This window comes from Listeria sp. ILCC792 (assembly GCF_900186135.1).
Taxonomy (GTDB): domain Bacteria; phylum Bacillota; class Bacilli; order Lactobacillales; family Listeriaceae; genus Listeria; species Listeria goaensis.
The window spans coordinates 346030-403700 of the sequence record NZ_FYBO01000001.1; the positions used below are offsets into that span (position 1 = coordinate 346030).

Annotated in this window: 52 protein-coding genes and 2 other annotated features (2 of these 54 only partly in view); of the genes, 49 read left to right on the forward strand and 3 right to left on the reverse strand. The window is 40.3% G+C overall.

Annotated elements, in window-relative coordinates; all coding sequences use genetic code 11:
- The 8 genes from CFS60_RS01680 to argF all read left to right on the forward strand — a co-directional run.
- Positions 1–1019, forward strand: partial view of a cysteine desulfurase family protein gene (locus CFS60_RS01680; RefSeq protein WP_088838744.1) — the 3' portion only. 118 nt of this gene lie to the left of the window's left edge; only the last 1019 of its 1137 coding nucleotides appear in the window; its start codon lies beyond the left edge, outside the window; its stop codon occupies positions 1017–1019.
- Positions 1019–2230, forward strand: coding sequence for a tRNA uracil 4-sulfurtransferase ThiI (gene thiI / locus CFS60_RS01685; RefSeq protein WP_088815231.1), 1212 nt, complete (start codon positions 1019–1021; stop codon positions 2228–2230). Before CFS60_RS01680 ends, thiI begins: the two co-directional genes overlap by 1 nt.
- Positions 2231–2250: 20 nt before the next feature.
- Positions 2251–2697, forward strand: coding sequence for a GtrA family protein (locus CFS60_RS01690; RefSeq protein ID WP_088808860.1), 447 nt, complete (start codon positions 2251–2253; stop codon positions 2695–2697).
- A gap of 136 nt (positions 2698–2833) precedes the next feature.
- Positions 2834–3856, forward strand: coding sequence for an N-acetyl-gamma-glutamyl-phosphate reductase (gene argC, locus CFS60_RS01695; RefSeq protein ID WP_088838745.1), 1023 nt, complete (start codon positions 2834–2836; stop codon positions 3854–3856).
- 16 nt (positions 3857–3872) lie between these two features.
- On the forward strand, positions 3873–5072 hold the full coding sequence (argJ, locus tag CFS60_RS01700; protein ID WP_088808862.1) for a bifunctional glutamate N-acetyltransferase/amino-acid acetyltransferase ArgJ: 1200 nt from the start codon (positions 3873–3875) through the stop codon (positions 5070–5072).
- A 13-nt stretch (positions 5073–5085) separates the two neighbouring features.
- Complete coding sequence (gene argB / locus CFS60_RS01705) at positions 5086–5838, forward strand: acetylglutamate kinase (protein WP_088808863.1); 753 nt, start codon at positions 5086–5088, stop codon at positions 5836–5838.
- Positions 5835–6971: an acetylornithine transaminase gene (locus tag CFS60_RS01710; RefSeq protein WP_088838746.1), complete on the forward strand. Its 1137-nt coding sequence runs from the start codon at positions 5835–5837 to the stop codon at positions 6969–6971. The genes argB and CFS60_RS01710 overlap by 4 nt, the downstream gene beginning before the upstream one ends.
- A gap of 4 nt (positions 6972–6975) precedes the next feature.
- The gene (argF, locus tag CFS60_RS01715; RefSeq protein WP_088808865.1) at positions 6976–7932 is read left to right on the forward strand and encodes an ornithine carbamoyltransferase; all 957 of its coding nucleotides are present in this window, start codon (positions 6976–6978) and stop codon (positions 7930–7932) included.
- Positions 7933–7978: 46 nt separating this feature from the next.
- Here argF and CFS60_RS01720 read toward each other — a convergent pair whose 3' ends face one another.
- Positions 7979–8779, reverse strand: coding sequence for an NAD kinase (locus tag CFS60_RS01720; RefSeq protein ID WP_088808866.1), 801 nt, complete (start codon positions 8777–8779; stop codon positions 7979–7981).
- 165 nt (positions 8780–8944) lie between these two features.
- Between CFS60_RS01720 and sppA the strand changes: the two genes are divergently transcribed.
- The 5 genes from sppA (at position 8945) to CFS60_RS01745 (ending at position 13461) form a co-directional block, all read left to right on the forward strand.
- Positions 8945–9961 (forward strand): signal peptide peptidase SppA, encoded by a 1017-nt coding sequence (sppA, locus tag CFS60_RS01725; RefSeq protein ID WP_088808867.1) that lies wholly within the window; start codon positions 8945–8947, stop codon positions 9959–9961.
- Between the two features lie 13 nt (positions 9962–9974).
- A complete protein-coding gene (locus CFS60_RS01730) occupies positions 9975–10484 on the forward strand; it encodes an RDD family protein (RefSeq protein ID WP_369823169.1) in 510 nt (169 codons plus the stop codon).
- A gap of 53 nt (positions 10485–10537) precedes the next feature.
- Positions 10538–11035 carry a thiol peroxidase gene (gene tpx / locus CFS60_RS01735; protein WP_088808869.1) on the forward strand — a complete coding sequence of 166 codons (498 nt, stop codon included), beginning with the start codon at positions 10538–10540 and terminating at the stop codon, positions 11033–11035.
- Positions 11036–11243: 208 nt separating this feature from the next.
- Entirely contained in the window at positions 11244–12254 is a 1011-nt protein-coding gene (locus CFS60_RS01740) for a class I SAM-dependent methyltransferase (RefSeq protein ID WP_088808870.1), read from the forward strand.
- Between the two features lie 10 nt (positions 12255–12264).
- Entirely contained in the window at positions 12265–13461 is a 1197-nt protein-coding gene (locus CFS60_RS01745) for an acetate kinase (protein WP_088809074.1), read from the forward strand.
- 90 nt (positions 13462–13551) lie between these two features.
- Here CFS60_RS01745 and CFS60_RS01750 read toward each other — a convergent pair whose 3' ends face one another.
- Positions 13552–14010, reverse strand: a complete 459-nt coding sequence (locus CFS60_RS01750) for a universal stress protein (protein WP_088808872.1) — start codon at positions 14008–14010, stop codon at positions 13552–13554.
- A gap of 286 nt (positions 14011–14296) precedes the next feature.
- Here CFS60_RS01750 and ald point away from each other — a divergent pair, with 286 nt between their 5' ends.
- Entirely contained in the window at positions 14297–15427 is a 1131-nt protein-coding gene (gene ald / locus CFS60_RS01755) for an alanine dehydrogenase (RefSeq protein ID WP_088815240.1), read from the forward strand.
- A 50-nt stretch (positions 15428–15477) separates the two neighbouring features.
- Here ald and CFS60_RS01760 read toward each other — a convergent pair whose 3' ends face one another.
- The gene (locus CFS60_RS01760; protein ID WP_088838748.1) at positions 15478–16575 is read right to left on the reverse strand and encodes a Xaa-Pro peptidase family protein; all 1098 of its coding nucleotides are present in this window, start codon (positions 16573–16575) and stop codon (positions 15478–15480) included.
- Between the two features lie 215 nt (positions 16576–16790).
- On the opposite strand from CFS60_RS01760, the gene CFS60_RS01765 reads away from it, so the two are divergent.
- The 35 genes from CFS60_RS01765 to CFS60_RS01935 form a co-directional block, all read left to right on the forward strand.
- Complete coding sequence (locus CFS60_RS01765; RefSeq protein ID WP_088815242.1) at positions 16791–17474, forward strand: metal-dependent hydrolase; 684 nt, start codon at positions 16791–16793, stop codon at positions 17472–17474.
- 17 nt (positions 17475–17491) lie between these two features.
- Entirely contained in the window at positions 17492–18805 is a 1314-nt protein-coding gene (ytoI, locus tag CFS60_RS01770) for a CBS-HotDog domain-containing transcription factor YtoI (protein WP_088809075.1), read from the forward strand.
- Positions 18806–18823: 18 nt separating this feature from the next.
- Complete coding sequence (locus tag CFS60_RS01775) at positions 18824–19759, forward strand: bifunctional oligoribonuclease/PAP phosphatase NrnA (RefSeq protein WP_088838749.1); 936 nt, start codon at positions 18824–18826, stop codon at positions 19757–19759.
- Between the two features lie 107 nt (positions 19760–19866).
- Positions 19867–23196, forward strand: coding sequence for a DNA polymerase III subunit alpha (dnaE, locus tag CFS60_RS01780; protein ID WP_088838750.1), 3330 nt, complete (start codon positions 19867–19869; stop codon positions 23194–23196).
- Between the two features lie 207 nt (positions 23197–23403).
- Complete coding sequence (gene accD, locus CFS60_RS01785) at positions 23404–24288, forward strand: acetyl-CoA carboxylase, carboxyltransferase subunit beta (RefSeq protein ID WP_088808878.1); 885 nt, start codon at positions 23404–23406, stop codon at positions 24286–24288.
- Positions 24278–25234, forward strand: a complete 957-nt coding sequence (accA, locus tag CFS60_RS01790) for an acetyl-CoA carboxylase carboxyl transferase subunit alpha (protein WP_088808879.1) — start codon at positions 24278–24280, stop codon at positions 25232–25234. Before accD ends, accA begins: the two co-directional genes overlap by 11 nt.
- A gap of 255 nt (positions 25235–25489) precedes the next feature.
- Positions 25490–26449: a 6-phosphofructokinase gene (pfkA, locus tag CFS60_RS01795; RefSeq protein ID WP_088808880.1), complete on the forward strand. Its 960-nt coding sequence runs from the start codon at positions 25490–25492 to the stop codon at positions 26447–26449.
- Positions 26450–26678: 229 nt separating this feature from the next.
- Positions 26679–28436 carry a pyruvate kinase gene (gene pyk / locus CFS60_RS01800; RefSeq protein WP_088808881.1) on the forward strand — a complete coding sequence of 586 codons (1758 nt, stop codon included), beginning with the start codon at positions 26679–26681 and terminating at the stop codon, positions 28434–28436.
- A 123-nt stretch (positions 28437–28559) separates the two neighbouring features.
- Entirely contained in the window at positions 28560–28934 is a 375-nt protein-coding gene (locus CFS60_RS01805) for an FxsA family protein (RefSeq protein WP_088809076.1), read from the forward strand.
- Between the two features lie 164 nt (positions 28935–29098).
- On the forward strand, positions 29099–29563 hold the full coding sequence (locus tag CFS60_RS01810; RefSeq protein WP_088808882.1) for a DUF441 domain-containing protein: 465 nt from the start codon (positions 29099–29101) through the stop codon (positions 29561–29563).
- 21 nt (positions 29564–29584) lie between these two features.
- Positions 29585–30709 carry a citrate synthase gene (gene citZ / locus CFS60_RS01815; RefSeq protein ID WP_088808883.1) on the forward strand — a complete coding sequence of 375 codons (1125 nt, stop codon included), beginning with the start codon at positions 29585–29587 and terminating at the stop codon, positions 30707–30709.
- A gap of 13 nt (positions 30710–30722) precedes the next feature.
- Positions 30723–31985 (forward strand): NADP-dependent isocitrate dehydrogenase, encoded by a 1263-nt coding sequence (gene icd, locus CFS60_RS01820; RefSeq protein WP_088838751.1) that lies wholly within the window; start codon positions 30723–30725, stop codon positions 31983–31985.
- Between the two features lie 144 nt (positions 31986–32129).
- Positions 32130–34757, forward strand: coding sequence for a DNA polymerase I (gene polA, locus CFS60_RS01825; protein ID WP_088825205.1), 2628 nt, complete (start codon positions 32130–32132; stop codon positions 34755–34757).
- A gap of 9 nt (positions 34758–34766) precedes the next feature.
- Complete coding sequence (mutM, locus tag CFS60_RS01830) at positions 34767–35588, forward strand: DNA-formamidopyrimidine glycosylase (RefSeq protein WP_088838752.1); 822 nt, start codon at positions 34767–34769, stop codon at positions 35586–35588.
- 9 nt (positions 35589–35597) lie between these two features.
- Positions 35598–36206 (forward strand): dephospho-CoA kinase, encoded by a 609-nt coding sequence (coaE, locus tag CFS60_RS01835; protein WP_088808887.1) that lies wholly within the window; start codon positions 35598–35600, stop codon positions 36204–36206.
- A 33-nt stretch (positions 36207–36239) separates the two neighbouring features.
- Positions 36240–36704 (forward strand): transcriptional regulator NrdR, encoded by a 465-nt coding sequence (nrdR, locus tag CFS60_RS01840; RefSeq protein ID WP_088808888.1) that lies wholly within the window; start codon positions 36240–36242, stop codon positions 36702–36704.
- Positions 36705–36710: 6 nt separating this feature from the next.
- Positions 36711–38075, forward strand: coding sequence for a replication initiation and membrane attachment family protein (locus CFS60_RS01845; protein ID WP_088815247.1), 1365 nt, complete (start codon positions 36711–36713; stop codon positions 38073–38075).
- Between the two features lie 9 nt (positions 38076–38084).
- The gene (gene dnaI / locus CFS60_RS01850) at positions 38085–39005 is read left to right on the forward strand and encodes a primosomal protein DnaI (protein WP_088808890.1); all 921 of its coding nucleotides are present in this window, start codon (positions 38085–38087) and stop codon (positions 39003–39005) included.
- Positions 39006–39064: 59 nt separating this feature from the next.
- Positions 39065–39290, forward strand: a binding site (T-box leader).
- Positions 39291–39357: 67 nt separating this feature from the next.
- Entirely contained in the window at positions 39358–41280 is a 1923-nt protein-coding gene (gene thrS / locus CFS60_RS01855) for a threonine--tRNA ligase (RefSeq protein WP_088808891.1), read from the forward strand.
- 88 nt (positions 41281–41368) lie between these two features.
- On the forward strand, positions 41369–41953 hold the full coding sequence (yihA, locus tag CFS60_RS01860; RefSeq protein ID WP_088808892.1) for a ribosome biogenesis GTP-binding protein YihA/YsxC: 585 nt from the start codon (positions 41369–41371) through the stop codon (positions 41951–41953).
- Positions 41954–42073: 120 nt separating this feature from the next.
- On the forward strand, positions 42074–43384 hold the full coding sequence (hemA, locus tag CFS60_RS01865) for a glutamyl-tRNA reductase (protein ID WP_088838753.1): 1311 nt from the start codon (positions 42074–42076) through the stop codon (positions 43382–43384).
- Positions 43374–44306 (forward strand): hydroxymethylbilane synthase, encoded by a 933-nt coding sequence (gene hemC, locus CFS60_RS01870; RefSeq protein WP_088838754.1) that lies wholly within the window; start codon positions 43374–43376, stop codon positions 44304–44306. Before hemA ends, hemC begins: the two co-directional genes overlap by 11 nt.
- Positions 44303–45019, forward strand: coding sequence for a uroporphyrinogen-III synthase (locus CFS60_RS01875; protein ID WP_088838755.1), 717 nt, complete (start codon positions 44303–44305; stop codon positions 45017–45019). Before hemC ends, CFS60_RS01875 begins: the two co-directional genes overlap by 4 nt.
- Positions 45009–45986, forward strand: a complete 978-nt coding sequence (gene hemB, locus CFS60_RS01880) for a porphobilinogen synthase (protein ID WP_369823174.1) — start codon at positions 45009–45011, stop codon at positions 45984–45986. Before CFS60_RS01875 ends, hemB begins: the two co-directional genes overlap by 11 nt.
- A 2-nt stretch (positions 45987–45988) precedes the next feature.
- Positions 45989–47278 (forward strand): glutamate-1-semialdehyde 2,1-aminomutase, encoded by a 1290-nt coding sequence (gene hemL, locus CFS60_RS01885; RefSeq protein ID WP_088808897.1) that lies wholly within the window; start codon positions 45989–45991, stop codon positions 47276–47278.
- Positions 47279–47318: 40 nt separating this feature from the next.
- Positions 47319–47538 (forward strand) — a binding site (T-box leader).
- Between the two features lie 48 nt (positions 47539–47586).
- Positions 47587–50238, forward strand: a complete 2652-nt coding sequence (locus CFS60_RS01890) for a valine--tRNA ligase (RefSeq protein ID WP_088838757.1) — start codon at positions 47587–47589, stop codon at positions 50236–50238.
- A gap of 57 nt (positions 50239–50295) precedes the next feature.
- Positions 50296–51576 (forward strand): folylpolyglutamate synthase/dihydrofolate synthase family protein, encoded by a 1281-nt coding sequence (locus tag CFS60_RS01895; RefSeq protein ID WP_088815252.1) that lies wholly within the window; start codon positions 50296–50298, stop codon positions 51574–51576.
- Between the two features lie 241 nt (positions 51577–51817).
- Positions 51818–52528 (forward strand): A24 family peptidase, encoded by a 711-nt coding sequence (locus CFS60_RS01900; protein WP_088814581.1) that lies wholly within the window; start codon positions 51818–51820, stop codon positions 52526–52528.
- Positions 52525–53190, forward strand: a complete 666-nt coding sequence (gene radC / locus CFS60_RS01905; protein ID WP_088808901.1) for a DNA repair protein RadC — start codon at positions 52525–52527, stop codon at positions 53188–53190. The genes CFS60_RS01900 and radC overlap by 4 nt, the downstream gene beginning before the upstream one ends.
- Positions 53191–53395: 205 nt before the next feature.
- Positions 53396–54409, forward strand: a complete 1014-nt coding sequence (locus CFS60_RS01910; RefSeq protein ID WP_088808902.1) for a rod shape-determining protein — start codon at positions 53396–53398, stop codon at positions 54407–54409.
- A gap of 79 nt (positions 54410–54488) precedes the next feature.
- Positions 54489–55370 carry a rod shape-determining protein MreC gene (gene mreC / locus CFS60_RS01915; protein ID WP_088808903.1) on the forward strand — a complete coding sequence of 294 codons (882 nt, stop codon included), beginning with the start codon at positions 54489–54491 and terminating at the stop codon, positions 55368–55370.
- A 2-nt stretch (positions 55371–55372) separates the two neighbouring features.
- Positions 55373–55894, forward strand: coding sequence for a rod shape-determining protein MreD (mreD, locus tag CFS60_RS01920; RefSeq protein ID WP_088808904.1), 522 nt, complete (start codon positions 55373–55375; stop codon positions 55892–55894).
- A 160-nt stretch (positions 55895–56054) separates the two neighbouring features.
- Positions 56055–56729, forward strand: coding sequence for a septum site-determining protein MinC (minC, locus tag CFS60_RS01925; RefSeq protein ID WP_088808905.1), 675 nt, complete (start codon positions 56055–56057; stop codon positions 56727–56729).
- Positions 56730–56731: 2 nt separating this feature from the next.
- On the forward strand, positions 56732–57532 hold the full coding sequence (minD, locus tag CFS60_RS01930; protein WP_088808906.1) for a septum site-determining protein MinD: 801 nt from the start codon (positions 56732–56734) through the stop codon (positions 57530–57532).
- 56 nt (positions 57533–57588) lie between these two features.
- Positions 57589–57671: the 5' portion of a ribonuclease E/G gene (locus CFS60_RS01935; RefSeq protein WP_088808907.1), read on the forward strand. The gene runs 1249 nt beyond the window's last position; 83 of the gene's 1332 nt are visible here — the first part of the coding sequence; its start codon is at positions 57589–57591; the stop codon falls past the right edge of the window.

Below are 57671 nucleotides of genomic sequence, written 5' to 3' on the forward strand. Positions count from 1 at the left end.
AAGTGCGGGAGCTTCACGAGGAAGCGAGGAAACAAATTGCGACACTCATGTCGGCTCGCACTGAAGAAATTATTTTCACATCAGGTGGAACAGAAAGTAATAATTTAGCCATTAAAGGCATTGCCCATGCATATCAAAATCGCGGTAAACATCTTATTACAACACAAGTCGAACACCCTTCGGTTAAAAATGTGATGCAAGAGCTCGAACAAAACGGCTTTAGCGTGACTTATTTACCAGTGACAGAAACCGGGCAAATTCGCCTTGAAGATTTAAAAAAAGCATTACGTAAAGATACGATTTTAGTGTCGATTATGCATGTTAATAATGAAGTTGGTGCGGTTCAGCCCATTCAAGAAGTGGCCGATCTTTTAGCAGAAACAGAAATGCCGCTTTTCCATGTTGATAACGTACAAGGATTCGCAAAAATGGAGCTTGACCTTGTGAAAATTGATGCGATGTCCATCTCTGGGCATAAATTGCACGGTTTGCGTGGTACAGGTGTCCTATACAAGAAAAACAAGCTAAACCTCCAACCAGAAATGCTTGGCGGTGGTCAGGAGCTGGGGTTAAGGAGCGGCACAGAGAATACAGCAGGCATAGTAGCGCTTGCCAAAGCAATGCGTTTATCGCTCGAAGATTTCCAGAAGAAAGTTTCTAATTTGACCAATTTACGCGACTTCCTACTAGCAGAAATTAGCAAGCTTGACGGTGTCACGATTCATACTGATGCAGCTAGTTCCGCGCCGCAAATCATTTGTTTTTCCGTTAAAAAGCAACGCGGCGAAGTGCTTGTTCACGCTTTGGAGGAAAAGGAGGTTTTTGTTTCGACCACAAGTGCCTGCTCCTCGCGCGCTAAGCTTGAAAGCAGTACGCTCCACGCAATGAAAGTCCCGGAAAACCAGGCGACGGGGGCCATTCGGCTAAGCTTATCTTATGAAAATACAAGCTATGAAGCGGAACAATTTATTGGAATTTTAAAAGATATTTTACAAAAAATTAATGAAGTGGTGAAATAATGAAATTCGAACGTATTTTAATTCGTTACGGCGAATTATCGACAAAAGGAAAAAATCGCAAACAATTTGTGGCGCGCCTGGCGACGAATGTTAAGCGCGTTTTAAAGGATATGCCAGAAATTAAAGTGCACGGCGAACGCGACCGGATGCAGCTCTATTTGAACGGCGCGGATTATAAGCTTGCGATGGAACGTTTAAAGCCGATTTTTGGGATTCAATCATTTAGTCCCGTCGTGAAAGCTGAACTTGATGTGGCTAAAATAAACGAAGCGGCTTACGAACTTGTGAAGGCACATCATCAAGCGGGTGGCACGTTTAAAGTGGCGGCTAGACGGAGTTTTCGTGACTTCCCGCTCGATTCAAACGAGCTCAATCAAGAAGTCGGTGCTTTTGTGCTTCGAAACCTAGAAGATTTATCGGTTAATGTCAAAAAGCCAGACTTGAAACTAAACGTTGAAGTCCGTTCAGACGGCGTGTTTTTATCCTGCGAAACGATTTTAGGGGCTGGTGGTTTGCCAGTTAGTTCTTCGGGGCGTGCGATGCTCATGTTATCTGGTGGAATTGATAGTCCTGTTGCGGGTTATCTGGCGATGAAACGCGGTGTTGAGGTAGAAGCGGTGCATTTCCATAGTCCACCGTACACGAGCGAACAGGCGAAGCAAAAAGCGATTGATTTGGCGCGTAAGATTGCGAAATATAGCGGGCAAATTCAAATGCATGTGGTGCCGTTTACAGAAATTCAAGAAACTATTAAGAAACAAGTGCCGGAAAGCTATATCATGACCGTCACGCGGCGTCTGATGCTCCGAATTACGGATTTGCTTAGGCAAAAGCGAAATGGTCTTGCCATTGTAAATGGCGAGAGTTTGGGCCAAGTGGCGAGTCAAACGCTAGAAAGTATGCTAGCTATTAATGCAGTGACGACAACGCCGATTATTCGACCGGTTGTATCGATGGATAAAAATGAAATCATTAAGATTGCGCAAGACATTGATACATTTGAGCTTTCCATTCAACCGTTTGAAGACTGTTGTACGATTTTTACGCCAGCAGCACCAAAAACAAAGCCAAAATTAGAGAAAGTCTTGCACTATGAAAGTTTCATTGATTTCGATGCGCTTATCGACAAAGCTTTAGCAGGAATTGAAACATTTTCTGTGGAAGTAGCGGAAGAGGCTGAAATCAAAGATGAGTTTGCAGACTTATTTTAACTAGAAAGAGAGGCTGCTAGATGGAAAAGCTGAAAAATTGGTTAATTCAAACGTTCCCGTGGTATACGGAGAAGATTCATAGTATTTTTATGTATCTTGTTATGGGAGGATTTGCAACGGTTATCAATGTTGTTTCCTTTTGGTTCTTTGCTTCTTTCTTGGAGTGGGATTACCGACTTGCCAATACGATAGCGTGGATTTTATCTGTGCTATTTGCTTATTTTTCAAATAAAAAGTATGTATTCGAAAGCTATACACCTGGTTTTAGAGAAAAATTAGCTGAATTTACGTCATTTGTAGGATTTCGATTTATTACTTTTCTAATCGATATGGCCCTAATGGTCGTGTTCATTGACGTTTTCTACATGAACGAAACGTGGGCGAAAATATTGGTAAATATCGTGGTTCTCGTACTGAATTACGTATTTAGCAAATGGATAATTTTTAAAATAAGAAAGCCAAATTAACGAAAACCTTAAATTGAAGTGATAGCACTTTGATTTAAGGTTTTTTGTTTTTTTTATAAAAAACCATTTGACATTATAAATATACAATATTATAATGAGTATTAATATTTTGAAAATCAGATATGGGGTGATGTGCATGAAAGTTTCTATTGTAGGAGCAACAGGTTATAGCGGTTTAGAGCTGATTCGGATTTTGCATAATCATCCGAACTTTGATATCGTTTCTATACATAATTATTCAAATGTCGGTATAGAAATTACGACGCTTTTTCCACATTTAAAATCGATATACAGCGGCATTTTAGAAGAAGTCATCCCAGAACGCATTATGGCACAAGCTGATTGCGTTTTTTTTGCAACTCCAGCTGGTGTTTCGAGCACGGCAGCAATTCCGTTTATGAAAGCTGGTTTTCCGGTGATTGATTTATCAGGCGACTTTCGGTTAGGGGCAGAAAGCTATGAAAAATGGTATAACAAAGCGCCGGCGGATGCCGTTTATTTAGAAAAAATGGCATATGGCTTGGCGGAATTTAGGCAAAACTTGGCGGCGAAATGGGTCGCGAATCCTGGGTGTTATGCCACGTCTGTTTTATTACCGCTATTGCCGCTCATTTCAGAAGTGAAGCTTTCTAGTCCGATTGTGATTGATGCGAAATCAGGCGCTTCAGGAGCGGGGAAGGTGCCAAGTGAGGCGAATCATTTTGTTCATGTTCATGACAATCTGAGTGTCTATAAATTGAACGAGCATCAGCATATTCCAGAAATCATGCGAATTTTAAAGCAGCGAAATCAGTTGAGCCCTAAAATTCAATTTTCAACGTCGCTTTTGCCAGTTGCGCGGGGCATTTTATCGACGATTTATCTTGCACTTGATGAAGTGGAGGCTAGGCGGTGCGAAGCGATTTTGCAAACTACTTTTGCACAGAAAAAGTTTGTTCGGATTCAGCCGCTCGGCAAGCTGCCAAATATTAAACATGTTATTGGCTCAAATTTCTGTGATATTGGGCTGGCGTATAATACTGAAACAGGAATTTTAACTGTCGTTTCTGTGCTGGATAATTTAGTAAAAGGGGCTTCTGGGCAGGCTGTTCAAAATTTAAATTTGATGTTCGGTTTGGAGGAAAGTACTGGGCTCCTTCATTCGCCGATTTTTCCTTAGAAAGGGGAGCTTTTACATGGAAGTAATCAAAGGGAGCATTGCATCGCCAAAAGGCTTTTATGCAGACGGAAAGCATGCGGGATTAAAACGGAAGAGGAAAGATATAGGTTGGATTTTTTCGGAAGTTCCAGCAAGTGCGGCGGTTGTTTATACGACCAATCAAATTCAGGCGGCACCAATTCAAGTGACGAAACAGGCGATGAAAGTAAGTGACACGCTCCAAGCGGTTGTCGTAAACAGCGGTAATGCTAATGCATGCACGGGAAAACGGGGACTCGAAGATGCTTTTTATATGCAAGACTGTGCGGCGAAGCAATTGGGTGTCGCGAATGAGGCGGTCGCTGTCTGTTCAACGGGCGTAATTGGGGAGTTTTTGGAGCTCGATAAAATCACGAATGGGATTAAAATGTTGCGGTTAAAACATGGTCAGGCAAGTGATTTCGAGGAAGCCATTTTAACCACAGATACGCGAGAAAAACAAATAGTAGTGCAGGACATGATTGGCGGACAACTTGTGACGCTGAGCGGTGTTGCGAAAGGATCTGGAATGATTCATCCGAATATGGCAACGATGCTGGCATTTTTGACGACTGACGCCAATATTTCAAGTGAAATTTTGCAAGTGCTAGTGAAACAATTAGTGAATGAAACGTTTAATCAAATTACAGTTGATGGAGATACATCAACAAATGACATGGTAATTGTACTCGCGAATGGTCTTGCCGAACACGAAGCATTGACAGAAGAAAATCCTGAATTTAAAAAATTTTCGGATATGTTATATGTGGTCTTTGAACATTTGGCAAAGGCGATTGCTCGTGACGGTGAAGGTGCAACGAAACTTATTGAGGTGGCTGTTAATGGGGCGACGAGCGAACTTGACGCGAGGATGATTGCGAAAAAAATTGTTTCTTCGAGTTTGGTGAAGACGGCAATGTTTGGCGGTGACGCGAACTGGGGGCGCATCATTTGTGCGATTGGGTATTCTGGCGGCAGGTTTTCGCCTGACTACATTTCGATTCGCGTAGGGCCACACCTTATTTTAAACAAGAGTGAAGCTTGTAAGTATTCGGAAGCGGCGCTACAAGATTATTTGCGGGAAGCGGAGCTGATTCGGATTGAAGTGGATCTGCATGTGGGACTTGAAACGGGTCTTGCTTGGGGCTGTGATTTGAGTTATGAATATGTCAAAATTAACGCCTGTTACCGGACGTGAAGGAGTTGTGTTGATGGAAGATATCATTGTTGTGAAACTTGGTGGACTGGCGAGTCAGGCGTTAGATGAGCAGTTTTTTGGTCAAATTCAAAAATGGCGTCTGGAAAACAAGAAAATTGTGATGGTTCACGGTGGTGGGAAATACATTAGCGAAATGATGGCGCGCCTAAACATGCCGGTTGAGATGAAAAATGGGCGACGGGTGACGACGAAAGAAACGCTTGAGATTACAAAAATGGTGTTGATTGGGCAAGTACAACCGGAAATTTCTGCAAAGTTTCAAAAAGAAAATATTCCGCTCCTTGGTCTAAATGCAGGCGATGCGAGTTTGCTTGAAGCGATGCCGGCAAATGAGGCGGGGCTAGGATTTGTTGGCGAAATAAAGCGGGTAAATGCGGGATTGCTGATGGAACTGTTAGCGGTCAATTCGGTTCTCCTACTCGCACCGCTCGGCATTGACGAAAACCAACAGTGGTGGAATGTAAACGCTGATTCGGCTGCTTGCGCTGTAGCGTCAGCTCTGCAAGCGCGTACCTTTTACCTGCTAACTGATGTTCCGGGTGTCAAACAAAATAATGTTGTTTTACGCGATATGACGACAAATAAAATTAATTTTTTGATTGAAAATGGAGATGTTAGTGGTGGCATGATTCCCAAACTTGAAAGTGCCAAGCTCGCTATTCAAAGTGGCGTCGAAAATGTTTTCATCACAAGCCAAATTGGTATAGCAGGAACGCAAATAAAACAGGAGGTAACGACATCATGACACATTTATTCCCAACCTATCAACGCTTGCCAATTGAGCTAGTTTCAGGAAGCGGTACTGTGGTATACGATGAACAAGGCAAACATTATTTAGATTTTACGAGTGGAATTGGGGTTTGCAATTTGGGGCATGTTAATCCTTTAGTACATCAGGCGGTTAGCGCGCAACTAGACCAAATTTGGCACACATCTAATTTATTTTTAAACCAAAAGCAAGAACGTGTGGCGGCGCTACTTGCGAAGGGGAATTTAACATATGCTTTTTTCTGCAACAGTGGTGCCGAGGCAAATGAAGCGGCAATTAAGCTTGCTAGAAAGCATACAGGACGTACGAAAATGATTACATTTGAGCAGTCTTTTCACGGGCGAACATTTGGGGCAATGACGGCGACGGGACAAGAAAAGGTGAAAACTGGTTTTGGAAAGATGCTAGAAGGTTTCATTTATGCGCCTTACAATGACTTCGCTACTTTTCAAAATTTATTGGATAAAGATGTGGCCGCGGTAATGCTTGAAATTGTGCAAGGTGAAGGTGGTGTCCACCCGGCGAGTCATGAATTTTTGCAGAAAGTTTCGGGGTTATGTAAGCAAAACGGAACGCTCCTCATTGTAGATGAAGTACAAACGGGAATGGGGCGCACTGGAACGATGTACGCGTATGAACAGGCTGGAATTGAACCAGATATTATAACGCTTGCAAAAGGGCTCGGGAATGGCTTACCAATTGGTGCGATAGTTGGTGACGCGAAATTGTTTGCTACTTTTTCAAATGGAACGCATGGCTCAACTTTTGGTGGGAATCAAGTTGTGCTGGCAGCGGCTGAAACGGTCGTGACGCAAATTTCAAATGCTGCTTTTCTAGCAGAGGTTAGAGAAAAGGCAGCTTATTTCAGAGGGAAGTTAGCTACGCTTACAGAATACGAGGTCGTGAAGGAAGTCCGCGGCGAAGGTTTCTTGCTAGGCATTGAACTTCAAACGAATGCAGGAGGTATCCTTCAAAAGGCAAGGGAGAACGGTTTGTTGCTTTTAAGCGCGGGAGAAAAGGTTGTGCGAATTATGCCACCACTCACGGTTTCACGGCAGGAGCTCGATGCTGCATTTTTAGTTCTACAAAAAATTTTGAAAGAAGGGTGAAAACATGCAAATAAAAGCGGAGAAAACAGTTGGGAAAGATTTATTGACACTTTTGGAATGGGAAAAAGAGGAGATTTTGGATTTGCTTACGGTCGCACTTGATATGAAAACAAACCCTGCCGATTATAGCCACGCGCTTAGCGGGAAAATTCTTGGCATGATTTTCGATAAGCCTTCAACGCGGACGCGTGTTTCGTTTGAGGCGGGGATTTTGCAACTTGGTGGACAAGCGATTGTGATGAACGCAAAAGAGCTTCAAATTGGGCGGGGCGAGCCGATTATCGATACGGCTAACGTGCTTGATGAATATTTGGACGCTATAATGATTCGAACGTTCAGTCATGAAAATGTTGAAGAACTTGCGACGCACGCTAAAATCCCGGTTATAAATGGGCTGACCGATCTGCATCACCCGTGCCAAGCGCTAGCGGATTTACTCACCATTTTTGAAGTGAAAGATCGGTTTGATGGCGTAAAGCTGGCTTATGTTGGCGACGGAAATAATGTTTGTCATTCGCTACTCCTTGCCTGTGCGAAGGTGGGGCTTGATATGACGTTTGCAACGCCAGAAAATTTCGCTGTAAGTCCTAACATTCTGGCGCTCGCGAAGCAACTCGCGGCAAATAGTGGGGCAAGTATAGAGCACACTGCCGATCCAGTTACCGCAGTAAACGATGCCGATTTCATCTACACAGATGTGTGGACGAGCATGGGGCAAGAAGAGGAAAATCAAGTACGATTACAAACTTTTGGGGAAAATTATCAAGTAAATGAAACGCTAGCAAGCCACGCAAAACCAGATTATCACTTCCTGCATTGTTTACCTGCACACCGCGGCGAAGAAGTGAGTAGTGAGGTCATTGATAATCCGCTGCATTCGCTTATTTATCAGCAAGCGGGTAATCGGCTGCATGCGCAAAAAGCTTTGCTAGTTGCCGTTTTAAAAGAATCTGTACGCTGATTTTTAATAAGTAAAGAACCTACCATTTGGCAGGTTCTTTTATTCATTATAAGAAATTGCGTTTTACTTTGTCCCAGAAAGAGTTGTCTGGAAGTTTAATAATGTTGATGAAACGGTCGCCGACTTCTAAGTTGATTTCGTGGACGTGTTGAATACTTAGTGCTTCGCTGTCCATGCCGATAAGAGGGAATTCATTGTTTCCTTCAGAACCTAGGACGATTTTAAGTTTGCGTTTTGGACTTAAAATGAACGATGAACCGAGCGTTCTGAAACGATTGTTGTTGAGTGATGCTAGTTCACTAACTTGCATAGAAGGGAGTAAAGGGTCAACAATAGAGCCATTAACAGACTTATTGTAAGCCGTACTTCCAGTTGGCGTTGAAATAACCATGCCATCGCCACGGAATGTTTCAAAGTGGCTACCGTTAATGTAAAGGTCCATGGTTAGCGTTCGGATAATTGAAGAACGAATGTTAAACTCATTTAGTACATAAAAAGCTTTCGTATTGTTCACGGTTCCGTAAATCGTTGGATATCTTCTAACGAGCCAGCGTTCCTCAGAAGCCGCTTTGATGATTTCATCTAATTGATGGATATGGAAGTCGCAATATTGACCGAGCTGTTCAGTTAGAGCAATCCCAGCGTATAAGCAATCTTGACGATAATTTGTTTCACGAACGGATTTTAGAAAAGCACCATCACCACCGATACTAATAATAACGGTTGCTTTTTGATAGTCTTCTGTTAGTTCAAAACCATAATCTGTTGTGATTTTCTTTAAATCTTTCGCGATTTTATGCAGTTCTTCGGTTTTCCGGTAAGAAAAGTGGAAAATTTGTTTTGACATGTTTGTCCCTCCAGTGGCAATTTCAAAATTTTAGTAGAAAATCTTCTTTATTATCATATCATGCTTTTCAAAAGATTGCTTTTTAAAACTGAAAATTTTTAGTTGTCGAGATGTTTTTCTCTTGATACACTTACATTATCTGTAAATAAAAAAGGAGAGAAAATAATGAATGCTAAACGATGGATTGCACTGTTACTTGTTTTTGTTATCGTCATCATCTCAGGGGTTGCAAAAATCACCTCTACATTTTTAACGAGTGACAAGGAAGAACAGCGTACAAAAAGCGTTGTGAGTTCGCTACTTTCTAACAATGAATTAACAGAAGAAGAAATTAAAACCGGAGATGCCGATAAGGTAGCGATTTTATCTGTAGATGGCACCATTCAAAACACGGGAGAAGACGCATCGTTATTTAGTTCAACAGGTTATAATCATGTTACATTTATGGAAGAGCTTGAAGCTGTTCGAAAAGACACCAAAGTGAAAGCTGTATTGCTTTATGTCAATTCACCTGGTGGTGGAGTGATGGAATCCGCACAAATTCGTGATAAAATCTTGCAAATTAAAGCTGAACGAAAAATTCCATTTTACGTTTCGATGGGAAGTATGGCCGCATCAGGCGGTTATTATATTTCGGCACCGGCCGACAAAATTTTTGCAAGTAAAGAAACGTTAACTGGGTCGCTCGGCGTTATTATGCGTGGCTATGATTATAGTGAATTGATGAAAAAAGTAGGAATTTCTGACAATACCATTAAAAGTGGTGAATATAAAGATATCATGAGTGGCTCAAGACCGATGACCTCTGAAGAGAAGCAAATTATGCAACGTATGATTGATGATTCCTATAATGAATTCGTTCAAGTTGTCGCAGAAGGACGCGGCATGCCAGAAGCAGAAGTGAGAAAAATCGCCGACGGTCGGATTTATGATGGTCGCCAAGCAAAGGAAAACGGCTTGATTGATGAATTCGGCTATCAAGAAACCGCTCTCGCCGCTTTACAAAAAGATTATGATCTACAAGACGCAACGGTTTTTAAATATGATACACCAACAGGCTTTAGCAGTTTCTTCTCAAGCGCCGCTACTTCGCTAAGCGGAAAAAATGCTGATTTAATCGCGATTATGAAGCAAACCGGCACGCTTGAAGCACCACGCATGATGTATCTTTACGGAGAATAAGGAGGGGATTATTTTGGAAGAAAAAGAACGACAAGTTTATCATTACGAAGCGCCAAGTTCACCTTTTCGGAAAATACCAAAACCCTATTTCGCCGGATTTTGGATTCGCTTTTTTGCCTATATCGTGGATTTAATTGTGATTGCCGCTTTAAATGGGATAATTGTCAATCCGGTTTTGCGCATATTACAAGTTGACATGTCAGGCGGACTTTTTAGTTTGGTTGGTTTCGTCAAAACCATTCTTTTCTTGCTGTATTTTATTCTAATGACAAAGTTTTTCGCGCAAACACTTGGGAAAATAATTTTTGGGTTAAAAGTCATTCGAGAAGACAGCGAAAAATTAACATGGCTCAACGTTTTATTTCGCGAAGGTGCCTTGAGATTTATCCAAAAAACCATTTTGCCGCTTTACTTCGTTGTTGCCTTTACGCCGCACAAGCAAGGTGTTGCAGATTTGATGGAAAAAACAGCCGTTGTCCATGAAAATTTAATGGCGCTTTCTGAAAGCAGATTAATGGCTTGAAGGACAAATTTTCCCTACAATAGAGAAGTGGAAAGCTAAAGGAGGAGATTTTTATGGCAAATGTAACATTTAAAGGGAATCCGGTAACACTTCTAGGTAGCGAACAAAAAGTTGGAGCATTGGCGCCTGATTTCACGGTGTTAAATCGGGATTTAGAACCAGTCACGCTACATGATTTTGACGGCAAAGTGCGCATCATTAGCGTCATACCATCGATTGATACGAGTGTCTGCTCACAACAAACTCGCCGTTTTAATGAAGAGGCGAGTGGGTTAGAAAATACGGTTGTGTTAACGATTTCGGTTGACCTACCTTTTGCCCAAAAGAAATGGTGTGCTTCTTCCGGACTTGAAGACGTGATTACACTTTCTGATCACCGCGACTTGTCGTTTGGAGAAGCTTACGGGGTTGTTATGAAGGAGTTACGCTTGCTCGCCCGTGCCGTTTTTGTTGTAGATGCATCAGGTAAAATTGTTTATGCGGAGTATGTGCCAGAGGGAACGAATCATCCAAACTATGAAAAAGCGATTGAAAGTGCTAAACAAGCCTAATAAAACCAGTCGCCTTGATGGCAAATAGTAAAGCTTCTTGTTTAACAGCTCTCTGTCTTGTGATAGGGAGCTGTTTTCCTGTATCAATTTTGCCTAGAAACTGTATTAAAAGAGCATTTTTCTTTAAAAGAAAATGCTTTTAAGTTGGTAGGAAATGCTGTATAATATTTTGTGGTGTTAGTAATGAAAAAAATTCGAGGTGTTATTTTTGGGAAATACAGCAACTCCGGAAATATTCCAAGTGCTTGATGAAACGGCAATTATTTTGCAAAATGCACTTGAAATGAGCTATTTGGAAGCCGTTTATGAAACTAGCGAGAATTTATTTCAACATGAAGTTTTGCAAAAAGACGAATTATCCGATGAGCAAGTCAAAAAATTGATGGCGCAATATGACACCATTCAATTAGCGGATTTTGCAGCAGAAGATATTCGTAAAAGTTTTCAACTCGCGCTTTTAAAAGGCATGAAGCATGGAATTCAAATGAATCATCAAATGACGCCGGATTCGATTGGTTTTATTTTAACGTATTTAGTGGAAAAGGCTATGAAATCAAGAGAACAAATCACTGTGCTTGATCCAGCTGTTGGAACGGCCAACTTGTTAACAACGATGATGAACCAACTGACATTAAAAGATAACGTTTCGGTTGCGGCTACTGGTGTCGAAGTGGATGATTTGCTTATTTCGCTTGCCCTTGTGAGTGCTGATTTGCAAGGTGTACCAGTCAATTTGATTCATCAGGATGGTCTTAGCAATTTATTAGTTGATCCAGTAGATGTTGTGATCAGCGATTTGCCTATTGGCTACTATCCGAATGATACACGTGCGGAAGATTTTGAGTTACACCGAACAGACGGACATTCATTTGCTCACTATTTATTTATCGAGCAAGGGATGCGTTACACAAAACCAGGCGGCTATTTATTTTTCCTTGTGCCAGATGCCATGTTTAGCACAGCCGATTTTGCAAAACTAGATCGCTTTGTAAAAAAATATGGCTATATGCAAGGAATCATCAAGTTACCTGATTCTCTATTTAAGTCAGAAGAAGCACGAAAAAGCATTTTAATGTTACAAAAAGACGGAGACAATGTCCGTAAGCCAAAAGAAGTTTTACTGGCCAATCTATCTTCACTTTCTGATCCGCGCATTACTGCGCCGATCTTGGCACAGATTGAAGATTGGTTCCGTGAAAATAAACGAGAAGGGAATTGAACAAAACAAAATGGAAAAAACAATTGCGATTAACGCTGGAAGCTCATCACTCAAATTTCAACTTTATGACATGCCCTCTGAGGAAGTCATTACGAAAGGTATTGTCGAACGTATTGGCTTAAAGGATTCAATCTTCACGATTTCTGTAGACGGAGAGAAAATCACCGAAACAACAGATATTCCGGATCATGAAGTAGCCGTTCAAATGCTACTAGAAAAATTAATTTCTAACAACATTATCGCATCTTATGATGAAATTACAGGTGTTGGTCATCGTGTTGTACATGGTGGAGAAAAATTCCCTGATTCTATTTTTATTGATGAACAAGTTATTCAAGATATTGAAGAGCTTTCCGAGCTTGCGCCGCTTCATAATCCTGCGAACGTAACCGGAATTAAAGCTTTCAAAAAAATCTTACCTAATATTATTTCGGTTGCTGTATTTGATACAGCATTCCATCAAACGATGCCAGAAGCGAGCTACTTATACAGCTTGCCGTATAGCTATTATGAGGATTATGGCATTCGTAAATATGGTTTCCACGGTACAAGTCATAAATATGTATCGGAACGTGCGGCAGAGCTTCTAGGTCGTCCTGTAGAAGAATTACGCCTATTAACATGTCACCTCGGAAATGGCGCAAGTATCGCTGCTATCGAAGGCGGTAAATCGATGGATACTTCAATGGGCTTCACGCCACTTGCAGGGGTTTCCATGGGAACTCGTTCAGGAAACATTGACCCAGCACTTATTCCTTTCATTATGGAAAAAACGGGAAAAACGGCTGAACAAGTTTTAGACGTTTTGAATAAAGAATCAGGCATGCTTGGGGTATCTGGTATTTCAAGCGACCTTCGTGACCTTGAGCAAGAAGCTTCAAAAGGAAACGAACGCGCTGATTTGGCGCTGGAAGTTTTTGTTGACCGTATCCATAAATATATCGGTTCTTATGCAGCGCGCATGAACGGTGTTGATGCTATCATCTTTACAGCTGGAATCGGTGAAAACAGTTCTTTCATTCGTGAACGTGTTTTACGCGGCTTAGAATTCATGGGCGTTTACTGGGATCCAGCACTTAACCAAGTTCACGGCGAAGAAGCATTCCTAAACTACCCGCATTCGCCAGTTAAAGTTATTGTTATCCCAACAAATGAAGAATTAATGATTGCACGTGATGTTGAACGGATTAAAGCTGAGCGCGCATAATGAATTACGCCTATCGAATTGATAGGCGTAATTTTTAATAATTAAATTTTAAAAAGCACATTCCTGGTTAATCAGAAATGTGCTTTTTCTTTACTCTACATACTCAGGTTCATCATTTCTCACAACAAGCACGTCGCAAGGGGAGTGACGAATAATGTACTCAGAAACACTACCAATAAGTAAACGTTCAACCGCATTCAAACCGGTTGCACCACACATAATTAAATCAGCTTGGAATGCTTTTGCAGCTTCTTTAGTAATCGCTGTTTTCGGGGAGCCATATTCAATGTAAGTTTCTACGTTTGTTACGCCAGCTTTTAAAGCATCTTCTTTATAACCACTTAAAAGTTCATCCGCATATTCTGTCGCTTTATCCGCCATGCTCGTGTCATAATTCGCCACTGATGAAAAAGCACGTGTATCGATAACATGAACAAGTCCAAGGGAACCATCATTTCGTTTTGCCACTTGGATCGCTTTTTGGAACGCGCGCTCCGCTTCTTTTGATCCATCCACCGCTACTAGAATTCGTTTGTATTGTTGTAACATAAAATAACCTCCCAAGATAATTTTTTCTATACTTTATATTTTACCCCTTTTTGGAAAAAACAACCACAAAAATGGCGAAAATTTTTGAATAAGAAGAGGTAAGTTTATTCATCCTTTTGCATAGGAAAAGATTGTGATAAAAAGCGCATAAAGGCAGGGCATGACGTGATGAATAAATTTGTTAAAATTGAAGTTTTATTATTGCTCAATTTAGGAATATTGTGTTAGAATTTAAATGTAAGCGGTTAACTATGGGTATATTTAACTACAAAAGGAGAGGTTTTAAATGATTATAGGTGTACCGAAAGAAATAAAAAACAATGAAAACCGAGTTGCAATGACACCAGCTAGCGTACTTTCTTACGTTAATGCTGGACACCATGTTTTAGTCGAAAAAAATGCGGGTTTAGGTTCGAATTTTCATGATGCTGATTACGCGAGTGCAGGGGCGAAAATCGTAGACACAGCAAAAGAAGTTTGGGCTGCTGAAATGGTCGTAAAAGTAAAAGAACCGATTGTTTCTGAATATCAATATTTCCGTGAAGGCTTGCTTCTTTTCACATATTTACATTTAGCGAACGAACCAGAACTAACCGAAGCTTTAGTTAAAAATAAAGTAAACAGTGTGGCGTATGAAACCGTAGAACTCGATGACCGCTCGTTACCACTTCTAAGTCCAATGAGTGAAGTGGCAGGACGAATGGCGACCCAAATTGGTGCGCAGTTTCTCCAAAAAATCCACGGTGGCATGGGCGTTTTACTTAGCGGTGTGCCCGGGGTTGAGCGGAGCAATGTCACCATTATTGGCGGAGGTATGGCAGGAACCAATGCTGCTAAAATTGCAATTGGTTTAGGTGCCAAAGTCACGATTTTAGATTTAAATTTGCATCGTCTTCGCGAATTAGATGACATTTTTGGCAATGATGTCACGACGTTAATGAGTAACGATTTCAACATTGAAGAGTCCGTGAAAAATTCCGATCTCGTCATCGGCGCCGTTTTAATTCCCGGAGCAAGAGCACCGAAACTCGTGAAAGAACATATGGTTAAACAAATGAAACCAGGCTCTGTTTTAGTAGATATCGCCATCGATCAAGGTGGCATCTTTGAAACGAGCGACCGCGTGACAACTCATGACAATCCAACCTATGAAAAATATGGTGTTGTTCATTACGCAGTAGCAAACATGCCAGGTGCCGTGCCGCGTACATCAACAATGGCACTTACAAACGCAACATTACAATATGGCTTAAAACTGGCGAACCAAGGCCTCATTCAAGCCGTGACGAACGATTTCCATCTCTATAAAGGTGTCAATACCTTTGAAGGAAACGTCACTTATCAAGCAGTAGCCCGCGATTTAGGCTATGATTATAAGGAGCTAAGCACACTCTTAAATAATACAACAGCGAAATAGGCAAACAAAAAACGAACTTTTCGTTCCTTGAAAAGTTCGTTTTTTGTTTCTTAATGAATCACTAATAATTCTTTCGGGAACTCCGTTAAAATTTCATATCCCTCTTTTGTCACCACAATATCATCTTCAATCCGAACGCCTGCAACACCCGGAACATAAATACCTGGCTCGATTGTAAAGACCATATTTTCCGCAAGCGGCATATCATTTGTTTCCGTAATAGAAGGGAATTCATGAACGCTGGCACCCAAACCGTGTCCAAGCCGGTGCGGGAAATAATCGCCGTATCCAGCGTCACGAATCGTGTTTCGAGCCGTCAAATCGAGCTCTTTAGCCGGCGCACCAGCGCGAACTTTCGCAATCGCTTTTTGCTGCGCATCTAAAACCGTATCGTAGATGTTCTTTTGCTCCGCGGAAATCTCACCAAACGCAACTGTGCGCGTAATATCCGAACAATAACCTTTATGAACAACCCCTAAATCAAATAGGACTAAATCGCCTTTTTTGATTTTTGTGTCACCCGGTGTTCCATGTGGAAGTGCGCCATTCTTGCCGGTCAAAACCATCGTATCAAAACTCATTTTAGAAACGCCTTTTTTCTTCATTTCGTATTCGATTTTGGCCACAATCTCGGCTTCCGTTTTCCCCTCAGCAATTTCATCAATGCCAACTTGAACGGCATAATCAGCAAGGAGTGCGGCTTCTTCTAAAATTTTAAGTTCGTCTGGTGTTTTGACAAGGCGAATCATTTGGATTTTATGCTCAATTGGCACAAAAGAAGTAGAGCTGAATTTGCCTGAAAGTTGCTCAAAACGGTCCAAAGTAATGTGGTTTTTCTCAAGCGCAATCTTGGTCGGATTTTTAACCCGAGCTTGAATTTGTTCGGCAATGATTTTAAAAGGATCTTCGGTGTCGCTGTAGCCGTAAACATCATGTTTCCAGCCGCTCGTCTTAGCATCTTCGACTTCAAGACCGGGCGTGAAAAGAAACGGCGGATGGTCTGCAAAAACAATTAATCCGAGTACGCGTTCGTGTGGATCGCTGTGATAGCCTGTGAAGTACGCAATGTTTTCTGGCTCGGTAATAAAGGCAGCCGAGGCATTTTGCTCTTTTAACCAATTTTCTAAAACATCAATATTTTTCTCCATTTTTTTACCTTCTTTCCGAAGCGAGTTCCTCTTCATCATAGCACGATTTTTAGCTTTTCGCACGCTTTCAGTTGCTTTTCTATTCTAATAAATATAAAATTAGAGTGGTACAGATAAAGCTATGTATATCAGTGGTTCGTTTTATTTTTTCTGTAGCTTTGTCATCTATACTATAGCAGTTTATAACACAAAAAATGCGAAGGGAAGTTTTGAATGTGAAAATTTCATTTCACGGGCAGTCATGTATCAAAATGACAACGGGCGAACGGACAATACTCGTTGATCCTTTTATTTCAGGCAATCCAGCATGTGATTTAGTTGTTGCGGAACAAAAACCAGATTATATCGCGGTAACTCACGGACATGATGATCATGTTGGGGACACAGTGGAAATCGCCAAACAATCAGGCGCAACGATAATTTGTAACGCAGAACTCGCTGCTTTTTTCAGTTTACAAGGCGTCCAAAATATTGCACCCATGCACATTGGGGGAAAAAGGGAGTTTGACTTTGGAACGGTTAAATTGACACAAGCCTTCCATGGTTCTTCTACCGTTGTAGACGGCCAAATTGTCAACTTAGGTTTGCCAAATGGATTTGTTTTTACTTTGGAAGGAAAATCTGTTTACCATGCTGGCGATACGGGCCTTTTCTCCGATATGAAACTAATTGGCGAACGAAATTCGCTTGAATTAGCCTTTTTGCCAATTGGTGATAATTTTACGATGGGACCAGATGATGCCAAAATTGCGGCTGACTTTTTACAGGCGAAAACAGTTATTCCAATACATTACAATACATTTCCACTTATCGAACAAAATGCCGAAGCGTTTGTAAATTCACTATCTGCGAATATTACTGGAAAAGTGATGGAAATAGGAGACGAAATCGAAGTTTAAAGAAATAGGTGAAAAAATTGGCTACTAAACATGAACAAATATTAAAATACATTGAAAATCTTGCTGTTGGCGAAAAAATTTCGGTGCGAAAAATCGCAAAAAATCTATCTGTTAGTGAGGGTACCGCTTATCGGGCCATTAAAGACGCAGAAATTATCGGTTTCGTGTCAACGATAAAAAGAGTTGGAACACTCCGAATTGAACGGAAGCAAAAAGATAGTATTGAAAAATTAACATTTGCTGAAATAGTCAATATGATTGATGGTCAAGTGCTCGGTGGACGGGAAGGCTTATATAAATCGCTGAATAAATTCGTCATTGGTGCGATGACGGTTGAAGCGATGGAACGCTATACCGACGCTGGAAATTTAGTCATTGTCGGAAATCGCGAACGTGCACATGAACTGGCACTACATAGAGGCGCTGCCGTTTTGATTACAGGTGGTTTTGATACAAACGATGAAGTGAAACGTTTAGCAGATGAAAAAGAATTACCGATTCTTTCAACTTCTTACGATACGTTTACAGTCGCAACGATGATTAACCGCGCCATTTATGACCAATTAATCAAAAAAGAAGTCGTTCTCGTGGAAGATATTTCAACACCGCTTGAAGACATTGCTTATTTAGACACATCTGGAAAAGTTGCTGATTGGCATAAATTGCAAGAAAAAACAGGGCACAGTCGCTTTCCAGTTGTCAATAAAGCTAATCGTCTTGTTGGCATGGTTACAAATAAAGATGTGATTGATAAAAATCAAGCTATCTCAATTGAACGCGTCATGACAAAGAACCCGCTGACGGTTGGATCAAAAATGAGCGTAGCCTCTGTGGCGCATATGATGGTATGGGAAAGCATTGAAGTTATCCCTGTTGTAAAAGATGATTTAACTTTACTTGGCATTGTTAGCCGCCAAGACATTTTAAAATCGATGCAAATGATTCAAAAACAACCTCAAATTGGTGAAACAATTGATGATACCATTGCAAAACAACTTGATGAAAAAGAAACGGACGACCAAGAACATACGTATGAATTTAAAGTGACACCGCAAATGACCAACTCACTTGGAACGTTGTCATACGGTGTGTTCACGCAGCTCGTTTGCGATGTCGTGCAACAAAAATTATTTACGATGAAAAAAAGAAATGTCGCTATCGAAAACGTCACGATGTACTTTTTAAAACCGGTTCAAATGGATGCGACTCTTTCCATTAAGCCGCGTGTTCTTGAAATGGGACGAAAAGCGGGGAAACTTGACGTTGAATTATACTTAGAAGGTATTTTAACCGGAAAAGCCATTGTCGCTTGCCAAATGATGGAGCGCTAACTTAAAAGAGGTGTAGAAATGAAAAAGAAAATTTTAGATGAAATCAAAGCGTATGAAACCATTATTTTACATCGACATGTACGCCCCGATCCAGATGCCTACGGTTCACAAATGGGACTAGCGGAAATCATTCGCGCTACTTTTCCAAAAAAGAAGGTTTTTGCAGTTGGTACTCCTGAACCGACGCTATCTTTTTTAGGCGAACTGGACGAGATTCCAGACGAAGTATACGCGAGTGCACTTGTTATCGTTTGCGATACAGCCAATACTGAACGGATTGATGATGCGCGTTATTCAAGCGGCGCGAAATTAATCAAAATAGACCACCATCCAAACGACGACGCTTACGGCGACTTACTATGGGTTGATACGAGCGCTTCTTCGTGCAGCGAAATGCTCACTTCTTTTTACGAAAACTTCTCGGAAGAGCTTGTTTTGAATGAAACTGCGGCAAGACTCCTTTTTGCTGGCATAGTTGGCGATACGGGCAGATTTTTATATCAAAGTACAACAGAAGAGACTTTGCGCCTAGCCGCAAAACTTGTCACCTTTCCGTTTGATCGATTCATGCTATTTCAAAACCTTTATCAGCGACCGCTTAAAACCGTGAAACTATCCGGCTATATCTTCGAAAATCTCAACATGCATCAAAACGGGGCCGCAACCATTTATATTTCCAAAGAAATTTTGAAGAAATTTGATGTTTCCGCAAAAGAAGCTTCTGATTTAGTCAGTTCTATTGAAAACATTGAAGGTTTAAAGGCGTGGATAATGTTCGTTGAGGATGGTGAAGAAATTCGCGCTCGCCTCCGTTCAAAAGGACCAATTATTAACGGGCTTGCCAAAGAATATCGGGGCGGCGGACATCCACTTGCATCTGGTGCAACTGTTTATACGCAAGAGGAAGTTTCGGAAATGGAACAAAAACTTGATCAAATTTGTGAACGCGCATGACCAAAAGGGGCTGTCAAATTGACACCCCCTTTTTTTACGAACATACTTTCTTTTTTTGCATGCAAAAGCTATAATAAAAGGAGAACAACTCGAAAGGAGCGAGGATAGTGGGATTTGTTCATTTACAAGTGGCGAGCGCCTATCATTTGCTGTCGAGCACAGCGCGAATTTCAGAACTCGTCCAAACGGCGAAAGATTACCATTATTCTGCGTTAGCAATTACAGATAAAAATGCGCTTTACGGAGCGATTGAATTTTATACGATCTGCAAAAAAGAAGGGATTAAGCCGATAATTGGGATGACCATTGATATTGAAGGTGTCATAAATCCCGGAAACACATACGAACTTGTTTTACTTGCCGAAACGACAGAAGGCTATTACAACCTTTTAAAAATAGCTAGTGCGATTAAAACGCGAGAAGAAGGCGAGGAGATGCCACTAAAATGGCTGCGCTCTTATTGCGATGGGATTATTGCGCTTTCGCCCGGACGAACAGGTGAGATTGAACAGCTACTTTTAGACGGAAATCAAGTTGCCGCACTAGAAGTTGTTTCAGAATGGCAAAGTATATTTGGTGAGACTAATTTTTATTTGACGCTTCAGAAGCATCAGGCAAATATGGCACAGGCTGTTGCCGAATTTGCGCAGTCCAATGGGCTTTTCGTTGTCGCATCGAAAAATGTGCGTTACATGCGGCCAAAAGACATACAAGCGACCACGGTTTTGCAGGCTATTCGCGATAATCAAACGGTCGATTGGACATCACTCGAACTCGTTGGGCCAACTTATTTTGCAAGTCCTGATGAAATGGCACGCGACTACACGTCTAGTTTTGAGCAGGAGGCCTTAATGCGGGCTGGCGAAATAGCGGACCGGTGTAACGCAGAAGTCGCTATGCACCAACATCTTTTACCTCGCTTTCCTTTAGAAAAAGGGGAACTTGCGCCAGACGCTTTGCAAGAAGTGGCAAGAGCTGGGCTCGTCTCGCGCGGGCTTGACGGCCGTCCTGAATACGAGGAGCGGCTTTCCTACGAACTTGATGTCATTGTTCGAATGGGTTTTGCGGATTACTTTTTGATTGTGTGGGACGTGATGAAATATGCACGGGAACACGATATTTTAACGGGACCGGGGCGTGGCTCTGCTGCGGGTTCGCTCGTTTCGTATGCCTTGCAGATTACCGATGTCGATCCGATTTTGTACAATTTACTATTTGAGCGCTTTTTAAATCCTGAGCGGGTGACGATGCCCGATATTGACTTGGATTTCCCAGATAATAAACGCGATGACGTTATTTCTTATGTCGTTCACAAATACGGTGAGAAACATGTTGCGCAAATCGGCACGTTTGGAACGCTTGCGGCGAAAGCGGCGATTCGTGATACGGCACGAACATTTGGTTTAAACACTGTACAACTTGCGGAGTGGGCGAAATTAATTCCGAATCAGCTTGGTATTACGCTTGCGAAAGCACGTGAGCTAAACGACCGCCTTGACCGACATATTGCGAGCACAAAAGAAAATGAAATGATATGGGACGTCGCTTGTCAGCTTGAAGGCTTGCCGCGCCATATTTCAACGCACGCAGCCGGCATCGTCATCTCGGACAAGCCGCTAGTGAGCCAAGTACCGCTACAGGCGGGCAGTAACGATGCCCTTTTGACGCAATACCCGATGAATGATTTAGAAGCTATTGGTTTGCTTAAAATGGATTTTCTAGGTTTGCGTAACTTAAGTTTATTAGATCGCGTTTTGCGTTCAGTAAACTACAATCGCAAATTGTCTTTAACCATTCAAGACATTCCTTTAGACGATAAAAAAACGCTTGAATTGTTTAGACGCGGTGATACAACGGGTGTGTTCCAATTTGAATCAGACGGCATTAGGCGTGTGCTCCGCAATTTGCAGCCGACTTCCTTTGAAGACATTGTGGCGGTTGATGCGCTTTACCGTCCAGGACCAATGGAGCAAATCGACACGTTTATTGCGCGAAAACATGGCAAACAAGCCGCCCAATACCCACATCCCGATTTAAAGCCGATTTTAGAAGTCACGTATGGCGTTATCGTGTACCAAGAACAAATTATTCAAGTGGCGAATCAAATGGCAGGGTTCTCGCTTGGTGAGGCCGATTTACTTCGCCGTGCAGTCAGCAAGAAGAAAGCCGACGTTTTAAACGAGCAGCGCCAACATTTTGTGCTTGGATCCGTCAAAAAAGGCTATTTGGAATCGAGTGCAAATGAAGTTTACGATATGATTGTGCGCTTCGCCAATTACGGCTTTAACCGCAGTCATGCCGCAGCCTATTCCAAAATCGCGTTTCAGCTTGCCTACTTAAAGGCCCATTTCCCCGCAGAATTTATGTCCGCCTTACTTAGTTCGGTTTTCGGAAATGATGCGAAAATCAGTCAATATGTAACGGAAGTGAAAAAATACGGCATTTCGATGCTTCCGCCTAGTATCAACAAAAGTCATTATTATTTCCAAGTAGAAGGAGACGCCATTCGTTATAGTTTTCGCGTCATTCGAAAAGTGCCGAATAAATTTATTTTGGCTTTCATCGAAGAGCGTAAAATGAAGCCGTTCCAAGATTTCTTTGATTTTTGTGAGCGCATGCCAAGCAAAATGATGACGCGAATCATTTTAGAAGCGCTCATTTATGCGGGCTGTTTTGATGAGTTTGGTAAAGAGCGCGCAACGCTCATCGCGTCCATTGACGGGGCACTTCAATTTACGAATTTACTTGGAAATGATGAAAAAGGTATGAATTTATTTACGGAAGATGATGATTTCCTAAAATCCATCAAGCCGCGGTACCGCGAAGTGTCGCCTTTAACTGAGCAGGAAATGCTAGAGCTTGAGAAAGAATATACGGGGCAATATGTGTCCTCACACCCGATTTCACGCTATCAAGATAAAATGCAGAAACTAAACATGCCAGCTCTTCATGAACTAAAAAAAGGACAGAAAGCTACAATTGGGGCCTATATTTTAAATCAAAAAATCATTCGTACGAAAAAAGGGGAAAACATGTGTTTCTTGACCATCAGTGATGATAGTAAAGAATTGAGTGCTGTGTTATTCCCCGAAGCATATCGGCAATTTGCGGCGCTCACTGAAAAAGGGAGTTTAGTTGCGCTGCAAGTTAAAATGGACGAGCGGAACGGGGAACTTCAGGCGGTTGTGCAACACGTGCAAACACTGGATTCTTTGGAGCTTCCAAAACGGTTGTTTTTAAAAGTGGAAGAGAAATCAGCACTTGAAAAAATACGTCAACTTGCAAAAGCGAATCCAGGGCCATCGGTTGTTGTCGTCCATCTTTCAGGAACGCGCGAAACGATGGCGCTCCCCGCGAAATTAAACGTAACCTTTTCAACCAAATTAGAAAAAGAATTAAAAGATTGGCTAGGAGAACAAAATGTTGTGTTCAAGTAAAATAATTTTTTCATTTCCTATACGATATAAAAATATGGTATAGTTTAGAGTGGAAAACGATGCTTGCAGTCTGCTAACGCATTTTAGTGGGCTGCTGTTTCTTTAAAAGAAATAATTTTCCTATCCGTAGCAGTTATTTTAAGCACTTATATATTTTTATTTTCGTTATGGATAATTTAAAAAGCATAGATAGGGGAGGTTTCATCTTTGTTAGGAGATTTATTTACGAAGCCAAAGAAGAAAAAATATGCGGCCATTCCTACTGAAGGAGCGAAACGCGATGTTCCTGAAGGGATTATGACCAAATGTCCAAAATGCAAAAAAATTATGTACACCAAAGAGCTCGAGAAAAATTTGATGGTGTGTAGTCATTGTGGTTTTCATCATCCTATCGGAGCCAGAAAAAGAATTGAAATGTTGGTAGATGAGAATTCTTTTCGTGAACTGAATCCAGAACTAACAGCAGCAAATCCTCTTGGGTTTGAAAATTACATGGAAAAAATCGAGAAAGATAAAGAAACAACCGATTTAAATGAAGCCATTTTAACGGGGCATGCAGAAATTGATGGGCAGCCGCTTGTTGTTGCTGTCATGGATTCACGTTTCCGTATGGCGAGTATGGGATCTGTTGTTGGGGAGAAGATTTTGTTAGCGGTAGAAGAAGCGGACCGCACAGGAGAGCCTTTTGTCATCTTTACGGCATCAGGTGGTGCGCGCATGCAAGAAGGAATGCTTTCCCTTATGCAAATGGCGAAAACATCGGCGGCGTTCAAACGATTCAGCAATCATAAAGGGCTCATTATTACGGTGATGACGCATCCGACGACAGGCGGCGTTTCGGCAAGTTTTGCCTCACTAGGCGATTTTAACTTTGCGGAACCAGGTGCGCTAATCGGTTTTGCCGGTAGACGAGTCATTGAACAGACAGTGCGCGAAGAACTTCCAGAAGATTTTCAAACCGCAGAATTTTTATTAAAACATGGGCAACTTGATGCGGTCATTTCAAGACTGGAACTAAGAGAGAAACTGCGTTTTCTGCTAGAGTTTCACCAAAAACCAGGTGAGGAGGCGACCGAATCAAATGGCGAATGAAATGGATTTTGAACAGCCAGTACTCGAACTGCGAACAAAAATTGCTGACTTAAAAGAGTACAATGAAAAGTCAGATGTGGACCTTACAAAGGAAATTGAAAAACTTGAACATCGTTTAGCGAAACTTGAAGATGATATTTATAGCAACATGTCTGCGTGGGATAAGTTTCAAGTAGCGAGACATCCTGAGCGTCCGACAACGCTTGATTATATCAATCTTTTGTTTGAAGATTTTATGGAGCTGCACGGTGATCGTTATTTTGGCGATGATCCAGCGATTGTTGGTGGCGTGGCTAAATACCGCGGCATTCCGGTCACGGTCATTGGACATCAGCGCGGGAAAGATACGAAAGATAATTTATATCGTAATTTCGGTATGCCTCACCCAGAAGGTTTTAGAAAATCCCTGCGTCTTATGAAGCAAGCCAATAAGTTTGGGCGGCCGATTATTTGTTTTATTGATACGAAAGGGGCATATCCTGGACGCGCTGCTGAGGAACGCGGACAAAGTGAAGCTATTGCGCGCAATCTTTATGAAATGAGCGATTTAGAAGTTCCCGTTATTTCCATTGTAATTGGTGAAGGTGGTAGCGGAGGGGCGCTTGCGCTTGGTTTAGGTAACCAAATTTTCATGTTAGAAAATGCGGTTTTTTCCGTTATTTCACCAGAAGGCGCTGCTGCGATTTTATGGAAAGATGCGAGCATGGCGAAAAAAGCGGCAGAATCGATGCGCATTACGGCAGAAGATTTATTTGACTTAGGCATTACAGATGGTATCATTCCAGAAGTTCTAGGCGGTGCGCATCAAAATGTTAAGGAACAGGCGAAACGGATTGATGAAACGCTAGCCAAATCAATTCGCACATTAACATCCTTTACGAAAGAACAATTAATAGAACAACGCTATACAAAATTTAAAAAAATTGGCGTATATGCCGATATGTAAAATTGGGCGTGGTATGTTTTGTTGCAAAACGTATCATGCTTCTTTTTATGTTGTGAGCTTTTTAGCAAGCTTGTTTTTGTATAGACCAATTAACTTGGAATCGCGAAACTAATTATTTGCGCATACTTAACCAATATTTTTCAAACAGGAAAAGATTTGTAAAAAGTCTGTATTCATACTTTTCATTTTATGTATTTTCATGTAAAATAAGAGCGTGTAATGGAAAAATATCATTTTCTGAGGTGGTAGTAAAAGATGAAACGTATTGCAATTTTAACAAGTGGCGGGGACGCGCCAGGTATGAATGCTGCAGCCCGTGCTGTTGTTCGTAAGGCTATTTATGCAGGGTTAGAAGTTTACGGAATTAATTATGGTTTTCTTGGTTTAGTGAACGGTAATATTCATAAACTTGAACTTGGCTCTGTTGGCGATAAAGTACAACGTGGTGGTACCTTCTTGTATTCAGCTCGCTATCCGGAGTTTGCTACAGAAGAAGGTCAGTTGAAAGGAATCGAACAACTGAAAAAACATCAAATTGATGGTCTTGTTGTAATTGGTGGAGATGGTTCCTATCACGGGGCTGAAGCGCTCACAAAACGCGGCTTCCCAACCATTGGAATTCCTGGAACGATTGATAACGATATTTCTGGAACTGATTTTACGATTGGGTTTGATACTGCGCTTAATACGGTATTGGATGCGCTCGATAAAATTCGCGACACAGCGACAAGTCATGAACGTACTTTCATTATTGAAGTTATGGGCCGTGATGCTGGTGATATCGCACTTTGGTCTGGTCTTGCAGGCGGAGCAGAAGCTATTATCGTACCAGAAGAAGAATTTAAAATGGACGAAATTGTTGCTCGCTTAAATAAAGGGCGTGAACGCGGTAAAAAACATAGTATTATTGTTGTTGCTGAAGGCGTAATGTCTGGTAATGAATTTGCGAACCGCCTTGCTGAATACGGCGATTATCACGCACGTGTAACAGTTCTTGGACACGTACAACGTGGTGGTAGCCCAACAGCCTTTGACCGTGTTTTAGCAAGCCGTTTAGGGTCACGTGCGGTTGATTTATTGATTGAAAATCGCGGTGGTCTGGCAGTCGGAATCCGTGAAAATAAAATCGTGGAAAACGACATTACAGAAATTTTAAAAGAAAAACATAAATTGGATGATGACATGTTTAAACTGGCATCGATTCTTTCGATTTAATTGAAATCGGTCACCGGGACGAACTTTGGTGGCCTTTTTTCGCGAAGATTTATGAAAATAATTCATGAAAATGTGGAGATTGTCAAGTTGCACAAAAAAGTATGAGGAATGATAGCAACTTGCATAAAAGTTCACAAACAGCTTGTGTCCTATGGCTGTTACTGGTAAAATGAGTAAGATGTGTTTATAATGAAAAGTATGAATGGTAGTTTCTAGGAGGAATAGGAAAATGAAAAAAACGAAAATTGTTTGTACAATCGGACCTGCTAGTGAATCAGTAGAAACACTAGTAAAATTAATCGAATCAGGAATGAACGTTGCACGTTTGAATTTCTCACACGGTGATTACGAGGAGCACGGCGCACGTATTCAAAATATCCGTGAAGCAGCGAAAAAAACTGGGAAACCAGTTGCTTTGTTACTTGACACAAAAGGTCCAGAAATCCGTACGAATGACATGGTCGGTGGAAAACTTGAATTTACAACAGGAGATGTTGTTCGTATCTCCATGACTCCAGTTGAAGGTACAAAAGAAAAATTCTCTGTTACTTACGGTGAACTTTTTGATGATGTTGAAATTGGTTCTAGCATTCTTTTAGATGATGGTCTAATCGGCTTAGAAGTTACAGAAAAAGACGCAAGCAACCGCGAATTAGTTACAAAAGTTTTAAACGCAGGTGTTTTAAAAAATAAAAAAGGTGTTAACGTTCCTAACGTTTCTATTAACTTACCTGGAATTACCGAAAAAGATGCGAATGACATCCGTTTTGGTTTAGAACAAGGTATTGATTTTATTGCGGCTTCATTTGTTCGTCGTGCTTCTGACGTGTTAGAAATTACTAAAATCTTAGAAGATAACGATGCAACTCACGTTCAAATTATTCCTAAAATCGAAAACCAAGAAGGTGTCGACAATATCGATGAAATCCTTCAAGTTTCTCAAGGTTTAATGGTTGCACGTGGTGATCTTGGCGTTGAAATTCCAGCTGAGGAAGTTCCAATTGTACAAAAAGAATTAATCCGTAAATGTAATAAATTAGGAAAACCAGTTGTAACTGCTACTCAAATGCTTGATTCTATGCAACGTAACCCGCGCCCAACACGTGCGGAAGCGTCAGACGTAGCGAATGCTATCTTTGATGGTACTGATGCCATCATGCTTTCAGGTGAAACAGCTGCTGGGGATTATCCAGTTGAATCCGTTCAAATGATGGCAAAAATCGCACTTCGCACTGAAGAAGCACTTATCGCGCAAGACAAATTTGCGCTTAAAATGCATGCTAATACGGATATGACTGAAGCAATTGGTCAAGCAGTAGGACACACTGCTCGTAATTTAGATGTTCAAACAATTGTTGCTGCGACACAAAGTGGTCATACCGCACGCATGATTTCGAAATACCGTCCAAAATCTCATATTTTAGCGGTCACATTTAACGAACATGTTTGTCGTGCATTGGCACTTTCATGGGGCGTATATGCGCGTCTAGCAGAACCAGTTCAAAATACAGATGATATGTTTGATCTTGCTGTTAAAGAATCCATTGCTTCTGGATTAGCACAACAAGGCGATTTAATCATCATCACAGCTGGTGTACCAGTAACTGAAAGTGGTACAACAAACTTGATGAAGATTCAACTAATCGGTGAAAAAGTCGTAAAAGGCCACGGAATCGGACGTAGTTCTGTAAGTGGAAAAGCGATTGTAGCGAAAACAAATGAAGAAGCGCTAGCTAAAGCTGAAGAAGGCGGAATTCTAGTTGTGAAGACAACAGATAAAGACATGATGGCAGCATTTGAGAAGAGTGCCGCAGTTATCGTCGAAGAAGGTGGTTTAACTAGCCATGCTGCTGTTGTAGGAATTAATTTAGGCATTCCAGTCGTTGTGGGTGCAAAAGATGCGACATCTTTAATCAATGACGGTGAAACTGTTACAGTTGACGCACGCCAAGGCAGCGTATATAACGGTAAAACAGCAACACACTAAAATGAAATAATCTAAAAATAACTAACAAAAGGGCTAAGACGCTAAGAGTGTCTTAGCCTTTTGTTTTTTTATCAAAGCAAAATGCGTTATAATAAAAATATGATTATCATTGGAGTTGATAGCTTGAAAAATGTATTTTTATATTGGATTTTATACGGCTTTGTTGAACTTCTTATTTATGTGTGGCTGTTTAAGGCAATTGGTTTTTGGCCGCTTGTTTTTGTTCAAATTGCTTCAACGACACTTGGCGTTTATATGTTTAAAAAAGTAGGGCGGAATATTTTTAGAAATATTCGTGATGGTCGAACGGTGGCGCCGTATTTGCTAGATACAATTTGTTTCTTTATTTCTGCGCTATTATTGACCATTCCGGGTATTTTAACAACGATTCTTGGTTTACTTCTTTTCATTCCTTTTATACGGAACCTCATAAAACCAAGGCTCGCGAAATGGTTTACGACTAAAAAACATAAAACAGACTACTATTTTGATATGTAAAAAGTGCGGGCTGTGAAAAGCTCGCTTCTTTTTGAAAAAACTTTAATAGTATTTTCTTATGTTGTTTTCAAAATAGGATAGGTTTGTTTTATACTATTTCTTCATTTTGTGCTATAATATTTTCTATCTTGTGTGTTTTCAAGGTAGCAAGAAGGGTGTCAAAAATGTTTACAGAAAGCATGCTATTTTTACTCTTATTTTTATTACTAGGGATTATCGCCAAAAACAACTCATTAATTATTGGCGTGGCGGTTGTCATTTTACTAAAACTTTTTGCGGGAAATACAAAGATTATGGAAGTGGTTCAAGCAAAAGGGATCAATTGGGGGGTTACCATTATTACGATTGCCATCTTGATTCCGATTGCGACAGGACAAATTGGCTTTAAAGACCTGATTGAATCGTTTAAGTCACCAGCTGGTTGGATTGGCTTATCGGCGGGTATCTTAGTATCCATTTTATCTAGAAAAGGTGTTAGTTATATGGCTGCGGATCCGCAAATTACGGTTTCGCTCGTTTTTGGGACGATATTAGCTGTTGTGTTATTTCGAGGCATTGCAGCTGGCCCTGTTATTGCGGCAGGGATTGCCTACATGGCCATGCAACTGGTTACTTTCTTTACAAAATAAGAAGCGTGAAGGAGGATTTCTATGACAGTTTCAAAAGGATTAGAAAATGTTTACGTAGCAGAAACGTCTATTAGTTCGATTATAGACGATACATTAAAATATGTGGGCTACTCGATTGATGATTTAGTCGAAAATAATGTGAGCTTTGAGGAAGTTGTTTACTTGCTCTGGCATCTTAGACTTCCGAATAAGGAAGAGTTGATTAAGTTTAAAGATGAAATTAATGAGCATATGGCTATATCTGACACGATTATTACGAGCTTACGCATGCAAAATCATCAAAAATTACACCCGATGAGTGTGCTCCGGACAACGGTTTCCATGCTGGGTGTGTTTGATACAGAATCGGAGCTTGATGACGGTGAGTCCATTTATAAAAAAGGGTTGCGTTTACAGGCGAAAATGCCGACAATTGTTGCTGCTTTTGCGCGCATTCGTAGAGGACTTGATCCAATTTCACCAAAGCCTGGGCTCAGTGTTGCAGCTAATTTCCTGTATATGATGACAGGGGAAGAAGCTGATCCTCTATCTGTTGAGGCGATGAATAAGGCGCTTGTGCTACACGCTGACCATGAATTTAACGCTTCAACTTTCACAGCGCGTGTTTGCGTCGCGACCTTATCAGATGTTTACTCTGGGGTTACTGCAGCGATTGGTGCTCTAAAAGGACCTCTCCACGGGGGAGCAAATGAACGAGTTTTTGATATGCTTGTAGAAATTGATAGTGCTTCTAGTAATGTGCGCGACTATATTCAATATAAAATCGATCAAAAACAAAAAATTATGGGCTTCGGGCACCGTGTTTACCGCGGCGGCGACCCACGTGCGAAACATTTAAAAGAAATGTCTGAGCGTCTTACAAAAGAAAAAAACGAGGAAAAATGGTTTGAACTGTCTAGCCAGGTAGAAGAAGCTGTTTGGGAATTAAAGCATTTGCGTCCAAACGTTGACTTTTATTCGGCGTCAGTCTATCATGCGCTTGGAATTGATGCAGATTTATTTACGCTTGTCTTCTCAGTAAGCCGAGTTTCAGGCTGGCTGGCACATATTTTTGAACAATATCGTGATAATCGCTTAATTCGCCCGCGTGCGATTTACGTAGGGCCAGAAGCGCGCGTTTATCAACCAATTGAAAAGAGAGTTTAAGGAGGAAAATGGAATGGCTGAAAAAATCACTGTACAAAATGGCGTTTTAAATACACCAAATGAACCGATTATCCCTTTTATTGAAGGAGACGGGACTGGACCAGATATTTGGCGTGCTGCACGTCGTGTCCTCGATGCTGCTGTCAAAGAAGCTTATGCAGGAACTCGTAAAATCGAATGGAAAGAAGTGCTTGCTGGTGAAAAAGCATTCGATCAAACAGGCGAATGGCTGCCACAAGAAACGCTTGACACAATTCGTGAATACTTCATTGCGATTAAAGGCCCACTTACAACACCAATTGGTGGCGGAATTCGTTCGTTAAACGTTGCACTTCGTCAAGAATTAGACTTATACGTTTGCCTTCGTCCAGTTCGCTATTTTAACGGTGTACCTTCGCCTGTTAAACGACCGGAGGACACTGATATGGTCATTTTCCGAGAAAATACGGAAGACATTTATGCAGGCATTGAGTTTAAAGAAGGTAGTGCAGAAGCTGAAAAACTCATTTCATTCTTAAAAGCTGAATTTGGCGTTGATAAAATTCGTTTTCCTGAAACGTCTGGAATTGGCGTTAAACCAGTTTCTAAAGAAGGGACTGAGCGCCTTGTTCGTGCGGCTATTGAATATGCGATTAGTGAAAAACGCGAGTCGGTGACACTTGTCCATAAAGGAAACATTATGAAATTTACCGAAGGGGCGTTTAAAAACTGGGGTTATGAGCTTGCTGAACGCGAGTTTAAGGATCAAGTGTTTACGTGGAATCAATACGACCGCATCAAGGAAGAGCACGGCGCGGCGGAAGCTGATAAACAACAAAAAGAAGCGCTTCAGGCAGGAAAAATTTTAATTAAAGATTCGATTGCGGATATTTTCTTGCAGCAAATTTTAACGCGTCCAGCTGAATTTGATGTTGTGGCGACAATGAACTTGAATGGTGATTACATTTCTGATGCGCTAGCTGCCCAAGTTGGTGGGATTGGAATTGCTCCTGGTGCGAATATTAATTACGACACAGGACATGCCATCTTTGAAGCAACACACGGGACGGCACCGAAATATGCTGGTTTAGATAAAGTAAATCCATCTTCTGTTATTCTTTCAGGGACACTTCTTTTAGAGCATATTGGCTGGGGAGAAGCGGCTAAGAAAATTACTGATTCCATGGAAAAAACCATTGCTAGCAAAACGGTCACATACGATTTCGCTCGTCTAATGGATGGCGCGACCGAAGTTAAATGTTCGGAATTTGCGGATGAATTAATTAAAAATCTATAAAAACGTACATTTTTACTGGGCTGTATTTTTGAAATGATAAAAAAACGTTCGGAAAAGTTGGAGATGATCTCCAGCTTTTTCTTTTAGCCAATATATATGGTAAAATGGTCATAAGTGAGAACTTGAATAGAAGGAGGTTTTCCTGTGAGTAAATTAGTATTAATCGACGGGAATAGTATTGCAAATCGCGCATTTTATGCGTTGCCATTATTAACAAATGACAAAGGAATTTATACGAATGCGGTGTATGGTTTTGCAATGATGTTAAACAATGTCATCGATAATGAAAAGCCTGACCATGTGTTAGTTGCTTTTGATGCAGGAAAAACAACTTTTCGGCATAAAACGTTTAAAGAATATAAAGGTGGACGACAAAAAACGCCAAGTGAACTTTCGGAACAATTTCCGTTTATTCGTGAGCTTTTAGATGCTTATGATATTCCACGTTATGAGCTAAAAGATTATGAAGCCGATGATATTATTGGCACGCTTGCAAAAAAAGCAGAAAGCGAAAATATGGAAACGGTTATCATTACAGGTGACCGGGATTTAACACAGCTTGCAAGCGAAAAAGTAACGGTTTATATTACTAAAAAAGGCATTACAGATATGGAAAAAAATACGCCGGAGACTTTGCAGGAAAAATATGGTCTTACACCGGAGCAAATTATTGACATGAAAGGTTTAATGGGGGATTCTTCGGATAATATTCCAGGGATTCCGGGCGTTGGGGAAAAAACGGCGCTTAAATTGCTGCATGAATTTGGTGGGACGGTCGAAGGCGTTTTAGCGCGTGCTGATGAAATTTCTGGCAAAAAGCTGAAAGAAAAAGTGCTAGACAATAAAGAGATGGCGATTTTAAGTAAGGAACTGGCGACAATTAATACGGATTCGCCGATTGAAACGTCGCTTGCTGATACGAAATACGCTGGATTCCAGGCGGACAAAGTAGTTCCATTTTTAAAGGAGATGGATTTTAAATCCATTTTGAAAAATTTTGATGATGAAGCAACCGAGAAACAGCCGCTTGCTGAAATTGAATTTGAAACGATAACTGCGTTTACGAGCGCGCATTATGCGGATAAGACGGCCCTTTACATTGAATTAGAAAATGAAAATTATCATACGGCTGGTTTTGTTGGTTTTGCCGTTCATTCGTCAAAAGGGACATTTTTCTTTAATGAAAAGACTGCTCAAGCGAGTGAAGCGTTTAAAAACTGGCTTTCCTCAGAAAAAAGTCAAAAGATTGTGTACGACGCGAAAAAAACAAAGGTGGCGGCGAGTCGTCTTGGAATTCTCTCGGAAGGGCTGACTTTCGATATTATGCTTGCTTCGTATTTGCTTAATCCGTCAGACAACATTGATGATTTTGCGAGCGTTGTGGTGCGCCATGATTATGATAATGTGCAAACGGACGAGGCGATTTACGGTAAAGGGGCTAAGCGCGCTATTCCGGAAGAAGAAATTGTTGCAAAACATTTAGCTTATAAGGCGGTTGCTACATTTGAGCTTGAAAAGCCGCTCATTCGTGAACTTGAAAACAATGAACAATTAGCGCTTATGACTGAACTAGAACTGCCGCTTTCAATTGTTTTGGCAGACATGGAAATGCAGGGCGTTCGTGTGGATTCGAAGCGATTGCTGGAAATGAAGGCGGAGCTTTCCGAACGAATTGCGACGCTTGAAAAATCGATTCATTCGCTCGCTGGTTATGAATTTAATATTAATTCACCGAAACAACTTGGTGTCGTTTTATTTGAAAAGCTGAATTTGCCTGTTATTAAGAAAACTAAAACGGGTTATTCAACCGCTGCTGATGTTTTGGAAGCTTTATCTGGCAGTCATGCGATTATCGATGAAATTTTAGTGTATCGCCAGCTTGGAAAAATTCAGTCAACTTATATTGAAGGCTTGCTAAAAGTGATCGACAAGGAAACGCAAAAGGTGCACACGCGTTTCAATCAGACTTTAGCTCAAACGGGTCGTTTAAGCTCGGTGGATCCGAATCTTCAAAATATCCCAATTCGTCTGGAGGAAGGGCGGAAAATTCGACAGGCGTTTGTGCCGAGTGTCGCGGGTTGGAAGATTTTTTCGGCCGATTATTCGCAGGTGGAACTTCGTGTATTGGCACATATTTCGGGTGATGAGAACTTAATTTATGCCTTCCAGCATGACTACGATATTCATACGAAAACGGCGATGGACGTTTTTCATGTGAGTGAGGGCGAAGTGGATTCGCTCATGCGTCGGCAAGCGAAGGCGGTTAATTTTGGGATTGTTTACGGGATTAGCGATTATGGTTTGTCACAAAATCTTGGGATTACGCGAAAAGAAGCGAAGGATTTTATTGACCGCTATTTTGCGAGCTATCCTGATGTGCAAGAATACATGCATTCTATCGTACGTTTTGCAAAAGAAAAAGGATACGTGGAAACGATTTTACATCGCAGACGCTACATTCCTGAAATTACGAGTCGAAACTTCAATGTTCGTAGTTTTGCTGAACGGACGGCGATGAATACGCCTATTCAAGGTAGTGCTGCTGATATTATTAAAAAAGCGATGATTTTGATGCAAGATCGTTTAGAGAAAGAGAAATTAGAAGCGCGCTTACTACTTCAAGTGCATGATGAACTGATTTTTGAAGCTCCTGAACACGAAATTGAGATTTTAGAAAAAATCGTTCCGGATGTTATGGAAAATGCAGCTCTGTTAAACGTTCCGCTAAAAGTGGATACGGCATTTGGAAACACTTGGTATGACGCGAAGTAAGGAGCTATTATGCCAGAATTACCAGAAGTTGAAAACGTTCGAAGTACACTTTCAGACCTTATTATCTCGAAAAAAATCGACCAAGTGACGGTAAATGTAACGAAAATGATTGTACAGCCTGAAGCGGATGAATTCGTTCATTTGCTTGTGGGAGAAAAATTCGAAGCGGTCAGACGCCGTGGCAAATTTCTCATTTTTGATTTAACGAATTGTTCCATCTTGGCACATTTACGCATGGAAGGGAAATTTCGATTGCATCACGAAACCGATGAAGTTTCGAAGCATACGCATGTTATTTTCCATTTTACTGATCAAACGGAATTGCGCTTTTTAGATGTTCGTAAATTTGGCACGCTTGAACTGATTGAAAAATTTGGTGAAGCAAAAACGCGTTCCATTCAAAAATTGGGTCCTGAACCGCTTGATGCGCAGTTTTTGAAAGCGCCATTTGCGGCTGGCTTAAAGAAAACAACACGTGCGATTAAAACTGTGCTTTTAGACCAAAAGTTAGTTGCAGGGGTTGGAAATATTTACGCGGACGAAATTTGTTTTATGGCGAAAGTGATGCCAACTCGGCCGGCGAATTCCTTGACAAATACTGAAATTACGCGCATTTATGAGGCGACAAAAACGATTATGGCAGAGGCTGTTGAACTGGGCGGCTCCACGATTCGCACCTATGTGAATTCAGAAGGAAAACTCGGTCGTTATCAGGAAAAACTGTTTGTGTATGGTCAAAGCGGCGAGCCTTGCCCGATTTGCGGGACGGAAATTGAAAAAATAAAATTAAATGGACGCGGGACGCATTTTTGTCCAAAATGCCAAAAGTAGGTGGAAATGATGGGAATGACAATCGGACTTACGGGAAGCATTGCAACGGGAAAATCGACGGTTAGCAAAATGCTGCAAGATGCTGGTGTTCCAGTGGTTGATGCGGATATTTCAGCGCGCGAAGTCGTCATGCCGGGTACAACTGGGCTCAAGCAAATTGCTGAGGCTTTTGGGACGGATATTTTACAAGCAGATGGGACGCTTAATCGCGCCAAACTTGGCGAAATCATTTTTGAAGACGCGGCGAAACGAGAATTGCTGAATCAAATTGTCCATCCACTTGTACGTGCCGATATGCTCGCTAAACGACGAATCCTTTTTTCTAAAGGGGAAAAGTGGGTTGTGTTTGATATTCCGCTCTTGTTTGAAAGTAAATTGACAGATTTAGTCGATATTACGCTTGTCGTGGCAACGAGCGAAGAAACGCAGTTAGCGCGGCTCAAGAAACGCAATCATTTAACTGAAAAAGAAGCGCGGCTTAGAATAGAAAGTCAAATGCCCATCGCCGAAAAACGACTTTATGCAGATATCGTCATTGATAATGATGATTCGCTTGCTACAACAAGAAAACAAGTGGATGAGTTTTTACAGCGACTAAAGTCATGGTATAATGAATAAAAAAGAAATGAGTCTTAGGAGTTGAACGAATGAATGAAATGTCCTACGTGCAAATATAATGGTACACGTGTTGTGGATTCAAGACCAGCTGATGATGGAAACTCCATTCGTAGAAGACGTGAATGTGAGAAATGCGGTTTTCGTTTTACAACCTTTGAAAAAGTGGAAGAAAGTCCGCTTGTTGTCGTAAAGAAAGACGGGGCACGCGAGGAATTTGCTCGTGAGAAAGTGCGCCGTGGTCTAATTCGCGCTTGTGAAAAGCGTCCTGTTAGCATGGAACAACTAGAAGAAATTGTAACGGAAATTGAGCGCGAACTTCGAAATATCGGAGATAGCGAAGTTCCTTCTGACCTCATCGGCGAAAAAGTGATGAATAAACTTGCGAAGCTTGATGAAGTTGCCTATGTGCGCTTTGCTTCGGTATATCGTCAGTTTAAAGATATTAATGTGTTTGTAGATGAATTAAAAGAACTTATGGATAAAAATAAAAAAGGATGATAGCAGTTGAGTGAATTCTGGATGGAACTTAGACCCGTCGATGCTTATCGTGTCAAAATGAACGGCGTCATCACACATTTCGATCAAAAAGTGGCGACAATGCTTTATCAGCCGCTCATGGGCGCGAATTGTCTTGCTATTTATCAGACGCTTCTTGCTGAAGTCGAGGAGAATCGCTTGTGGAGCAAAGAACACGCGCATACACAACTTCTAAATATGCTTTCTTTAAGCTTAAAGGATTTTTTTGATGCGCGCATAAAACTTGAAGGTTTGGGACTCCTAAAAACCTACGTGCAGACAGAAAATGAAGACCGTCGTTATGTGTATGAAGTCTTGCCACCGCTAAGTCCTGCGCAATTCTTCAACGATGGTTTATTAAATATTTATTTGTATAGTAAAATCGGGGCGCGCCAGTACAACCGGCTACGTCAATTTTTTGCTGATGATGCCTTTCATGAGTCCGATTTTCAAGAAGTGACGCGTGCCTTCCAAGACGTGTTTGAAGCGTTTCGCTTGAATGAAGTGGCGAGTCCAGAAGTGGAAAACGAAGAGTTGTTTGCTAAAAATCGGCCGAAAGAAATTGAACTGGACGCGAAAAATTTTGATTTCAAGACGTTCTACCAAATTTTGTCGCCGAATTTAATTCGCCGTTCTGCCATCACAAAAGAAGTGGAGCAGACGATTTTAAATATGAATAGCATTTACGGCACCGCTGAAAAGGAAATGACGAGCTTTTTATATCGCGCATTAAATACAGACGGCTCCATCAATTGCGAACTTTTGCGGAAAATCATTCGGGACAGCTATCAAATTGAGCACCGCGCTCTGCCGACTTTGCAGACGAAGCAGGAAAATGTAGACGCAGCACCTCCGCTCGAAATGAATGACGAAACAGCGTTACAACTCTACCTTGAACGTGTGACCCCGTTCCAACTTTTAGTCGATATTGCGGACGGAGCAACGCCTGCTGAAACGGATTTACGCGTTGTCGAGGACGTGATGACACAACAAAATTTACCAGAACCCGTCATGAATGTGCTCATTGAATACGTCCTTTTACGGCTTGACCGCAAGCTTTCGAAGAACTACATGATGACGATTGCGGCTCATTGGAAGCGTAAAAATGTGAAGACGGCAAAGGAAGCAATGGAGCTGGCGCTTTCTGAACATGAGAAATATAAACGTTTGAAGGAAGAACCGGAAAATAACACAAAACGAAATCGTCATTTTTCCCAAAATAAAAGAAAAGAAGTGCTGCCAGATTGGTTCGATAAAGAAGAAACCAAACCAGCAGACAGTAAGCTCTCGGATAAAGAGAAAACAGCACTTGAAGAGCAAGTTCAAAAAATAAAAGAACAATTGAAAAGGTAGGTGAAACAAGTGGATAAAATCGAACGTACGCTAGGCCAGTTATTTGAAGGACGGGACTTTGAAAAGGAATACCAACAAGTGAAAGAACAAGTCCTGTCGTATGAACCTATTCGCGCATTTTTGGCGGAAAACAAGACGGATATTTCCGAACAAATGATCAATCAAAATATTTCTAACCTTTATGAATTTATGACGCAAGACCGAAATTTTAAAGAAAAGAAAGAAACGCTTATGCCTGGATACGCGCCAAAACTTGTTTTAAACGGTGAATTTATGACGGTGACATACTATCCAACACCAGAAAAAATCGAACAAGACAAGCGCCGTGCTGTAGAAAGACGGATTCGCTCGCTTTATATGCCGAAACAAGTTGTCGAAGCCTCGCTCGACCAATTTTACACAGATGAGGATGCGCGGCAATATGCGCTCGTGGAAGCTTTTAATTTTTTGAAAGAATATGAAGCTGATGCTGGCATGGTAAAAGGCTTATATATCCATGGTAGTTTTGGTACAGGAAAGTCCTATTTGCTAGGAGCCATTGCAAGAGAACTCGCGCTACGCGGCGTTTCGACAACGCTTGTTTATTTACCTGAGTTCATGCGTGAAATTAAGCAATCGATTTCCGATAATACCGTAGGCGAAAAAATCCAGTTTGCCAAAGAAACAGAAGTCCTTATGCTCGATGATATTGGGGCAGAAGCGATGACAGCTTGGACGCGCGATGAAGTGCTCGGCGCGATTTTACAATTCCGCATGCAAGAGCAACTGCCAACATTTTTCTCATCGAACTACAACATGGCACAACTCGAAAACCACCTTACTTTTTCACAAAACGGGATGGAAGAGCAGCTAAAAGCACGACGCATCATGGAGCGCATTCGCTTTTTAGCCAAAGAAATCGAATTGAACGGCACCAATCGCCGAAATTAAAATTTTTAAAGAAAAGCTTGCAAAAAAATTTCTTTATGCGTATAATGAGTACTAATAAATCACAAGTAATGATAAGGACAACCGCTTAATGGCATGTTTCAGAGATGGAGGGGTAGCTGAGAACCTCCTAACAGTAAATTAAGTTGGACCACCTTTGAACTTCTATCTGGAACGCTTAGCTAGTAAAGATAGACGATTCGCTCACGTTAACGGCGACAAGAGGGAGTAAGCTCGTCTTATTCCAAATCTTGGGTGGAACCACGAGTATACAAACTCGTCCCTTGTTTAGAGGGGCGAGTTTTTTTGTTGTTCTTTATTCATTAGTTGTAATCTAAATAAAGGAGTAGATCACATGAAAATTTCATTCCCAGATGGCGCAGTAAAAGAATTTGATAAGGGCGTTTCAACTGCAGACATCGCAGAATCAATCAGCCCAAGTCTTAAAAAGAAAGCATTAGCAGGAAAAATAAATGGCACATTGGTTGACTTAGTGACACCAATTGAAGAAGACGGGGCAATTGAAATTGTGACTCCTGACCACGCGGATGCGCTTGGCATTTTACGTCACAGCTCCGCTCACCTTTTAGCTCAAGCGGTAAAACGATTATATCCAGATGCTAAATTTGGCGTTGGACCAGCGATTGACACAGGATTTTACTATGACATTGATACAGACAGCGTGATTAGTGAAGAATCATTTGCTGCGATTGAAAAAGAAATGCAAAGTATTGTGCGCGAAAACTTACCTATTTCTCGCGAAGTGGTTTCTCGTGACGAAGCAATTAAACGGTTTAAGGCTATCAATGATCCTTATAAAATTGAATTAATTGATGCCATTCCTGAAGATGAGAACGTCACAATTTATACGCAAGGCGAGTTTTTCGACTTATGCCGCGGAATTCACGTGCCATCTACAGGCAAAATCCAAATTTTCAAATTGTTGAGTGTTGCTGGGGCATATTGGCGTGGTGACAGCAATAATAAAATGCTTCAACGGATTTACGGAACTGCCTTTTTCGATAAGAAAGACTTGGCGAACTTTTTAAAAATGCAAGAAGAAGCTCGTGAACGTGACCATCGTAAACTTGGAAAAGAGCTCGATTTATTTGCAAACTCAGCTGAAGTTGGTCAAGGGTTGCCACTATGGTTACCGAAAGGCGCAACAATTCGCCGCGTGATTGAGCGTTACATTGTAGATAAAGAAGAACGTTTAGGTTATAATCACGTCTACACTCCAGTAATGGCGAATGTTGAGTTGTATAAAACAAGTGGTCACTGGGATCACTATCATGAAGATATGTTCCCAACTATGAAAATGGATAATGAAGAGCTAGTTCTTCGCCCAATGAACTGCCCGCACCACATGATGATTTATAAAAATGACATTCATAGTTACCGAGAATTACCAATTCGTATCGCGGAACTTGGTCTTATGCACCGCTACGAAATGAGTGGCGCACTTTCTGGCTTACAACGTGTTCGAGGCATGACTTTAAACGACGCACACGTTTTCGTTCGTCCTGACCAAATTAAAGATGAGTTTAAACGCGTGTTGGAACTTATTTTAGAAGTGTATAAAGACTTCAATATCAACGACTTTAATTTCCGTCTAAGCTACCGCGATCCTGAAAACACTGAAAAATACTTTGATGATGATGCGATGTGGGAAAAAGCGCAAACTATGTTAAAAGAAGCGATGGACGAAATGGGCATGGATTATTTCGAAGCAGAAGGTGAAGCTGCTTTCTACGGACCGAAACTCGACGTGCAAGTTAAAACTGCGATTGGCAAGGAAGAAACACTTTCGACAGTACAACTGGACTTCTTGCTCCCTGAACGCTTTGATTTAACTTATATCGGGGAAGACGGGGAAAAACATCGCCCAGTCGTGATTCACCGCGGTGTAGTTTCGACGATGGAACGTTTTGTTGCCTACCTAATTGAAGAGTATAAAGGGGCTTTCCCAACTTGGCTTGCGCCCGTGCAAATGGAAATTATCCCAGTTAATGCAGATGCACATTTAGCCTATGCAAAAGATGTGCAAGACAAATTGCAACGCGCTGGTCTACGTGTAGAAATTGATGACCGCAATGAGAAACTCGGGTATAAAATCCGCGAAGCGCAAACTCAAAAAATCCCTTACGCACTCGTTCTTGGGGATCAGGAAGCAGAAAGCGGCGAAGTAAATGTCCGTAAGTACGGTTCAAAAGACTCCGAAACAATAAAACTAGAAGACTTTATCCAAAAAGTGCTTCAAGAAGTGAATAAATATTAAGCAAATGCGCTTTTCTTGCAATAGTTGTTGTGAGAAAAGCGTTTTTCCGTTATACTAGAACGAGATTAGAAAAGCGAGGGCTTAAATTATGGATGTAAATCATGTAGAACTTGTCATTAGTGCGGTTTGGCAAGAGCAATATCCGGCAGACTCTTTGCCTGAATTTGCGCTAGCAGGACGCTCTAACGTTGGGAAATCTTCATTTATCAATAAAATGATTCGCAGAAAAAGCATGGCGCGAATCTCACAAAAACCTGGCAAAACGCAGACACTTAATTTTTATAAAATAGAAGAAAAATTTTATTTTGTCGATGTTCCAGGCTACGGTTTTGCTAAAGTTTCTAAGCGTGAGCGTGAAAAGTGGGGCGAAATGATTGAAACGTATATTACTTCACGCGAACAATTGCGGGCAGTCATTCAAATTGTTGATTTAAGACACAAACCAACAAATGATGATGTAATGATGTACGAATTTCTTAAATACTATCAAATTCCTGTCATTATTATTGCGACAAAGGCAGATAAAATCCCGCGTAGTAAATGGCAGAAACATGCTAAAATCGTACGCGAAACACTCGATTTTGATAAAGATGATAATTTCGTCATGTTCTCTTCGGAAACAGGTATGGGGAAAGAAGAGGCATGGGAATTCATTGAACAAAAGATGAGCTGAATGACGACCATTCAAGCTCATTTTTTTGTGGCAGATTATAATTTTTACAAACTAGCTAATTGAACTTCGACCTAGTAAAATGCTAAAATAAAATTATCTCAATTGTAGGGGGACTTTTAGATGTACATATTGTCTGTCGGGCTTAACCATAAAACGGCACCCATCGAGATTAGGGAGAAGCTCGTCTTCCAAACATCAGCAGCAGAACTGGCACTGAGCACATTAAACAAGGAAAAAAGCATCCTTGAAAATGTGATTATTTCAACATGCAATCGAACCGAAATTTTCGCTGTTGTGGATCAGCTTCACACAGCGCGTTATTATATGAAACGCTTTCTTGCAGAATGGTTTCAAGAAGATATGGATACACTCGCGAATTACCTCTTTTTTTACGAGGAAAAACAGGCCGTTAAGCATCTCTTTGAAGTTGCTGCCGGGCTGGATTCACTCGTTTTGGGGGAAACGCAAATTTTAGGTCAAGTCAAACAAGCTTTCCAATTGGCGCAATCAGTTGGAACAACCGGAACGCTATTAAACCAGCTTTTTCCTGAAGCGATTCGATTTGCAAAAAAGACACACCATGATACACGCATAAATGAAAATGCGGTTTCAGTGAGCTACGCAGCCGTTGAAGTCGCAAAATCAATTCATACAAACTTAGATAAGCAATCCGTCTTATTACTTGGCGCTGGCAAAATGAGCGAACTCGCATTAAAAAATTTAACTGGCAGCGGTGTGCAAAACGTTACAATTATGAACCGAACCGAGCAGACTGGTTTTGAGCTCGCACGTCATTTTCATGCGTCGTTTTCACCGATGCAAAAATTACAAGTGGAAATGGAACAAGCGGACATCATTATCGTTTCAACTGGGGCAAATGAATTCGTTATTACGGAAAGCATGGCAAAAAATGTCGTTTTAAAACGGTCAAAGCCACTGCTCATTATCGATATTGCTCTGCCACGTAATGTCGAACCTGCATGCGCACAATTAGCCAATGTATTCTTATATGATTTAGATGATCTGGACGGTATTATTTCGGCAAATACGGAAGAACGCAAACAAATCGTCAAGGCCTTAGAATTTGAAATTGAAGCCGAAACTGCTGCCTTTTTTGAATGGGAGAAGCAGTTAGGTGTTGTTCCTTTAATTCGTGAACTTAGAGAAAAGGCGCTATGCATTCAATCTGAAACGATGAAAAGTCTCGAGAACAAGCTGCCGGGCTTGACGGAGCGTGAGTATGTGCTGATTGGCAAACATATGAAGAGCATTATTAACCAACTTTTAAAAAATCCGGTTTCAGAAATCAAGGAAATGTCCATTGACGCCGATTCTGAAATGAAAATCCAATTATTTAAAGAAATTTTTGGACTGCAGGTAGCCGAATCTTCGCAGAACGCTAAAGAAATGAGGAAAACCTATGAAACGTGAAATAATTGTTGGCTCAAGAAAGAGCAAACTAGCTTTAACGCAGACGGGGCATGTCATCAGCGCATTGCAAGCAAAATTTCCAGATGTTACGTTTAAAATTCATGAAATCGTGACAAAAGGCGACCGAATCTTAGACGTCACGTTAAGTAAAGTTGGTGGAAAAGGACTTTTCGTTTCAGAAGTTGAGCAGGCTTTAGTTGATAAAAAAATTGATTTCGCTGTTCATAGTATGAAAGACGTGCCTTCCGAACTGCAAGAAGGTTTAACAATTGGCGCTATCCCAAAAAGAGAATCTCCTTATGATTGCGTTGTTTTTGCAGAAAAAACCAACTTGGATGAGCTTCCGCAAGGCGCTGTCATTGGAACGAGTAGTTTACGTCGTGCTTCGATGTTAAAACGCTATCGCGCAGATTTTAAAATCAAGTCAATTCGTGGCAACATCGATACGCGCTTAAAAAAATTGTATGCGGAAGATTTCGATGCTATCCTTCTGGCAGAAGCTGGTTTATCGCGTATGGGCTGGCTCTCTGATGAAACGTTAAGACGGCAAACCCTCGATGCCACAACTTGCTTACCGGCAGTCGGACAAGGTGCCCTCGCAATTGAATGCCGAAATGATGACGCAGAAGTACTCGCGATGCTTAGCGAAATCCATGATACGGAAACGGCTTTTTGTGTACGTGCTGAACGCGCCTTTTTAAAAACGCTAAACGGCGGCTGTGAAATCCCAATTGCTGGTTTTGCCCAAAAAGAAGCTGACGGCGGACTTGTCTTCACTGGATTCGTTGGAAGCGTTGATGGCATGACACGCTTAGACGTGCAAACAAGTGGCGACACCCCAGAAACAATTGGCATTGAAGCGGCCAATATCCTTTTAAAGCAGGGCGCAAAAGAACTAATTGACGCGCTTCGTTCGCTATGAAGACGGTCGTTTTAACGCGTGAAGTAGCGAAAAATCACGAGGCCATTCGAAATCTAGAAAAAAAGGCTATTCGCGCTATTTCGATACCACTAATTGAAACACGCCCACTCCCGTTAGAACAAGAAATAATTCTTGATACGTATGACTGGCTTTTTTTTACAAGCCAAAATGCTGTGCACTATTTTTTCAAGCGTTTCAAAAAATGTCCACCTACACTCAAAATAGCTGTCATTGGTTCAAAAACAGCAGATGCCTTAAAAAAATATAATTTGCATGCTGATTTTATTCCGAGCGAATTCGAAACGGAGGCTTTTGTTTTTGAGTGGTTGCAATTTATAAGTGGAAATCCGGCGGTCCTTTTTCCGCAAAGCTTGAAGGGGCGAAGCGTTATCCCAACTTTACTAGAAGAAAAAGGGATTTTGGTGAACCGAGTGTTTTTATATGACACGTTTATGCCGGAAGTTGCACCTAGTCAGTTGCGCGCTTTCATGGAAGCAGAAGACAACTTTTACATCGCTTTTGCGAGCCCTTCTGCATGGGGGAATTTTAAGAAAATTATTAAAAAAAAGGCTGTTTGTAAATCAGTTAAAATTGCTTCGATTGGCTCTGTTACAAGTGAAGCAATCGAGCGAGATGGCTTTAAAGTCGATGTTCAGCCGACAATATTTACGATGGATAATTTACTAAAGGAGATAGAAAATGATGAATTTTGATAGACATCGCCGACTAAGGTCATCTGGCGCAATGCGTGACTTAGTTCGTGAAAATACCTTAACAATGAACGACTTCATATACCCACTTTTTATTAAAGAAGAAGGCGATGAGGTGACAGAAGTTGCTTCTATGCCCGGCGTGTACCAATATCCTCTATCTGCATTAAAGCAAGAGATAGAAAGCGTTGTTGCGTGCGGTATCCAAGCAGTCATTTTGTTCGGAATTCCTTCTGAAAAAGATGCAATCGGAACAGGTGCCTTTCATTCGCACGGTATCATTCAAAGAGCGACGAAACTAATTAAAGAAACATATCCCAATCTTCTTGTAGTCGCTGATACGTGCCTATGCGAATTTACTGACCACGGGCATTGCGGGCTTGTTCAAGGTGAACGCATTTTAAATGATGAATCGCTTGACATTCTCGTTCAAACCGCTGTCAGCCAAGCGAGTGCCGGAGCTGATATTATTGCGCCGTCCAACATGATGGACGGCTTTGTCCAAGCTATCCGCCGTGGCCTTGACGAAGCAGGTTTTGAAAATATCCCCATCATGTCATATGCCGTGAAATATGCCTCAGCTTTCTATGGCCCGTTTCGTGATGCCGCAGATGGCGCGCCGCAATTTGGCGACCGGAAGACGTATCAGATGGATCCAGCCAATCGCCATGAAGCCTTTTTAGAAGCTAAAAGCGACGAAAAAGAAGGAGCAGACTTTATTATCGTCAAACCCGCTTTAGCGTATTTAGACATTGTCCGCGATGTCCGAAACGAAACACATCTACCCGTTGTCGCCTATAACGTAAGCGGCGAATACGCAATGGTTAAAGCCGCTAGCCAAAACGGTTGGATTGATGAAGAAAAAATCGTGATGGAAATGCTCCTCAGCATGAAGCGCGCAGGGGCTGACTTAATCATCACTTACTTTGCGAAAGATGTTGCGACTTATCTAAACAAGCAGGAGGGATAACATTGGATTTTTCAAACTCAAAAAAAGCTTTTTCTGAAGCAATAAAGCTCATGCCTGGTGGGGTCAACAGCCCTGTTCGGGCATTTAAATCGGTCGACGCAGCACCCGTCTTTATGGACCACGGAACTGGTGCCTATTTAACTGACATCGATGGCAACAACTATATTGATTATGTTTTATCTTGGGGGCCACTCATTTTAGGCCATGCAAATCCAAATGTGGTGGAGGCCCTGACAAAAACTATCCAAAAGGGCACAAGTTTCGGGACGCCCACAGAAATTGAAAATGAATTAGCTAAACTGGTCATTGACCGTGTGCCATCAATTGATATTGTGCGTATGGTTTCTTCAGGTACGGAAGCAACGATGAGCGCCATTCGCCTAGCAAGAGGCTACACAAAACGCGACAAGATTTTAAAATTTGAGGGCAGCTATCACGGTCATGGTGACTCTCTTTTAATTAAAGCAGGGTCTGGTGTCGCAACGCTTGGTTTACCTGACTCTCCCGGTGTCACGAGCGGACTTGCACAAGATACTATTACCGTCCCTTATAACGATTTAGAGAGTGCGCGTCTAGCTTTCAGTCATTACGGCGAGCAAATTGCATGCGTCATCGTTGAACCCGTTGCTGGGAATATGGGTGTGGTTCCACCAATTGCCGGCTTTTTAGAAGGACTTCGCAAGCTCACTACTGAATATGGTAGTCTGCTTATTTTCGATGAAGTAATGACAGGTTTCCGCGTCGATTATTATTCTGCTCAAGGCTACTACGTTGTGACGCCAGACTTAACGTGCCTTGGGAAAGTGATTGGCGGGGGAATGCCCGTCGGCGCTTATGGCGGAAAACGAGAAATTATGGAACAAATTGCTCCAGCTGGGCCTATTTATCAGGCTGGTACATTGTCGGGTAACCCATTGGCTATGACCGCTGGCTATGAAACGATTTCTCAACTAACGCCACATCACTATGACCAGTTTCGCAGCTTAATTAAACGCATGGAAGAAGGCCTCACAAGTATTTCAGCAAAATATGAAGTGCCGCTATCTATCAATAAGGCGGGTTCCATGTTTGGCTTTTTCTTCACAGACAAAAAAGTGACGAATTTTGAAGAAGCTAAGACGAGCGATTTGAATTTCTTTAATGCTTATTATCGCGAAATGTTAAATCAAGGCATTTTCTTGCCACCATCTCAATTTGAAGGCATTTTCATTTCTACAGCTCATACAGAAAAGGAAATCGATAAGACGCTTGAAGCTTTTGAACAAACGTGTAAAACATTGAAAGCCAATTGACGAAATAGCCTCATTTTGGTAAACTACAAATATATATTGATAAAAAGCTTTGAAGAGGAAGAGTAAATTATTTTTGTTTTTTTAGAGAGAAAGTGGTTGGTGAAAACTTTCATTCGAAATAATTGAAGGTAGCCTCGGAGCTGCTTTTCTGAACAATAAAGTAGGAGAAGCCGGTGAAACTCATCGTTAAACGAATGAAGTGCTCAAAATTTTTGAGTAAAAAGGTGGTACCGCGAATCCAAACTCTTTTCGTCCTTTTATAAGGACAAGAAGAGTTTTTTTATTTGATAAAAATAGGAGGTTTTAAGATGGAAAACCAAAATGAAATTGAAATGCCAACTAAATATGAACCAAATAACGTAGAAGAAGGTAAGTATGCTTGGTGGCTTGAACAGGGCTTTTTTAAAGCAGAAGGAAATTTAGAAAAAGAGCCTTATAGCGTTGTAATTCCCCCGCCAAACGTGACTGGTAAACTTCATTTAGGGCACGCTTGGGACACTACATTGCAAGACATTATTACCCGTATGAAACGCATGCAAGGTTTCGACACATTATATTTACCGGGTATGGATCATGCTGGAATCGCTACTCAAGCAAAAGTGGAAGCTAAATTAAAAGAATCAAATATTTCTCGTCATGACATTGGCCGCGAAAATTTTCTTGAGAAATCTTGGGAATGGAAAGAAGAATATGCCTCTTTTATTCGCGAACAATGGGAAAAATTAGGGTTAGGTCTAGACTATTCAAGAGAACGCTTCACGCTAGACGCAGGTCTTTCAGATGCTGTAAAAAAAGTTTTTGTTTCTCTATACGAAAAAGGTTTAATCTACCGCGGACAATATATTATTAACTGGGATCCGGTTGCTAAAACTGCGCTTTCCGATATTGAAGTTATTCATAAGGAAGTGGAAGGAAACTTCTACCATTTAAAATACCCTCTAGCTGATGGTTCTGGCTTTTTAGAAGTGGCAACAACTCGTCCTGAAACCATTCCTGGCGATACAGCGGTTGCTGTGCATCCAAAAGACGAACGCTACGCACATTTAATTGGGAAAACTATTTTACTTCCCATCTTAAATCGCGAAATCCCAATTGTTGCAGATGAGTATGTGGAACGCGACTTTGGCTCTGGTGCTGTTAAAATCACACCCGCTCATGACCCTAATGATTTTGAAGTTGGGAACCGTCATGATTTACCACGGATTATTATTATGAATGAAGACGGTACAATGAACGAAGCTTCTGGTAAGTACAACGGCATGGATCGTTTTGAAGCACGTAAAGCTATCATTCAAGATTTTAAAGAGCTTGATTTATTTATTAAACAAGAACCTCATATGCATGCAGTAGGGCATTCAGAACGTACTGATGCTGTCGTAGAGCCATATTTATCTATGCAATGGTTCGTCAAAATGGGACCTTTAGCAGAAGCTGCTATTGCGATACAAAAAGAAGAAGAAACAAAAGTTAATTTCGTTCCAAATCGCTTTGAGAAGACGTATACCACTTGGATGGAAAACATTCACGATTGGTGTGTATCAAGACAACTATGGTGGGGGCATCGCATTCCTGCTTGGTATCACAAAGAAACTGGTGAGATTTATGTTGGTGAGAAAGCACCAGAAAATATTTCTGAATGGGAACAAGATGAAGATGTCTTAGATACGTGGTTTAGTTCTGCACTTTGGCCTTTTTCAACTATGGGTTGGCCAGATACTGATGCTTCTGATTATAAGCATTTCTTCCCGAATCACACATTAGTAACAGGATACGACATCATTTATTTTTGGGTTTCACGAATGATTTTCCAATCCGTGGAATTCACAGGAGAACGTCCATTCAAAGATACACTTATTCATGGACTTGTACGTGATGCAGAAGGACGTAAAATGTCAAAATCTCTTGGCAATGGCGTAGATCCAATTGATGTTATTGATAAATATGGCGCTGATTCATTGCGTTACACACTATCAACAGGAACCTCGCCAGGGCAAGATTTGAAATTTAGCTTTGAAAAAGTTGAAGCATCTTGGAATTTTATTAATAAAATCTGGAACGCTTCACGATTTGCGCTTATTAATATGGATGGCTTACAATACGATGAAATTGATTTATCAAAAATTATTGAAGTAAGTGATAAATGGATATTAACTCGTTTAAATGAAACCATTGAAACTGTTACTGCACTTTCTGAAAAATACGAGTTTGGAGAAGTGGGACGGACATTGTACAATTTTATTTGGGATGAGTTTTGTGATTGGTATATTGAAATTGCAAAAATTTCCTTGTACGGTGAAGATCAAGAAGCGAAGAAAACTACTCGTTCAGTTCTTGCTTTTGTACTGGATAATACAATGCGATTACTTCACCCATTTATGCCATTTGTTACAGAAGAAATTTGGCAAAATTTACCGCATAAAGGCGAGTCTATTACTATTGCTGCATGGCCGCAAGTAGATAAAAGTCAGATTGATTGTGCATCATCTGAAGCAATGAAAACTTTGGTTGATATTATTCGCGCAGTGCGTAACATCCGAGCTGAAGTTAACACACCTTTAAGTAAACAAATTAAAATTGAACTTAAACCAGCCAATGAAAAATTCAAAACCATTTTGGAAGAAAATATTTCTTATCTTGAACGCTTCTGTAATCCAGAAACGTTGACAATTTCTTTTGATTTGACACCATCTGATTCAACAATGACCGCAGTCATATCCGGTGTAGAAATCTATTTACCATTAGAAGGTTTAATTAATATTGAGGAAGAAATTGCTCGCTTAGAGAAAGAACTTGAGAAGTGGAACAAAGAAGTGGCAAGAGTTCAAGGCAAACTATCCAATGAACGCTTTATTTCAAAAGCTCCGGAAAAAGTTGTTGCAGAAGAAAAAGCGAAAGAACAAGATTATTTAGCAAAAAAAGCATCCGTTGAAGAACGTATTGCTAATTTGAAGAAAAACTAATCTAAATGACAGCCTTATTGAATAAGATAGGGCTGTTTTTTAAGGGAGCTGGTATATTTGAAATTCACTTCGTATGATGAAGCTTTAGATTGGATTCATGGAACGTTACGCCTAGGAATTAAACCAGGGCTTTCACGAATGGAAAAAATGTTAGAAACGCTAGGAAATCCAGAGAAAAAAGCAAAATGGATTCACGTTGCTGGAACTAACGGAAAGGGTTCTACATTAACATTTATTCGCTCCGTTCTTGAAGCAGAAGGATATCGAATTGGAACTTTCACTTCCCCATATATCGAACGGTTTAATGAGCGCATTTCTGTCAATAATGAACCAGTTTCAGATGAGATGATTGTAACGTTAGCTAATCGTGTTGCTCCTATAGCTTCCGAAATCGCCAAAACCGATCTTGGCCCTCCATCAGAATTTGAAATTATCACGACAATGATGTTTCTTTACTTTGCAGAATATGATCAAATCGATTTTGGAATCATTGAAGTTGGGTTAGGTGGCCGCCTTGATTCAACGAATGTGTTAACGCCACTTATTTCTGTTATTACAACAATAGGCCTTGATCATATGGAGTTTCTAGGTAATTCTATTGAAGAAATTGCGCTTGAAAAAGGTGGTATTATCAAGCAAAACGTCCCAACCGTTTCAGGTGTAGTTCAACCAAGCGTGATAGATGTATTGCAAAAATTAGCCAATAAGCAAAATTCTACTATTTATTTTTACGGCAAGGATTTTAATTCTAAAAAAGTTTCAAAAAATAGTTTTGTTTTTCATACAAAAAATCAAGAACTTCCTAATCTTGAAACAGGTTTAAATGGTGATCACCAAATTCAAAACGCTTCCGTTGCCATTCAAACGTTATTTATTTTACGGGAAATAGGTGATATTTCTCTAACTACGAAATCTATTTATCAAGGCTTAAAAGAGGCTTTTTGGCCGGGAAGATTAGAAAAAATTCAAGGGCTGCCTAATTTTGTCTTGGACGGCGCACACAACCCTGAAGGCATTCAATCGCTTATTAATAATTTACAACACGAAGATAATATAGAACTTCTAATTAGCATTTTAAGTGATAAAGATTATACGAGTATGATTCAATCTCTAAAAAAACTTCAACATGTACAGCTCTATCTAACAACTTTTGATTTTCCAAGATCTCTTTCGAAGGACGATGTGAAACGAATTTCAAAAGAAAACGGAATAAACGCTGTACTAGATTGGAAAGAATTTATACAGGAAAAACAATCGGCTAAATTGACGACGACTATATATATTTCAGGCTCGCTCTATTTTATTTCGGAAGTTCGAAAATTTTTATTAAGAAAGTAGTGTTTGATTTTCTCCTCCTAGATGGGGGAGTTTTTTTAATATAGTTTATCGCAAACTAAAATGCAAACGGTGAAAAAAAGATTTTACGAAGAAAGTCTGCCTACAAAATTGCATTTTTAACTAAGCAAACTTTACGAATTTAAATGTAATTCATTTCCAAAATAGATTTTTATCAATATGACTTTCTTAAAAAATACTGATAGAATCTAGAAAAAATGGAGGTTCAAATAAATTGTGCTATATGTTTGTTTTTATTTACAGTTCGATCTTTGGTTCTTTTTTACACGTTTGCGCGCAAAATTCACCACAAAAGAAACCATTTCTATTTCGTCATTCTCATTGCGATTACTGCAAACAGGAAATCTCATTCAAACACATGATTCCAATTGTTTCATATATCGTCCAAAAAGGGAAAACAATTTGCTGTCAAAAAGCGCTACACAAGATGTATTTTTGGCAAGAAATTACTTTTCCAATTTTAATGCTTGTCCTGTATCAATTTTATCTTATGCATCATATCGGTATGGTTCATTTCATTGTATTTCTCTTTTTGTATTATTTTCTTTTAACAGATATTTATTTTCTGCATGTTCCTAACCTTGCATTGGGCTTTTTTCTAACAATAATACTCATTTTTCAATTTTTAAATCAAGCGGTTTTATTCGCTACTATACAACTTATAATTAGCTTTATCGCTTATAGTGCCTGTTATTATTTTGTCAAAAAAGGATTTGGACTAGGGGATATTAAAATATTGATTATTCTAGGTACTGCAGTTGGATTTGCAACAAGTTATAAAATATTTATCTACGCGCTGACAATTGCTGCCATTTCTTTAGGTGTAGCCTGTTTAACCCATAAAATTTCGCGAAAAAAAATGATTCCTTTTGTCCCATTTATATTTCTTGGGTATTTAAGTTATTTATGTTTGAAAGTCGGTGGATTTGAATGAATTTAAAATTGGACGACCCGCCTAGGGAAAAATTAGTAAGGCATGGCCCTGATGCACTAACTCTCTCTGAATTGATGGCTTTAATTATTGAAACAGGAACAAAAAACGAGTCTGTCCTTTCTGTGGCGAATCGGATTGTTATGCGCTTTAGGGAACTGGATAGCGTTCAACACGCTACAATCGAAGAATTTCAAAAAATAAATGGTATCGGCATTGCAAAAGCTGCGAAAATTGTTGCAGCACTTGAAATGGGAAAAAGGCTAAATCAAAACGAAAAAAGCACAACTTATGTGATAAAAACACCGTTTGATGCAGTTTCAATTGTGCAGCCGGAACTTAGTTTTTTATATCAAGAACATTTTCACTGTGTCTTTTTAAATGTTAAAAATCAAATTATTCATCGCGAAACAGTGTTTATCGGTAGTTTAAACATTAGTGTTGTGCACCCACGTGAAGTTTTTCGAATTGCACTAAAATTATCTGCTGCTTCGCTTATTTGTTTTCATAATCATCCATCTGGTGATCCAACGCCTTCACAAGAAGATATCAGAGTCACAAAACGGCTTGCAAATTCTGGTGAGCTATTAGGTATTCGCCTGCTAGACCACATTATTATAGGCAAAAACAGCCATCTTAGTATGAAAGAAAAAAAGTATTTCTAAAGAAAACTTTAATTTTATTTCTTCTTATTAAAAATTAATGCCGTGATGAAACAGTTATGTTATAATGTAATGGTTGTATATGTGTTTAGATAGAAATAGTGGCACTCGAGGGATAAGGTAAACTTAATTTTTGAACTGTGCAAATGTGTCAGCTTCATTGATTACTTATACAAAAGTTAATTTTTGAAAGAAAAGGAGAATACAGATGTTTGGATTTGGAAACAAAGATATCGGCATTGACTTAGGAACTGCGAATACACTTGTATACATGAAAGGAAAGAGCATTGTTTTAAGAGAGCCTTCCGTTGTTGCAATGAAGAAAGACACGCAAGAAATAGTGGCAGTTGGTAATGAAGCTAAAAATATGATTGGTAGAACACCAGGCAATATTGTAGCTATTCGTCCAATGAAGGACGGGGTAATCGCGGATTATGATACAACAGCAGCAATGATGAAGTATTATATCCAAAAAGCTAGCAAAGGAATGAGCGCTAGCAAACCATTTGTAATGATTTGTGTTCCTTCTGGCATCACTGGCGTAGAAAAACGAGCAGTTATTGATGCAACAAGACAAGCTGGGGCAAAAGATGCTTATACAATTGAAGAACCATTCGCTGCAGCAATTGGTGCTGGGCTTCCTGTATGGGATCCGACTGGTAGCATGGTTGTCGATATTGGTGGGGGAACTACTGAAGTTGCTGTTATTTCTCTAGGAGGTATTGTCACAAGCCGTTCAGTACGTACTGCAGGTGATGACCTTGATGAATCTATTATTAATTACATTCGTAAAAAATATAACTTACTTATTGGCGATCGTACTGCTGAGTCCATTAAAATGGAAATTGGTTCTGCCGATGCTACAAATCTCAATTTAGAACCTTTCAGTATACGTGGTCGTGATTTGGTAACAGGCTTACCAAAAACAATCGAAGTAACACCTGAAGAAGTTAGCGAAGCACTATCCGATACCATTTCAGCTATTATTGATGCAGTTAAGAGTACACTTGAAAATACACCACCTGAATTGTCAGCTGATATTATGGATAAAGGTATTGTACTTACTGGCGGAGGTGCGTTACTGCGCAATTTAGACTCTGTCATTTCTGAAGAAACAAAAATGCCTGTAATTATTGCGGATGAGCCGCTTGATTGTGTGGCAATTGGGACAGGGAAAGCACTTGAAAATATGGACTTGTATAAAAAGAAAAAAATGAACTAAATGGAACACTCATTTATTTCAACTAGAAAGTGTTAGCTTCAAATCGAAAAAAGAGGATTAACGAGATGAGGTGTTCATTATGCCACAATTTTTTCTAAATAAGCGTTTAATTATTATGCTGATAGCTATCATTGTTCTTGTGGCCCTTGTCGGTTTTTCTCTCAGAGACAGAGAAAATGCATCGTGGCCTGAACAATTTGTAAAAGATGTTGTTGGTTTTGGAGAAAATGTTGTTTCGAAACCAGCAAGCTTTGTTTCTGGTGTTATAAGTGGCGCGCAAGATTTAAAAAATACTTATACAGAGAATGAGCATTTAAAAGAACGTTTAGAAGAATTGGCGCAACTGGAAAGTGATGTTGCAGATTTACGAAAAGAGAATAAAGAATTAAAGGACTCACTTAATATTCAATCGAGTTTAAGCGATTATGATCCTATAAACGGGTCTGTCATTTCACGTAATCCGACAAATTGGAATGAGCAAGTTGAGATTGATAAAGGTTCAAGAGATGGCGTGAAACCTGATATGGCGGTTGTTACATCAGGTGGGCTAGTTGGGCGAATAACGACAACTGGTGCAAAGTCATCAACTGTTGAGCTATTGACATCGTCTGACACGCGTAATCGTGTTTCGGCAATGGTTCAAGGTAGCGCCTCGGCTTATGGGATTATTAATGGTTATAATAGTGATGATAAGTTATTGGAATTAAAACAATTACCTTATGATATGAAGTTTACGAAAGGCCAAAAGATTGTGACGTCGGGACTTGGTGGGAAATTCCCATCTGGCATTTTTATTGGAACCATTGAAAAAGTTGAAACAGATAAAATGGGATTGTCACAAACTGCTTATGTAAAGCCAGGTGCTGATATGTATGATTTAAATCATGTGACGATTTTAAAACGTACTGCGGAAACTTCTACGTCTGGTGATGAAAATACTGATTCGTCTGGAGGCAATTAGTCATGAATGTCAAGAAAATCATTTGGCTTCCGGCAATCATGATTGGTACTTTTATTTTAGAAGGTGTCGTTAGTCTTCAATTTGGACACGTATTATTTGGAGAAGAGAGATTGTTTATTCCTCATTTTCTTCTTATTATGTTAGTCATTATGACAGCTTTTTACAGACGAAATACGACGCTTATTTATGCATTTACTTTAGGGATTTTATTTGATATTTATTATACGGGTGTTATGGGTATTTACTTTGCTATTTTCCCATTCATCGTTTATATAACAGATAAGTTCTTGAAGGTTTTGCAGAATAATATCGTTCTAGTTGGCTTGATAGCTGTTTTTAATGTTATATTATGTGAAGTACTTGTTTATGCGTTTTATTATTTAATTGGAACAACGACAATGAGTTTCCCGGAATTCATTGATTATAGATTGTGGACAACGCTTATATTGAATTTTGCTTTTTATTTAGTTGTTTTCTTTCCGTTCCGATATTTCTTATTCAAATTAAAAAAATCTGAATCCTAATAAAAACAGCTAAAATCGTGTGAGTCATTATCAAGTATGGAAGGTTGCTATGCTTGATAAGCACGATTAAGCTGTTTTTTATGTTAAAGAGATAAAAGTTCTGCTATAATAAAACAAGCAATCGGTTTTAAGAAAATGAGTTTAGCGGGGTGATATGGGAATGAAAAAGAATGTCCAAATGAAAGGAACAAAAGAAGGTATTCAAATTTTCTTAAGCGACACTGCAAGTATTAACGAACTAGAAGCAGAATTGATTAGCCTTTTAAAAGAACAAAAAACAGCACCTTATTCTGGCGAGAAACTTTCGGTCCAAGTCCAAATTGGGAACCGGCTTTTTTCAGAAGAGGAAGAGGCTAGAATTGCGAAAATTATCGTTCAAAATAGCCAAATGAAGATTGGTGCTTTTTATAGTAACGTGATGACGAAGGCGGATGCGAAAAAGTGGAAAGAAGCAGATCAAATCTATTCGCTCGCAACAATCATTCGGTCTGGGCAGGTTATTCAAGTTACAGGTGATGTGCTTCTTATTGGTGACATTAATCCTGGTGGGCAAATACGGTCAACTGGAAATATTTTTGTCTTAGGGCAGATTAAAGGAATTGTACACGCTGGTTTTGAAGGCGATAAAGATTCGGTCATTGCTGGTAAATTCTTATATCCTTCGCAAGTGCGTATTGCGGAAAAGTTTTTTGGCTTTGATAGTGAAGATTATAAGGATATCGCGGATACGGAACTATTTTCAGCCTATATTCGCGAAGATGAAATCATAATTGATGACATACATAAAATTAGGAAAATTAGACCTGAAATTTCGAATTTTGAGGGAGGACGATAAACATGGGTGAGGCTATAGTCATTACTTCTGGGAAAGGTGGCGTTGGAAAAACAACTTCAACTGCCAATCTAGGAACAGCACTTGCACTTCAAGGCAAAAAAGTCTGCTTGGTTGATATGGATATTGGCCTTCGAAACTTAGATGTAGTACTTGGACTGGAAAACCGAATTATTTACGATTTAGTAGATGTAATCGAAGGGAGATGCAAGATTCATCAAGCTTTAATTAAAGATAAGCGTTTTGATGATTTACTGTTTCTTTTACCAGCTGCGCAAACTACGGATAAAACAGCTGTAAGTGCTGATCAAATGAAAACGTTAATCGATGAGCTAAAACCGGATTACGAATATATTTTAATTGATTCACCTGCAGGTATAGAAACTGGATATAAAAATGCTGTAGCTGGAGCTGATAAAGCCATTGTTGTTACAACACCTGAAATTTCTGCGGTTCGTGATGCAGATAGAATTATTGGTTTACTCGAAAATGAAGATATCGAGCCACCAAAATTAATTATTAATCGTATCCGTACACAAATGATGCAAAATGGGGATGTTATGGATATTGATGAAATTACAACGCATTTGTCCATCGAACTTCTAGGTATTATTATTGATGACGATGAGGTTATTCGTTCTTCAAATAGTGGCGATCCAGTTGCAATGTTACCGAATAATCGGGCATCACAAGGCTATAGAAACATTGTACGCCGCATTTTAGGCGAATCCATTCCACTTATGTCGATTGAAACTAAAAAAGAAGGCTTTTTTGCACGGTTAAAAAAACTTTTTAGTGGTAAATAATAGATGAGACAGGCCCTCTGAAAAGGGGGCTTTTTTTAAAGAAGGTGGGGATTTTAATGCCGCAACTTATTATTAATGCAAAAAATACGGAAAAACGAATTGCTGTCACTCATAATAAACAATTGGTTGATTTTCAACT

What these genes read in the sequence shown, in the direction of transcription:
- CFS60_RS01910 (WP_088808902.1), top strand. Translation starts at nt 53,396, where the DNA reads ATGTTTGGATTTGGAAACAAAGATATCGGCATTGACTTAGGAACTGCG.
- thiI (WP_088815231.1), top strand. Translation starts at nt 1,019, where the DNA reads ATGAAATTCGAACGTATTTTAATTCGTTACGGCGAATTATCGACAAAA.
- hemB (WP_369823174.1), top strand. Translation starts at nt 45,009, where the DNA reads ATGAATTTTGATAGACATCGCCGACTAAGGTCATCTGGCGCAATGCGT.
- argC (WP_088838745.1), top strand. Translation starts at nt 2,834, where the DNA reads ATGAAAGTTTCTATTGTAGGAGCAACAGGTTATAGCGGTTTAGAGCTG.
- citZ (WP_088808883.1), top strand. Translation starts at nt 29,585, where the DNA reads ATGACAGTTTCAAAAGGATTAGAAAATGTTTACGTAGCAGAAACGTCT.
- coaE (WP_088808887.1), top strand. Translation starts at nt 35,598, where the DNA reads ATGGGAATGACAATCGGACTTACGGGAAGCATTGCAACGGGAAAATCG.
- argF (WP_088808865.1), top strand. Translation starts at nt 6,976, where the DNA reads ATGCAAATAAAAGCGGAGAAAACAGTTGGGAAAGATTTATTGACACTT.
- ald (WP_088815240.1), top strand. Translation starts at nt 14,297, where the DNA reads ATGATTATAGGTGTACCGAAAGAAATAAAAAACAATGAAAACCGAGTT.
- CFS60_RS01750 (WP_088808872.1), bottom strand. Translation starts at nt 14,010, where the DNA reads ATGTTACAACAATACAAACGAATTCTAGTAGCGGTGGATGGATCAAAA.
- CFS60_RS01875 (WP_088838755.1), top strand. Translation starts at nt 44,303, where the DNA reads ATGAAGACGGTCGTTTTAACGCGTGAAGTAGCGAAAAATCACGAGGCC.
- argJ (WP_088808862.1), top strand. Translation starts at nt 3,873, where the DNA reads ATGGAAGTAATCAAAGGGAGCATTGCATCGCCAAAAGGCTTTTATGCA.
- CFS60_RS01760 (WP_088838748.1), bottom strand. Translation starts at nt 16,575, where the DNA reads ATGGAGAAAAATATTGATGTTTTAGAAAATTGGTTAAAAGAGCAAAAT.
- yihA (WP_088808892.1), top strand. Translation starts at nt 41,369, where the DNA reads ATGGATGTAAATCATGTAGAACTTGTCATTAGTGCGGTTTGGCAAGAG.
- CFS60_RS01720 (WP_088808866.1), bottom strand. Translation starts at nt 8,779, where the DNA reads ATGTCAAAACAAATTTTCCACTTTTCTTACCGGAAAACCGAAGAACTG.
- accA (WP_088808879.1), top strand. Translation starts at nt 24,278, where the DNA reads ATGGCGAATGAAATGGATTTTGAACAGCCAGTACTCGAACTGCGAACA.
- CFS60_RS01745 (WP_088809074.1), top strand. Translation starts at nt 12,265, where the DNA reads ATGGAAAAAACAATTGCGATTAACGCTGGAAGCTCATCACTCAAATTT.
- argB (WP_088808863.1), top strand. Translation starts at nt 5,086, where the DNA reads ATGGAAGATATCATTGTTGTGAAACTTGGTGGACTGGCGAGTCAGGCG.
- thrS (WP_088808891.1), top strand. Translation starts at nt 39,358, where the DNA reads ATGAAAATTTCATTCCCAGATGGCGCAGTAAAAGAATTTGATAAGGGC.
- pyk (WP_088808881.1), top strand. Translation starts at nt 26,679, where the DNA reads ATGAAAAAAACGAAAATTGTTTGTACAATCGGACCTGCTAGTGAATCA.
- radC (WP_088808901.1), top strand. Translation starts at nt 52,525, where the DNA reads ATGAATTTAAAATTGGACGACCCGCCTAGGGAAAAATTAGTAAGGCAT.
- CFS60_RS01690 (WP_088808860.1), top strand. Translation starts at nt 2,251, where the DNA reads ATGGAAAAGCTGAAAAATTGGTTAATTCAAACGTTCCCGTGGTATACG.
- sppA (WP_088808867.1), top strand. Translation starts at nt 8,945, where the DNA reads ATGAATGCTAAACGATGGATTGCACTGTTACTTGTTTTTGTTATCGTC.
- tpx (WP_088808869.1), top strand. Translation starts at nt 10,538, where the DNA reads ATGGCAAATGTAACATTTAAAGGGAATCCGGTAACACTTCTAGGTAGC.
- CFS60_RS01900 (WP_088814581.1), top strand. Translation starts at nt 51,818, where the DNA reads ATGTTTGTTTTTATTTACAGTTCGATCTTTGGTTCTTTTTTACACGTT.
- hemC (WP_088838754.1), top strand. Translation starts at nt 43,374, where the DNA reads ATGAAACGTGAAATAATTGTTGGCTCAAGAAAGAGCAAACTAGCTTTA.
- CFS60_RS01890 (WP_088838757.1), top strand. Translation starts at nt 47,587, where the DNA reads ATGGAAAACCAAAATGAAATTGAAATGCCAACTAAATATGAACCAAAT.
- mutM (WP_088838752.1), top strand. Translation starts at nt 34,767, where the DNA reads ATGCCAGAATTACCAGAAGTTGAAAACGTTCGAAGTACACTTTCAGAC.
- pfkA (WP_088808880.1), top strand. Translation starts at nt 25,490, where the DNA reads ATGAAACGTATTGCAATTTTAACAAGTGGCGGGGACGCGCCAGGTATG.
- CFS60_RS01710 (WP_088838746.1), top strand. Translation starts at nt 5,835, where the DNA reads ATGACACATTTATTCCCAACCTATCAACGCTTGCCAATTGAGCTAGTT.
- minD (WP_088808906.1), top strand. Translation starts at nt 56,732, where the DNA reads ATGGGTGAGGCTATAGTCATTACTTCTGGGAAAGGTGGCGTTGGAAAA.
- nrdR (WP_088808888.1), top strand. Translation starts at nt 36,240, where the DNA reads ATGAAATGTCCTACGTGCAAATATAATGGTACACGTGTTGTGGATTCA.
- CFS60_RS01775 (WP_088838749.1), top strand. Translation starts at nt 18,824, where the DNA reads ATGAAAAAGAAAATTTTAGATGAAATCAAAGCGTATGAAACCATTATT.
- CFS60_RS01810 (WP_088808882.1), top strand. Translation starts at nt 29,099, where the DNA reads ATGTTTACAGAAAGCATGCTATTTTTACTCTTATTTTTATTACTAGGG.
- icd (WP_088838751.1), top strand. Translation starts at nt 30,723, where the DNA reads ATGGCTGAAAAAATCACTGTACAAAATGGCGTTTTAAATACACCAAAT.
- mreC (WP_088808903.1), top strand. Translation starts at nt 54,489, where the DNA reads ATGCCACAATTTTTTCTAAATAAGCGTTTAATTATTATGCTGATAGCT.
- minC (WP_088808905.1), top strand. Translation starts at nt 56,055, where the DNA reads ATGAAAAAGAATGTCCAAATGAAAGGAACAAAAGAAGGTATTCAAATT.
- hemA (WP_088838753.1), top strand. Translation starts at nt 42,074, where the DNA reads ATGTACATATTGTCTGTCGGGCTTAACCATAAAACGGCACCCATCGAG.
- mreD (WP_088808904.1), top strand. Translation starts at nt 55,373, where the DNA reads ATGAATGTCAAGAAAATCATTTGGCTTCCGGCAATCATGATTGGTACT.